Annotated in this window: 59 protein-coding genes, 6 tRNA genes, 3 rRNA genes and 1 pseudogene (2 of these 69 cut by a window edge); 60 read left to right on the top strand and 9 right to left on the bottom strand. The window is 55.5% G+C overall.

The features are described from left to right. From JFT91_RS02560 to bfr, 55 genes and pseudogenes are all read left to right on the top strand, one after another. A 16S ribosomal RNA gene (locus tag JFT91_RS02560) occupies positions 1-628 on the top strand (it extends 909 nt beyond the left edge of the window). Between the two features lie 123 nt (positions 629-751). Beyond that, positions 752-828: transfer RNA gene (locus JFT91_RS02555), tRNA-Ile, on the top strand. 10 nt (positions 829-838) lie between these two features. Further along, positions 839-914, top strand: a tRNA-Ala gene (locus JFT91_RS02550). Positions 915-1148: 234 nt separating this feature from the next. After that, positions 1149-4041, top strand: a 23S ribosomal RNA gene (locus JFT91_RS02545). Between the two features lie 157 nt (positions 4042-4198). Next, positions 4199-4314, top strand: a 5S ribosomal RNA gene (gene rrf / locus JFT91_RS02540). The 16S, 23S and 5S rRNA genes sit together here with 2 tRNA genes alongside, the layout of an rRNA operon. A gap of 132 nt (positions 4315-4446) precedes the next feature. Then, the gene (gene birA, locus JFT91_RS02535) at positions 4447-5400 is read left to right on the top strand and encodes a bifunctional biotin--[acetyl-CoA-carboxylase] ligase/biotin operon repressor BirA (RefSeq protein WP_201230600.1); all 954 of its coding nucleotides are present in this window, start codon (positions 4447-4449) and stop codon (positions 5398-5400) included. A gap of 282 nt (positions 5401-5682) precedes the next feature. After that, positions 5683-5775: pseudogene (locus JFT91_RS02530) on the top strand (pantothenate kinase); the annotation flags it as partial. Between the two features lie 10 nt (positions 5776-5785). After that, on the top strand, positions 5786-6223 hold the full coding sequence (locus JFT91_RS02525; protein ID WP_201231477.1) for a hypothetical protein: 438 nt from the start codon (positions 5786-5788) through the stop codon (positions 6221-6223). A 143-nt stretch (positions 6224-6366) separates the two neighbouring features. Then, positions 6367-6451: transfer RNA gene (locus JFT91_RS02520), tRNA-Tyr, on the top strand. Positions 6452-6476: 25 nt separating this feature from the next. Next, a tRNA-Gly gene (locus JFT91_RS02515) sits at positions 6477-6550 on the top strand. Between the two features lie 26 nt (positions 6551-6576). Beyond that, positions 6577-6652: transfer RNA gene (locus JFT91_RS02510), tRNA-Thr, on the top strand. Between the two features lie 84 nt (positions 6653-6736). Next, positions 6737-7930 carry an elongation factor Tu gene (gene tuf / locus JFT91_RS02505; RefSeq protein ID WP_053124324.1) on the top strand — a complete coding sequence of 398 codons (1194 nt, stop codon included), beginning with the start codon at positions 6737-6739 and terminating at the stop codon, positions 7928-7930. A 53-nt stretch (positions 7931-7983) separates the two neighbouring features. Then, a tRNA-Trp gene (locus JFT91_RS02500) sits at positions 7984-8059 on the top strand. 45 nt (positions 8060-8104) lie between these two features. After that, the gene (secE, locus tag JFT91_RS02495; protein ID WP_007916493.1) at positions 8105-8473 is read left to right on the top strand and encodes a preprotein translocase subunit SecE; all 369 of its coding nucleotides are present in this window, start codon (positions 8105-8107) and stop codon (positions 8471-8473) included. Between the two features lie 9 nt (positions 8474-8482). Next, entirely contained in the window at positions 8483-9016 is a 534-nt protein-coding gene (gene nusG / locus JFT91_RS02490; RefSeq protein WP_007916492.1) for a transcription termination/antitermination protein NusG, read from the top strand. Positions 9017-9133: 117 nt separating this feature from the next. Next, on the top strand, positions 9134-9565 hold the full coding sequence (gene rplK / locus JFT91_RS02485) for a 50S ribosomal protein L11 (protein ID WP_003228756.1): 432 nt from the start codon (positions 9134-9136) through the stop codon (positions 9563-9565). Further along, positions 9565-10260 (top strand): 50S ribosomal protein L1, encoded by a 696-nt coding sequence (gene rplA, locus JFT91_RS02480; RefSeq protein ID WP_201147658.1) that lies wholly within the window; start codon positions 9565-9567, stop codon positions 10258-10260. The genes rplK and rplA overlap by 1 nt, the downstream gene beginning before the upstream one ends. A gap of 198 nt (positions 10261-10458) precedes the next feature. After that, a complete protein-coding gene (gene rplJ, locus JFT91_RS02475) occupies positions 10459-10959 on the top strand; it encodes a 50S ribosomal protein L10 (RefSeq protein WP_201147657.1) in 501 nt (166 codons plus the stop codon). Between the two features lie 78 nt (positions 10960-11037). Beyond that, positions 11038-11403, top strand: coding sequence for a 50S ribosomal protein L7/L12 (gene rplL / locus JFT91_RS02470; RefSeq protein ID WP_201147656.1), 366 nt, complete (start codon positions 11038-11040; stop codon positions 11401-11403). 221 nt (positions 11404-11624) lie between these two features. Next, the gene (gene rpoB / locus JFT91_RS02465; RefSeq protein WP_008081909.1) at positions 11625-15698 is read left to right on the top strand and encodes a DNA-directed RNA polymerase subunit beta; all 4074 of its coding nucleotides are present in this window, start codon (positions 11625-11627) and stop codon (positions 15696-15698) included. A 64-nt stretch (positions 15699-15762) separates the two neighbouring features. Continuing rightward, on the top strand, positions 15763-19962 hold the full coding sequence (gene rpoC, locus JFT91_RS02460; protein ID WP_007916472.1) for a DNA-directed RNA polymerase subunit beta': 4200 nt from the start codon (positions 15763-15765) through the stop codon (positions 19960-19962). A 216-nt stretch (positions 19963-20178) separates the two neighbouring features. Further along, positions 20179-20550, top strand: coding sequence for a 30S ribosomal protein S12 (gene rpsL, locus JFT91_RS02455; RefSeq protein ID WP_003186084.1), 372 nt, complete (start codon positions 20179-20181; stop codon positions 20548-20550). Positions 20551-20657: 107 nt separating this feature from the next. Next, a complete protein-coding gene (rpsG, locus tag JFT91_RS02450) occupies positions 20658-21131 on the top strand; it encodes a 30S ribosomal protein S7 (protein WP_201228700.1) in 474 nt (157 codons plus the stop codon). 30 nt (positions 21132-21161) lie between these two features. Continuing rightward, positions 21162-23267 carry an elongation factor G gene (gene fusA, locus JFT91_RS02445; RefSeq protein ID WP_201231476.1) on the top strand — a complete coding sequence of 702 codons (2106 nt, stop codon included), beginning with the start codon at positions 21162-21164 and terminating at the stop codon, positions 23265-23267. Positions 23268-23298: 31 nt separating this feature from the next. Further along, positions 23299-24492, top strand: coding sequence for an elongation factor Tu (tuf, locus tag JFT91_RS02440; RefSeq protein ID WP_007918472.1), 1194 nt, complete (start codon positions 23299-23301; stop codon positions 24490-24492). 158 nt (positions 24493-24650) lie between these two features. Further along, positions 24651-24962 carry a 30S ribosomal protein S10 gene (rpsJ, locus tag JFT91_RS02435; RefSeq protein ID WP_003186070.1) on the top strand — a complete coding sequence of 104 codons (312 nt, stop codon included), beginning with the start codon at positions 24651-24653 and terminating at the stop codon, positions 24960-24962. A gap of 80 nt (positions 24963-25042) precedes the next feature. Then, on the top strand, positions 25043-25678 hold the full coding sequence (gene rplC / locus JFT91_RS02430; protein WP_003228738.1) for a 50S ribosomal protein L3: 636 nt from the start codon (positions 25043-25045) through the stop codon (positions 25676-25678). Between the two features lie 12 nt (positions 25679-25690). Continuing rightward, positions 25691-26293 (top strand): 50S ribosomal protein L4, encoded by a 603-nt coding sequence (gene rplD, locus JFT91_RS02425; RefSeq protein WP_007918468.1) that lies wholly within the window; start codon positions 25691-25693, stop codon positions 26291-26293. Beyond that, positions 26290-26589 carry a 50S ribosomal protein L23 gene (rplW, locus tag JFT91_RS02420; protein ID WP_002555488.1) on the top strand — a complete coding sequence of 100 codons (300 nt, stop codon included), beginning with the start codon at positions 26290-26292 and terminating at the stop codon, positions 26587-26589. The genes rplD and rplW overlap by 4 nt, the downstream gene beginning before the upstream one ends. A 14-nt stretch (positions 26590-26603) precedes the next feature. Further along, positions 26604-27428, top strand: a complete 825-nt coding sequence (gene rplB / locus JFT91_RS02415) for a 50S ribosomal protein L2 (protein ID WP_003228734.1) — start codon at positions 26604-26606, stop codon at positions 27426-27428. A 16-nt stretch (positions 27429-27444) separates the two neighbouring features. Next, on the top strand, positions 27445-27720 hold the full coding sequence (gene rpsS / locus JFT91_RS02410; RefSeq protein ID WP_003228731.1) for a 30S ribosomal protein S19: 276 nt from the start codon (positions 27445-27447) through the stop codon (positions 27718-27720). An 11-nt stretch (positions 27721-27731) separates the two neighbouring features. Beyond that, the gene (gene rplV / locus JFT91_RS02405; protein ID WP_003103908.1) at positions 27732-28064 is read left to right on the top strand and encodes a 50S ribosomal protein L22; all 333 of its coding nucleotides are present in this window, start codon (positions 27732-27734) and stop codon (positions 28062-28064) included. Positions 28065-28077: 13 nt separating this feature from the next. Further along, positions 28078-28764 carry a 30S ribosomal protein S3 gene (rpsC, locus tag JFT91_RS02400; protein WP_003176422.1) on the top strand — a complete coding sequence of 229 codons (687 nt, stop codon included), beginning with the start codon at positions 28078-28080 and terminating at the stop codon, positions 28762-28764. Positions 28765-28776: 12 nt separating this feature from the next. Then, positions 28777-29190, top strand: coding sequence for a 50S ribosomal protein L16 (rplP, locus tag JFT91_RS02395; protein ID WP_007896757.1), 414 nt, complete (start codon positions 28777-28779; stop codon positions 29188-29190). Continuing rightward, entirely contained in the window at positions 29190-29381 is a 192-nt protein-coding gene (gene rpmC / locus JFT91_RS02390) for a 50S ribosomal protein L29 (RefSeq protein ID WP_002555481.1), read from the top strand. The genes rplP and rpmC overlap by 1 nt, the downstream gene beginning before the upstream one ends. A 2-nt stretch (positions 29382-29383) precedes the next feature. Continuing rightward, complete coding sequence (rpsQ, locus tag JFT91_RS02385) at positions 29384-29650, top strand: 30S ribosomal protein S17 (RefSeq protein WP_003176419.1); 267 nt, start codon at positions 29384-29386, stop codon at positions 29648-29650. Between the two features lie 23 nt (positions 29651-29673). Beyond that, positions 29674-30042 carry a 50S ribosomal protein L14 gene (rplN, locus tag JFT91_RS02380; protein ID WP_002555479.1) on the top strand — a complete coding sequence of 123 codons (369 nt, stop codon included), beginning with the start codon at positions 29674-29676 and terminating at the stop codon, positions 30040-30042. Between the two features lie 11 nt (positions 30043-30053). Beyond that, positions 30054-30368 carry a 50S ribosomal protein L24 gene (rplX, locus tag JFT91_RS02375; protein ID WP_008081905.1) on the top strand — a complete coding sequence of 105 codons (315 nt, stop codon included), beginning with the start codon at positions 30054-30056 and terminating at the stop codon, positions 30366-30368. A gap of 20 nt (positions 30369-30388) precedes the next feature. Then, entirely contained in the window at positions 30389-30928 is a 540-nt protein-coding gene (rplE, locus tag JFT91_RS02370) for a 50S ribosomal protein L5 (RefSeq protein ID WP_003176415.1), read from the top strand. Between the two features lie 13 nt (positions 30929-30941). Beyond that, entirely contained in the window at positions 30942-31247 is a 306-nt protein-coding gene (gene rpsN / locus JFT91_RS02365) for a 30S ribosomal protein S14 (RefSeq protein ID WP_003228726.1), read from the top strand. Positions 31248-31456: 209 nt separating this feature from the next. Beyond that, positions 31457-31849 carry a 30S ribosomal protein S8 gene (rpsH, locus tag JFT91_RS02360; protein WP_007918458.1) on the top strand — a complete coding sequence of 131 codons (393 nt, stop codon included), beginning with the start codon at positions 31457-31459 and terminating at the stop codon, positions 31847-31849. 12 nt (positions 31850-31861) lie between these two features. Then, the gene (gene rplF, locus JFT91_RS02355) at positions 31862-32395 is read left to right on the top strand and encodes a 50S ribosomal protein L6 (RefSeq protein ID WP_003176412.1); all 534 of its coding nucleotides are present in this window, start codon (positions 31862-31864) and stop codon (positions 32393-32395) included. Positions 32396-32405: 10 nt separating this feature from the next. Next, on the top strand, positions 32406-32756 hold the full coding sequence (gene rplR / locus JFT91_RS02350; protein ID WP_003186037.1) for a 50S ribosomal protein L18: 351 nt from the start codon (positions 32406-32408) through the stop codon (positions 32754-32756). A gap of 3 nt (positions 32757-32759) precedes the next feature. Then, positions 32760-33260: a 30S ribosomal protein S5 gene (gene rpsE, locus JFT91_RS02345; protein WP_003186035.1), complete on the top strand. Its 501-nt coding sequence runs from the start codon at positions 32760-32762 to the stop codon at positions 33258-33260. 2 nt (positions 33261-33262) lie between these two features. Next, the gene (gene rpmD / locus JFT91_RS02340; protein ID WP_003176408.1) at positions 33263-33439 is read left to right on the top strand and encodes a 50S ribosomal protein L30; all 177 of its coding nucleotides are present in this window, start codon (positions 33263-33265) and stop codon (positions 33437-33439) included. A 3-nt stretch (positions 33440-33442) separates the two neighbouring features. Further along, complete coding sequence (gene rplO, locus JFT91_RS02335) at positions 33443-33880, top strand: 50S ribosomal protein L15 (RefSeq protein WP_003228720.1); 438 nt, start codon at positions 33443-33445, stop codon at positions 33878-33880. Continuing rightward, complete coding sequence (secY, locus tag JFT91_RS02330) at positions 33881-35209, top strand: preprotein translocase subunit SecY (protein ID WP_003228718.1); 1329 nt, start codon at positions 33881-33883, stop codon at positions 35207-35209. A gap of 27 nt (positions 35210-35236) precedes the next feature. Next, the gene (gene rpmJ, locus JFT91_RS02325; RefSeq protein WP_002555468.1) at positions 35237-35353 is read left to right on the top strand and encodes a 50S ribosomal protein L36; all 117 of its coding nucleotides are present in this window, start codon (positions 35237-35239) and stop codon (positions 35351-35353) included. Between the two features lie 129 nt (positions 35354-35482). Then, positions 35483-35839 (top strand): 30S ribosomal protein S13, encoded by a 357-nt coding sequence (rpsM, locus tag JFT91_RS02320; protein WP_003186020.1) that lies wholly within the window; start codon positions 35483-35485, stop codon positions 35837-35839. A gap of 30 nt (positions 35840-35869) precedes the next feature. Continuing rightward, complete coding sequence (rpsK, locus tag JFT91_RS02315) at positions 35870-36259, top strand: 30S ribosomal protein S11 (RefSeq protein ID WP_002555466.1); 390 nt, start codon at positions 35870-35872, stop codon at positions 36257-36259. A gap of 18 nt (positions 36260-36277) precedes the next feature. Further along, the gene (gene rpsD / locus JFT91_RS02310; protein WP_003176404.1) at positions 36278-36898 is read left to right on the top strand and encodes a 30S ribosomal protein S4; all 621 of its coding nucleotides are present in this window, start codon (positions 36278-36280) and stop codon (positions 36896-36898) included. A 22-nt stretch (positions 36899-36920) separates the two neighbouring features. Then, on the top strand, positions 36921-37922 hold the full coding sequence (locus tag JFT91_RS02305; protein WP_003186012.1) for a DNA-directed RNA polymerase subunit alpha: 1002 nt from the start codon (positions 36921-36923) through the stop codon (positions 37920-37922). A 42-nt stretch (positions 37923-37964) separates the two neighbouring features. After that, positions 37965-38351, top strand: a complete 387-nt coding sequence (gene rplQ / locus JFT91_RS02300) for a 50S ribosomal protein L17 (RefSeq protein ID WP_003176402.1) — start codon at positions 37965-37967, stop codon at positions 38349-38351. Between the two features lie 246 nt (positions 38352-38597). Next, positions 38598-40037 carry a catalase gene (locus JFT91_RS02295; RefSeq protein ID WP_242489205.1) on the top strand — a complete coding sequence of 480 codons (1440 nt, stop codon included), beginning with the start codon at positions 38598-38600 and terminating at the stop codon, positions 40035-40037. Positions 40038-40192: 155 nt separating this feature from the next. Beyond that, positions 40193-40660: a bacterioferritin gene (gene bfr, locus JFT91_RS02290; RefSeq protein ID WP_007918444.1), complete on the top strand. Its 468-nt coding sequence runs from the start codon at positions 40193-40195 to the stop codon at positions 40658-40660. 65 nt (positions 40661-40725) lie between these two features. On the opposite strand, the gene uvrA is transcribed toward bfr, so the two are convergent. Next, the gene (uvrA, locus tag JFT91_RS02285; RefSeq protein ID WP_201228697.1) at positions 40726-43560 is read right to left on the bottom strand and encodes an excinuclease ABC subunit UvrA; all 2835 of its coding nucleotides are present in this window, start codon (positions 43558-43560) and stop codon (positions 40726-40728) included. A gap of 191 nt (positions 43561-43751) precedes the next feature. Between uvrA and JFT91_RS02280 the strand changes: the two genes are divergently transcribed. From JFT91_RS02280 to JFT91_RS02270, 3 genes are all read left to right on the top strand, one after another. After that, positions 43752-45149 (top strand): MFS transporter, encoded by a 1398-nt coding sequence (locus JFT91_RS02280; RefSeq protein WP_201228696.1) that lies wholly within the window; start codon positions 43752-43754, stop codon positions 45147-45149. A gap of 9 nt (positions 45150-45158) precedes the next feature. Further along, positions 45159-45683 (top strand): single-stranded DNA-binding protein, encoded by a 525-nt coding sequence (locus JFT91_RS02275; protein ID WP_008081898.1) that lies wholly within the window; start codon positions 45159-45161, stop codon positions 45681-45683. A gap of 277 nt (positions 45684-45960) precedes the next feature. Continuing rightward, the gene (locus JFT91_RS02270; RefSeq protein ID WP_201231474.1) at positions 45961-47166 is read left to right on the top strand and encodes an acyltransferase family protein; all 1206 of its coding nucleotides are present in this window, start codon (positions 45961-45963) and stop codon (positions 47164-47166) included. 76 nt (positions 47167-47242) lie between these two features. Here JFT91_RS02270 and JFT91_RS02265 read toward each other — a convergent pair whose 3' ends face one another. From JFT91_RS02265 to JFT91_RS02240, 6 genes are all read right to left on the bottom strand, one after another. Further along, positions 47243-48400: a glutathionylspermidine synthase family protein gene (locus JFT91_RS02265; protein WP_201231473.1), complete on the bottom strand. Its 1158-nt coding sequence runs from the start codon at positions 48398-48400 to the stop codon at positions 47243-47245. Positions 48401-48402: 2 nt separating this feature from the next. After that, positions 48403-49092 carry a DUF1190 domain-containing protein gene (locus JFT91_RS02260; protein WP_201198224.1) on the bottom strand — a complete coding sequence of 230 codons (690 nt, stop codon included), beginning with the start codon at positions 49090-49092 and terminating at the stop codon, positions 48403-48405. 17 nt (positions 49093-49109) lie between these two features. Continuing rightward, the gene (locus JFT91_RS02255; protein ID WP_201228693.1) at positions 49110-49535 is read right to left on the bottom strand and encodes a DUF350 domain-containing protein; all 426 of its coding nucleotides are present in this window, start codon (positions 49533-49535) and stop codon (positions 49110-49112) included. Between the two features lie 13 nt (positions 49536-49548). Further along, entirely contained in the window at positions 49549-50187 is a 639-nt protein-coding gene (locus JFT91_RS02250) for a DUF2491 family protein (protein WP_201228692.1), read from the bottom strand. Positions 50188-50386: 199 nt separating this feature from the next. After that, a complete protein-coding gene (locus JFT91_RS02245; RefSeq protein WP_201228691.1) occupies positions 50387-51085 on the bottom strand; it encodes a PspA/IM30 family protein in 699 nt (232 codons plus the stop codon). A gap of 17 nt (positions 51086-51102) precedes the next feature. Next, the gene (locus JFT91_RS02240) at positions 51103-51771 is read right to left on the bottom strand and encodes a YjfI family protein (protein ID WP_518524854.1); all 669 of its coding nucleotides are present in this window, start codon (positions 51769-51771) and stop codon (positions 51103-51105) included. Between the two features lie 390 nt (positions 51772-52161). On the opposite strand from JFT91_RS02240, the gene JFT91_RS02235 reads away from it, so the two are divergent. Next, a complete protein-coding gene (locus JFT91_RS02235) occupies positions 52162-53271 on the top strand; it encodes a DUF3182 family protein (protein ID WP_201231472.1) in 1110 nt (369 codons plus the stop codon). Further along, a complete protein-coding gene (locus tag JFT91_RS02230; protein ID WP_201231471.1) occupies positions 53261-54019 on the top strand; it encodes an alpha/beta hydrolase family protein in 759 nt (252 codons plus the stop codon). Before JFT91_RS02235 ends, JFT91_RS02230 begins: the two co-directional genes overlap by 11 nt. Before the next feature lie 114 nt (positions 54020-54133). Here the strand turns inward: JFT91_RS02230 and JFT91_RS02225 are convergent, their stop codons facing one another. Next, the gene (locus JFT91_RS02225) at positions 54134-55120 is read right to left on the bottom strand and encodes a lysylphosphatidylglycerol synthase domain-containing protein (RefSeq protein ID WP_201231470.1); all 987 of its coding nucleotides are present in this window, start codon (positions 55118-55120) and stop codon (positions 54134-54136) included. Next, positions 55117-55800, bottom strand: the 3' portion of a protein-coding gene (gene clsB, locus JFT91_RS02220; RefSeq protein ID WP_201231469.1) for a cardiolipin synthase ClsB. It continues 591 nt past the right edge of the window; only the last 684 of its 1275 coding nucleotides appear in the window; its start codon lies off the right edge, out of view; its stop codon occupies positions 55117-55119. The genes JFT91_RS02225 and clsB overlap by 4 nt, the downstream gene beginning before the upstream one ends.

Here is a 55800-nt window from a genome sequence, read left to right as displayed (position 1 = left end):
TGAATTGACGGGGGCCCGCACAAGCGGTGGAGCATGTGGTTTAATTCGAAGCAACGCGAAGAACCTTACCAGGCCTTGACATCCAATGAACTTTCCAGAGATGGATTGGTGCCTTCGGGAACATTGAGACAGGTGCTGCATGGCTGTCGTCAGCTCGTGTCGTGAGATGTTGGGTTAAGTCCCGTAACGAGCGCAACCCTTGTCCTTAGTTACCAGCACGTAATGGTGGGCACTCTAAGGAGACTGCCGGTGACAAACCGGAGGAAGGTGGGGATGACGTCAAGTCATCATGGCCCTTACGGCCTGGGCTACACACGTGCTACAATGGTCGGTACAAAGGGTTGCCAAGCCGCGAGGTGGAGCTAATCCCATAAAACCGATCGTAGTCCGGATCGCAGTCTGCAACTCGACTGCGTGAAGTCGGAATCGCTAGTAATCGTGAATCAGAATGTCACGGTGAATACGTTCCCGGGCCTTGTACACACCGCCCGTCACACCATGGGAGTGGGTTGCACCAGAAGTAGCTAGTCTAACCTTCGGGAGGACGGTTACCACGGTGTGATTCATGACTGGGGTGAAGTCGTAACAAGGTAGCCGTAGGGGAACCTGCGGCTGGATCACCTCCTTAATCGACGACATCAGCTGCTCCATAAGTTCCCACACGAATTGCTTGATTCATTGAAGAAGACGATAGAAGCAGCTTTAAGCTCCAAGCTGATAGCTCCAAGCTAACAGTTACGCGCTCGAAATTGGGTCTGTAGCTCAGTTGGTTAGAGCGCACCCCTGATAAGGGTGAGGTCGGCAGTTCGAATCTGCCCAGACCCACCAATTTTGTTATGGGGCCATAGCTCAGCTGGGAGAGCGCCTGCCTTGCACGCAGGAGGTCAACGGTTCGATCCCGTTTGGCTCCACCATATAACTGCTTCTGAAAGCTTAGAAATGAGTATTCCATTGAGAATATTGATTTCTAGTCTTTTGATTAGATCGTTCTTTAAAAATTTGGGTATGTGATAGAAAGATAGACTGAACGTTACTTTCACTGGTAACGGATCAGGCTAAGGTAAAATTTGTGAGTTCTCTTAATTGAGAAATTCGAATTTTCGGCGAATGTCGTCTTCACAGTATAACCAGATTGCTTGGGGTTATATGGTCAAGTGAAGAAGCGCATACGGTGGATGCCTTGGCAGTCAGAGGCGATGAAAGACGTGGTAGCCTGCGAAAAGCTTCGGGGAGTCGGCAAACAGACTTTGATCCGGAGATGTCTGAATGGGGGAACCCAGCCATCATAAGATGGTTATCTTGTACTGAATACATAGGTGCAAGAGGCGAACCAGGGGAACTGAAACATCTAAGTACCCTGAGGAAAAGAAATCAACCGAGATTCCCTTAGTAGTGGCGAGCGAACGGGGACTAGCCCTTAAGTGGCTTTGAGATTAGCGGAACGCTCTGGAAAGTGCGGCCATAGTGGGTGATAGCCCTGTACGCGAAAATCTCTTATCAATGAAATCGAGTAGGACGGAGCACGAGAAACTTTGTCTGAATATGGGGGGACCATCCTCCAAGGCTAAATACTACTGACTGACCGATAGTGAACTAGTACCGTGAGGGAAAGGCGAAAAGAACCCCGGAGAGGGGAGTGAAATAGATCCTGAAACCGTATGCGTACAAGCAGTGGGAGCAGACTTGTTCTGTGACTGCGTACCTTTTGTATAATGGGTCAGCGACTTATTTTCAGTGGCGAGCTTAACCGAATAGGGGAGGCGTAGCGAAAGCGAGTCTTAATAGGGCGTCTAGTCGCTGGGAATAGACCCGAAACCGGGCGATCTATCCATGGGCAGGTTGAAGGTTGGGTAACACTAACTGGAGGACCGAACCGACTACCGTTGAAAAGTTAGCGGATGACCTGTGGATCGGAGTGAAAGGCTAATCAAGCTCGGAGATAGCTGGTTCTCCTCGAAAGCTATTTAGGTAGCGCCTCATGTATCACTGTAGGGGGTAGAGCACTGTTTCGGCTAGGGGGTCATCCCGACTTACCAAACCGATGCAAACTCCGAATACCTACAAGTGCCGAGCATGGGAGACACACGGCGGGTGCTAACGTCCGTCGTGAAAAGGGAAACAACCCAGACCGTCAGCTAAGGTCCCAAAGTTATGGTTAAGTGGGAAACGATGTGGGAAGGCTTAGACAGCTAGGAGGTTGGCTTAGAAGCAGCCACCCTTTAAAGAAAGCGTAATAGCTCACTAGTCGAGTCGGCCTGCGCGGAAGATGTAACGGGGCTCAAACCATACACCGAAGCTACGGGTATCACCTTCGGGTGATGCGGTAGAGGAGCGTTCTGTAAGCCTGTGAAGGTGAGTTGAGAAGCTTGCTGGAGGTATCAGAAGTGCGAATGCTGACATGAGTAACGACAATGGGTGTGAAAAACACCCACGCCGAAAGACCAAGGTTTCCTGCGCAACGTTAATCGACGCAGGGTTAGTCGGTCCCTAAGGCGAGGCTGAAAAGCGTAGTCGATGGAAAACAGGTTAATATTCCTGTACTTCTGGTTATTGCGATGGAGGGACGGAGAAGGCTAGGCCAGCTTGGCGTTGGTTGTCCAAGTTTAAGGTGGTAGGCTGAGATCTTAGGTAAATCCGGGATCTTAAGGCCGAGAGCTGATGACGAGTTATCTTTTAGATGACGAAGTGGTTGATGCCATGCTTCCAAGAAAAGCTTCTAAGCTTCAGGTAACCAGGAACCGTACCCCAAACCGACACAGGTGGTTGGGTAGAGAATACCAAGGCGCTTGAGAGAACTCGGGTGAAGGAACTAGGCAAAATGGCACCGTAACTTCGGGAGAAGGTGCGCCGGTGAGGGTGAAGGACTTGCTCCGTAAGCTCATGCCGGTCGAAGATACCAGGCCGCTGCGACTGTTTATTAAAAACACAGCACTCTGCAAACACGAAAGTGGACGTATAGGGTGTGACGCCTGCCCGGTGCCGGAAGGTTAATTGATGGGGTTAGCTAACGCGAAGCTCTTGATCGAAGCCCCGGTAAACGGCGGCCGTAACTATAACGGTCCTAAGGTAGCGAAATTCCTTGTCGGGTAAGTTCCGACCTGCACGAATGGCGTAACGATGGCGGCGCTGTCTCCACCCGAGACTCAGTGAAATTGAAATCGCTGTGAAGATGCAGTGTATCCGCGGCTAGACGGAAAGACCCCGTGAACCTTTACTATAGCTTTGCACTGGACTTTGAATTTGCTTGTGTAGGATAGGTGGGAGGCTTTGAAGCGTGGACGCCAGTTCGCGTGGAGCCATCCTTGAAATACCACCCTGGCAACTTTGAGGTTCTAACTCAGGTCCGTTATCCGGATCGAGGACAGTGTATGGTGGGTAGTTTGACTGGGGCGGTCTCCTCCTAAAGAGTAACGGAGGAGTACGAAGGTGCGCTCAGACCGGTCGGAAATCGGTCGTAGAGTATAAAGGCAAAAGCGCGCTTGACTGCGAGACAGACACGTCGAGCAGGTACGAAAGTAGGTCTTAGTGATCCGGTGGTTCTGTATGGAAGGGCCATCGCTCAACGGATAAAAGGTACTCCGGGGATAACAGGCTGATACCGCCCAAGAGTTCATATCGACGGCGGTGTTTGGCACCTCGATGTCGGCTCATCACATCCTGGGGCTGAAGCCGGTCCCAAGGGTATGGCTGTTCGCCATTTAAAGTGGTACGCGAGCTGGGTTTAGAACGTCGTGAGACAGTTCGGTCCCTATCTGCCGTGGACGTTTGAGATTTGAGAGGGGCTGCTCCTAGTACGAGAGGACCGGAGTGGACGAACCTCTGGTGTTCCGGTTGTCACGCCAGTGGCATTGCCGGGTAGCTATGTTCGGAAAAGATAACCGCTGAAAGCATCTAAGCGGGAAACTTGCCTCAAGATGAGATCTCACTGGAACCTTGAGTTCCCTGAAGGGCCGTCGAAGACTACGACGTTGATAGGTTGGGTGTGTAAGCGCTGTGAGGCGTTGAGCTAACCAATACTAATTGCCCGTGAGGCTTGACCATATAACACCCAAGCAATTTGAGTACTCGAAAGAGCATCAGATTGCGGTGTGTGAAGACGAAACGAACCGAAAGTTTGATGTTCACAAAACACCGAAAACTATCCCATACCCAATTTGCTGAAGCGAGGCCATCTGGCCACGATTCGGTACCCGAATTTCTTGACGACCATAGAGCGTTGGAACCACCTGATCCCATCCCGAACTCAGCAGTGAAACGATGCATCGCCGATGGTAGTGTGGGGTTTCCCCATGTGAGAGTAGGTCATCGTCAAGATTAAATTCCGAAACCCCAATTGCGAAAGCAGTTGGGGTTTTGTTTTGCCCGCAGGAAATGTGCTCGCTTGATTCCTATGCAGCGAGCCGGGGCATGGATATTATTCGGGCCTCATTACGAGGCTAGATCTGCATGCTGACGTTGTTGAATCTTCTGAAGGATGGGCGCTTCCATTCTGGTCAGGCCCTGGGCGTAGCGCTCGGAATTAGTCGAAGTGCGGTATGGAAGCAGCTTCAGCACCTTGAGTCTGAGCTTGGGCTATCCATTCATAAGGTTCGAGGGCGTGGCTACCAGTTAGCGGCGCCATTGGTGTTGCTCGATCCTAGTAAAATGGCGGAAATGCTGTCGGAGTGGCCTGTTGCCGTTTTCGACACTATTGATTCAACAAATGCTGAGGCTCTGCGTGCAATCGGTCGCGGACAGTCGGCGCCATTTTTAGTCGTTGCTGAGCGGCAGACGTCCGGTCGCGGACGCAGGGGGCGAAAGTGGGTCAGTCCATTTGCCGAAAATCTTTATTACAGTCTTGTCCTGCGTATTGATGGTGGGATGCGCCAGCTCGAAGGGTTGAGTCTGGTCGTTGGGTTGGCCGTGATGCGGGCCCTGCGAAAATCTGGCGTTGATGGTGCGGGATTGAAGTGGCCTAACGATGTTCTTGTCGGTGACAAGAAAATTGCCGGCATTTTACTGGAGCTCGTCGGGGATCCTGCAGACGTTTGCCATGTGGTGTTAGGCATTGGCATCAACGTAAACATGCAGGTCGCAGAAGAAGTAGATCAAAAGTGGACGTCAATACGCCTGGAGTCAGGGAGGGCATGCGATCGTAATGTGCTTGTGGCTGACTTGAGTGAGCAATTACAGACTTATATAGAGCGTCACCAGGCTGGTGGTTTTTCGGTTCTGAAAGCGGAGTGGGAAGAGAATCATTTGTGGCATGGCCGATCGGTCTCATTGATCGCTGGCGTCAATCAAATAGATGGCGTGGTGCTGGGTATTGATAATCAAGGTGCCCTGCGGTTGGCAGTCGGTGGTGCTGAAAAGACTTTTAGTGGCGGTGAGCTCAGCCTGAGGCTGCGAGACGACTCCTGAGCTCGACTGCGGCTATCACTTTATAAAGTAGCGAGTCTTGAGTATTGACCCTCAGGGTAAGGGCTCTGACGAGCTAGCGCGTGCGGGGCTGTAGGGCTCAATAGAGTGTTATCAGGCAAGTGTCGCTTGGTTGGTGTTTATGCTGCCGAGGGGCTGATGGGCTGGTTTAAATGCTTGGGCGAGAAGTTCGCGTGCCGATCAGTTGTGTGATGTCTGTGCGTGAGTTATCCGATCTCAGAAGTGATTATGAAGATTACGTGCATTTGGGCCTTGTCGTAGGCTGGCGATACTGAATTGGTTGTTGATGTCGTGCCAGAGGCCTGGGTCGTGCCAGACTTGGTGTTGGTAGGTTTGGCCATGGCGTGTCCTTTATCTCGAGGTATGTATGCGTTGGTTGTTCCTATTGCTCGTTGTTCTCAATGTTTTTTACTACGTCTGGCATCAGCAGGAAGCGCCTTTGCGAGCAAAGGATGTAACTCCTCTCAGTTTGTATAAAGGCTCGCAGCAGGATATCCGTCTGCTCAGCGAGACCGTAGATGCTTCTCGGGGAAGATCAGAGCAGCAGAGGTCTGAGGAGCGGTGCCTTTATATAGGGGGATTTGCTCGTCAGGAGTTGGTTGTAGCGCTGAGTCGGCGTTTGGAGGAGATGGATATCAAGGCCCAAGCATCGCCTAATAGCGTTCCAGGATCAGGATTTTGGCTACGCGTTGCTCCTGAAAGCCAGCGTTTGCTGGGGGATGTGCAATTGCAGAACCTTTCCAAGGAATTCAATGAGTTAAAACATAAAATAATGCTGTGCGAGGGGGTTGCACCTGTCGAATAGTTTGCATAGAATGGCGCCCGCTCCACAGCGAAGACCTGAAGAGGTTCTAGCAGTAGGGTGTTGTCAATGCAGCTAACCTCAGGTTTTTAAATGAGAAAATGCTTGACAGGGGTTTGGCATAGTATAGAATGCCGGCCTGATTAGGAGGGGTTCCCGAGCGGCCAAAGGGATCAGACTGTAAATCTGACGTCTACGACTTCGAAGGTTCGAATCCTTCTCCCTCCACCAGATTTAAGCGTGAGCTGCAGGCTCCGCGGGTATAGTTTAGTGGTAGAACCTCAGCCTTCCAAGCTGATGATGCGGGTTCGATTCCCGCTACCCGCTCCAAGTTTGCAGGTTGTGCAAAGTGTTTTGCTCTTGTAGCTCAGTTGGTAGAGCACACCCTTGGTAAGGGTGAGGTCAGCGGTTCAAATCCGCTCAAGAGCTCCATATAACAAGGCAGATATGAAAATATCTGCCTTTGTTTTAATGGCTTGTATCGTTTGCTTAATTCTTCTGTTAAGGGTGATATCGATGGCTAAGGAAAAATTTGATCGTTCCCTGCCGCACGTCAACGTTGGGACCATTGGTCACGTTGACCACGGTAAAACCACTTTGACTGCTGCTCTGACTCGCGTTTGCTCCGAAGTTTTCGGTTCGGCAATCGTTGACTTCGACAAGATCGACAGCGCCCCGGAAGAAAAAGCACGCGGTATCACCATCAACACCGCTCACGTTGAGTACAACTCGAAGATCCGTCACTACGCTCACGTTGACTGCCCAGGTCACGCTGACTATGTGAAGAACATGATCACCGGTGCTGCTCAAATGGACGGCGCTATTCTGGTTTGCTCGGCCGCTGATGGTCCGATGCCACAAACCCGTGAGCACATCCTGCTGTCCCGCCAGGTAGGCGTTCCGTACATCGTGGTTTTCCTGAACAAGGCTGACCTGGTAGACGACGCTGAGCTGCTGGAACTGGTTGAGATGGAGGTTCGCGACCTGCTGTCCACCTACGACTTCCCGGGCGATGACACTCCAATCATCATCGGTTCGGCTCGTATGGCGCTGGAAGGCAAAGACGACAACGAGATGGGCACCACTGCCGTCAAGAAACTGGTTGAGACTCTGGACAGCTACATCCCAGAACCAGTACGTGTTACCGACAAGCCATTCCTGATGCCAATCGAAGACGTATTCTCGATCTCGGGTCGCGGTACTGTTGTGACTGGTCGTATCGAGCGCGGTATCGTTCGCGTTCAAGATCCGCTGGAAATCGTTGGTCTGCGTGACACCACCGTTACTACTTGCACCGGTGTTGAAATGTTCCGCAAGCTGCTCGACGAAGGTCGTGCGGGCGAGAACTGCGGCGTTCTGCTGCGTGGCACCAAGCGTGACGACGTTGAGCGTGGTCAGGTACTGGTTAAGCCGGGTTCGGTCAAGCCGCACACCAAGTTCACAGCAGAGGTTTACGTTCTGAGCAAGGAAGAAGGCGGTCGTCACACTCCGTTCTTCAAAGGTTATCGTCCACAGTTCTACTTCCGTACAACTGATGTGACTGGTAACTGCGAGCTGCCAGAAGGCGTTGAAATGGTAATGCCAGGTGACAACATTCAGATGACTGTTACCCTGATCAAAACCATCGCGATGGAAGATGGTCTGCGTTTCGCTATCCGTGAAGGCGGTCGTACCGTCGGCGCTGGTGTCGTAGCCAAAATCATCGAGTAAGTGGTTGTAATGTATTTTTCGGGCCGGCATAATGGTCGGCCTGATTTTGTTTTAGGTCAGTAGCTCAATTGGCAGAGCGACGGTCTCCAAAACCGTAGGTTGGGGGTTCGATTCCCTCCTGACCTGCCAGATTCACTTGGTGTGTCTGGCTTTCTTTTCACAGGATCTTCATAGATGACTCCTAAGGCTGAAGCTCAAGGCTCTCGCTTCGATCTGCTCAAGTGGCTTGTAGTTGTCGCTTTGGTGGTTGTTGGCGTTGTTGGCAATCAGTATTATTCTGCTTCGCCGATCCTGTACCGTGTACTCGCTTTGCTTGTCATCGCTGCTGTAGCTGCCTTTGTAGGCCTGCAGACTGCGAAGGGCAAGTCTTTCTTTGTACTGGTTAAGGAAGCTCGCACCGAGATTCGTAAAGTCGTGTGGCCAACTCGTCAAGAAACCACGCAGACCACCCTTATTGTGGTGGCTGTTGTCCTGGTTATGGCGTTGCTGTTGTGGGGGCTTGATTCCCTGCTCGGTTGGCTTGTTTCCTTGATTGTCGGCTAAGGGTGTCCCGTGGCTAAGCGTTGGTATGTTGTGCATGCTTACTCGGGTTACGAGAAGCATGTGATGCGCTCGCTGGTCGAGCGCGTAAAGCTGGCTGGCATGGAAGATGGCTTTGGCGAAATTCTGGTTCCCACTGAAGAAGTGGTTGAAATGCGTAATGGCCAGAAGCGCAAAAGCGAACGTAAGTTCTTTCCAGGCTATGTGCTGGTTCAGATGGATATGAATGAGGGTACTTGGCACTTGGTCAAGGATACTCCTCGGGTGATGGGTTTTATCGGCGGTACTGCTGATAAGCCTGCGCCAATCACCGATAAAGAGGCAGAAGCGATTCTGCGTCGTGTTGCTGATGGTAGTGACAAGCCGAAGCCGAAGACTCTCTTCGAGCCAGGTGAAACGGTGCGAGTCAATGACGGTCCATTCGCTGATTTCAATGGCGTTGTTGAAGAAGTTAACTACGAAAAGAGCCGGATCCAAGTGGCAGTGCTCATTTTCGGTCGCTCTACTCCGGTAGAGTTGGAGTTCAGTCAGGTCGAAAAGGTCTAGCTGAAAAAGCATCCCAACCCCGCAGCCATAGGCTGTGGGGTTTTGTCGTCACTGGGATAAACGCGCAAGTAACCGGGGAGCCTTTCGAGGCGTTTGAACCCGTAATTGGAGTGCCTCATGGCCAAGAAGATTACCGCTTACATCAAGCTGCAAGTGAAGGCCGCTCAGGCTAACCCAAGCCCACCTGTTGGTCCTGCACTGGGTCAGCACGGCGTGAACATCATGGAATTCTGCAAGGCTTTCAACGCCCGTACTCAGGGTCTGGAAGCTGGTCTGCCGACTCCAGTGATCATCACTGTCTACAGCGACCGTAGCTTTACTTTCGAAACAAAATCCACCCCTGCTTCGGTTCTGCTGAAGAAAGCGGCTGGTCTGACCAGCGGTTCCGCTCGTCCGAACACCGTTAAGGTTGGCACTGTTACCCGTGCTCAGCTGGAAGAAATCGCGAAAACCAAAAACGCGGATCTGACTGCAGCTGATATGGATGCAGCCGTGCGTACTATCGCCGGTTCTGCTCGTAGCATGGGCCTTAACGTGGAGGGTGTGTAATGGCTAAGCTGACCAAGCGTCAAAAGGCTATCGCCGGCAAAATCGAAGCAGGCAAGGCCTACAACTTTGTAGATGCCGCCGCTCTGCTGGCTGAGCTGTCGACTGTCAAGTTCAGCGAGTCGTTCGACATTGCTGTAAACCTGGGTGTTGACCCGCGTAAATCTGACCAGGTTGTTCGTAGCGCTACTGTGCTGCCACACGGCACTGGCAAGACCGTTCGCGTTGCTGTGTTCACCCAAGGTCCTGCTGCTGAGGCCGCTCTGGCTGCCGGCGCTGACCGTGTAGGTATGGATGACCTGGCTGCCGAAATGAAAGGCGGCGACCTGAACTATGACGTAGTGATCGCATCCCCGGATGCAATGCGCGTTGTAGGTCAATTGGGTCAGATCCTCGGTCCACGTGGTCTGATGCCTAACCCTAAGGTTGGTACTGTAACTCCAGACGTAGCTACTGCGGTTAAGAACGCTAAAGCTGGTCAGGTTCGTTATCGCACCGACAAAAACGGCATTATTCACACCTCCGTTGGCAAGATGGGCTTCGACGCCGTCAAGCTGAAGGAAAACGTTGAAGCCCTGATCGCTGATCTGAAGCGTATCAAGCCAGCTTCCTCGAAAGGTATCTACGTCAAGCGCGTTACCCTGAGCACCACTATGGGCCCAGGTCTGGTCATCGACCAGAGCTCGCTGGACGCGTAAGACAAAAATTGGCGCGAATATTCGCGCTAATTGAAAGATTGGGGTCCCTGCCTGGCGGGGGCTATCCAAGACCGTAGGCGGCGCAAGTCTTAAACCATCAGCCTACGCAGATGGTGCTCCCGGTTCCTTACCGAATCAGACACCAAAACGACATTCGGTTTCGATCGAATGAAACGGTAACAAGCAGGAGTTAAACCCGTGGCAATTAATCTCGAAGACAAGAAGGCCATCGTCGCTGAAGTCAACGAGGCTGCCAAAGTCGCTCTGTCCGCTGTCGTGGTTGATGCACGTGGCGTAACAGTAGGCGCAATGACCGGACTCCGTAAAGAGGCTCGTGAAGCTGGCGTTTACGTACGTGTTGTACGTAACACCCTGCTCAAGCGCGCTGTTGCTGACACTGAATACAGTGTTCTCAACGACGTGTTCACCGGCCCGACCTTGATCGCATTCTCCAACGAACATCCGGGCGCTGCTGCTCGCCTGTTCAAAGAGTTCGCTAAAGGTCAGGAAAAGTTCGAGATCAAGGCAGCTGCGTTCGAGGGCAAGTTCCTCGCAGCTAATCAGATCGACGTTCTGGCAAGCCTGCCGACCCGTGACGAAGCAATTTCCCAGCTGATGAGCGTGATTCAAGGCGCTACCAGCAAATTGGCTCGTACTCTGGCGGCTCTTCGCGACCAGAAAGAAGCTGCTGCAGCCTGAGGCTGAGCGTTTCCTCTCTCGCGTATTTTTGTTTATTTCGATGGCCTGCAGGCTATCCCCCAATTCAGGAAATAAGTCATGTCTCTGACTAACGAACAAATCATCGACGCAATCGGCGAAAAATCGGTTCTGGAAATCGTTGAGCTGATCAAGGCAATGGAAGAGAAGTTCGGCGTATCCGCTGCCGCTGCTTCTGCTGGTCCAGCTGCTGCTGCCGCTGTTGTTGAAGAGCAAACCGAGTTCAACGTTGTTCTGCTGGAAGCTGGCGAGAAGAAGGTTAACGTGATCAAGGCAGTTCGTGAACTGACTGGTCTGGGCCTGAAAGAAGCCAAAGAGAAAGTAGACACCGCTCCTCAGGTTGTAGCTGAAGGCGTTTCGAAAGAAGCTGCTGAAGACGCCAAGAAGAAGCTGGAAGAAGCAGGCGCTAAAGTCGAGCTGAAGTAAGCATCGACTTTGCTCCTCCAGCCCGAGCGTCAAGCGACAGGCTGATGGCTGGTGGCTCTTGCCACCGGCCTTTTTCCGTTATTGGCAGCCGACTGGGTCGGTGCTGATAAAGGCGCTGTAACCACCCGATGCGGTGGCGCAAACCATGGGGTTTGCACGATTTTCTGGCTGCTCCCGTCGGGAGGGGCCAAACAAGCAGGTGACCAAGCTGGGGAACGCTGATGGCTTACTCATATACTGAGAAAAAACGTATCCGCAAGGACTTTAGCAAGTTGCCGGACGTCATGGATGTGCCTTACCTCCTGGCCATCCAGCTGGATTCGTATCGTGAATTCTTGCAAGCGGGAGCGACTAAAGATCAGTTCCGCGACGTGGGCCTGCATGCGGCCTTCAAATCCGTTTTCCCGATCATCAGCTACTCCGGCAATGCTGCGCTGGAGTACGTCGGTTATCGCCTGGGCGAACCGGCATTTGATGTCAAAGAATGCGTATTGCGCGGTGTGACTTTCGCCGTACCTTTGCGGGTAAAAGTGCGCCTGATCATTTTCGACAAAGAATCGTCGAACAAAGCGATCAAGGACATCAAAGAGCAAGAAGTCTACATGGGTGAAATTCCCCTGATGACTGAGAACGGTACCTTCGTAATCAACGGTACCGAGCGTGTAATCGTTTCCCAGCTGCACCGTTCCCCGGGCGTGTTCTTTGACCACGACCGCGGCAAGACGCATAGCTCCGGCAAACTGCTGTACTCCGCGCGCATCATTCCTTACCGCGGTTCGTGGTTGGACTTCGAGTTCGACCCGAAAGACTGCGTGTTCGTGCGTATCGACCGTCGTCGCAAGCTGCCGGCATCGGTACTGCTGCGTGCGCTCGGCTATACCACTGAAGAAGTGCTCGACGCTTTCTACACCACCAACGTTTTCCATCTGAGCGGCGAAACCCTCAGCCTGGAACTGATTGCTTCGCGTCTGCGTGGTGAAATTGCGGTTCTGGATATTCAGGACGAGAAGGGCAAGGTTATCGTTGAAGCGGGCCGCCGTATTACTGCGCGCCACATCAACCAGATCGAAAAAGCCGGCATCAAGACCCTGGAAGTGCCTCTGGACTACGTCCTCGGTCGCACTACCGCCAAGGTCATCGTGCACCCGGCTACTGGCGAAATCCTGGCAGAGTGCAACACCGAGCTGAACACCGAAGTCCTGGCGAAAATTGCCAAGTCCGGCGTTGTTCGCATCGAAACTCTGTACACCAACGACATCGACTGCGGTCCGTTCGTCTCCGACACATTGAAGATCGACTCCACCAGCAACCAATTGGAAGCGCTGGTCGAGATCTATCGCATGATGCGTCCAGGCGAGCCGCCAACCAAAGACGCTGCCGAAACTCTTTTCAACAACCTGTTCTTCAGCCCTGAGCGCTATGACCTGTCTGCGGTCGGCCGGATGAAGTTCAACCGTCGTATCGGTCGCACCGAGATCGAAGGTTCGGGCGTGTTGTGCAAGGAAGACATCGTCGCGGTACTGAAGACTCTGGTCGACATCCGTAACGGTAAAGGCATCGTCGATGACATCGACCACCTGGGTAACCGTCGTGTTCGCTGCGTAGGCGAAATGGCCGAGAACCAGTTCCGCGTTGGCCTGGTACGTGTTGAGCGTGCGGTCAAAGAGCGTCTGTCGATGGCTGAAAGCGAAGGCCTGATGCCGCAAGACCTGATCAACGCCAAGCCAGTGGCTGCGGCGGTGAAAGAGTTCTTCGGTTCCAGCCAGCTCTCGCAGTTCATGGACCAGAACAACCCGCTGTCCGAGATTACCCACAAGCGTCGTGTCTCTGCACTCGGCCCTGGCGGTCTGACTCGTGAGCGCGCAGGCTTTGAAGTCCGTGACGTACACCCGACTCACTACGGCCGTGTATGCCCGATTGAAACGCCGGAAGGTCCGAACATCGGTCTGATCAACTCCCTGGCTGCGTACGCTCGCACCAACCAGTACGGCTTCCTCGAAAGCCCGTACCGTGTGGTGAAAGAGGGTGTGGTCACCGACGAGATCGTGTTCCTGTCTGCCATTGAAGAAGCCGACCACGTGATCGCGCAGGCTTCGGCGACCATGAACGACCAGAAAGTCCTGATCGACGAACTGGTAGCCGTACGTCACCTGAACGAATTCACCGTCAAGGCGCCTGAAGAAGTCACCTTGATGGACGTTTCGCCGAAGCAGGTAGTTTCGGTTGCAGCGTCGCTGATCCCGTTCCTCGAGCACGACGACGCCAACCGTGCGTTGATGGGTTCGAACATGCAGCGTCAAGCTGTACCAACCCTGCGCGCTGACAAGCCGCTGGTAGGTACCGGCATGGAGCGTAACGTAGCCCGTGACTCCGGCGTTTGCGTCGTGGCTCGTCGTGGCGGCGTGATCGATTCCGTCGACGCCAGCCGTATCGTGGTTCGTGTTGCTGATGACGAAGTTGAAACCGGCGAAGCTGGTGTCGACATCTACAACCTGACCAAATACACCCGCTCGAACCAGAACACCTGCATCAACCAGCGTCCGCTGGTGCGTAAGGGTGATCGCGTTCAGCGTAGCGACATCATGGCCGACGGCCCGTCCACCGACATGGGTGAGCTGGCGCTGGGTCAGAACATGCGCATCGCGTTCATGGCATGGAACGGCTTCAACTTCGAAGACTCCATCTGCCTGTCCGAGCGTGTTGTTCAGGAAGACCGTTTCACCACGATCCACATTCAGGAACTGACCTGTGTGGCTCGTGACACCAAGCTTGGCCCAGAGGAAATCACTGCGGACATCCCTAACGTGGGTGAAGCTGCACTGAACAAGCTGGACGAAGCCGGTATCGTTTACGTAGGTGCTGAAGTAGGCGCAGGCGACATCCTGGTGGGTAAGGTCACTCCGAAAGGCGAGACCCAGCTGACTCCGGAAGAAAAACTGCTGCGTGCAATCTTCGGTGAAAAAGCCAGCGACGTTAAAGACACTTCCCTGCGTGTACCTACCGGTACCAAAGGTACTGTCATCGACGTACAGGTCTTCACCCGCGACGGCGTTGAGCGTGATGCTCGTGCACTGTCGATCGAGAAGACTCAGCTCGACGAGATCCGCAAGGATCTGAACGAAGAGTTCCGTATCGTTGAAGGCGCGACTTTCGAACGTCTGCGTTCCGCTCTGGTAGGCCACAAGGCTGAAGGCGGCGCAGGTCTGAAGAAAGGTCAGGACATCACCGACGAAGTACTCGACGGTCTTGAGCATGGTCAGTGGTTCAAACTGCGCATGGCTGAAGATGCTCTGAACGAGCAGCTCGAGAAGGCTCAGGCCTACATCGTTGATCGCCGCCGTCTGCTGGACGACAAGTTCGAAGACAAGAAGCGCAAACTGCAGCAAGGCGATGACCTGGCTCCAGGTGTGCTGAAAATCGTCAAGGTTTACCTGGCTATCCGTCGTCGCATCCAGCCGGGCGACAAGATGGCCGGTCGTCACGGTAACAAAGGTGTGGTCTCCGTGATCATGCCGGTTGAAGACATGCCGCACGATGCCAATGGCACCCCGGTCGACGTCGTCCTCAACCCGCTGGGCGTACCTTCGCGTATGAACGTTGGTCAGATCCTTGAAACCCACCTGGGCCTCGCGGCCAAAGGTCTGGGCGAGAAGATCAACCGGATGATCGAAGAGCAGCGTAAAGTCGCTGAACTGCGTACCTTCCTGGACGAGATCTACAACCAGATCGGCGGTCGTAACGAAGATCTGGACAGCTTCTCCGATCAGGAAATCCTGGATCTGGCGAAGAACCTGCGTGGCGGTGTTCCAATGGCCACTCCAGTGTTCGACGGCGCCAAGGAAAGCGAAATCAAGGCCATGCTGAAACTGGCTGACCTGCCAGAAAGCGGCCAGATGCAGCTGACCGACGGCCGTACCGGCAACAAGTTCGAGCGTCCAGTTACCGTTGGCTACATGTACATGCTGAAGCTGAACCACTTGGTAGACGACAAAATGCACGCGCGTTCTACCGGTTCGTACAGCCTGGTTACCCAGCAGCCGCTGGGTGGTAAGGCACAGTTCGGTGGTCAGCGTTTCGGGGAGATGGAGGTCTGGGCACTGGAAGCATACGGTGCTGCTTACACTCTGCAAGAAATGCTCACAGTGAAGTCGGACGATGTGAACGGCCGTACCAAGATGTACAAAAACATCGTGGATGGCGATCACCGTATGGAGCCGGGCATGCCCGAGTCCTTCAACGTGTTGATCAAGGAAATTCGTTCCCTCGGCATCGATATCGATCTGGAAACCGAATAACACGTGACGCGAATCGAGAGCGGGGCAGGATTGCCCGCTCTCTGCTCCGCCAGGAGGAAAGGCCTTGAAAGACCTACTGAATTTGCTGAAAAACCAGGGTCAAGTCGAAGAGTTCGACGCCATCCGTATCGGATTGGCCTCGCCTGAGATGATCCGCTCATGGTCGTTCGGTGAAGTTAAAAAGCCGGAAACCATCAACTACCGTACGTTCAAACCTGAGCGTGACGGTCTGTTCTGCGCCAAGATCTTTGGCCCGGTAAAGGATTACGAGTGCCTGTGCGGTAAGTACAAGCGCTTGAAGCATCGTGGTGTGATCTGCGAGAAGTGCGGCGTTGAAGTTGCGCTGGCAAAGGTTCGTCGTGAGCGCATGGCGCACATCGAACTGGCTTCGCCGGTTGCCCACATCTGGTTCCTGAAATCGCTGCCGTCCCGTATCGGCCTGCTGATGGACATGACCCTGCGTGATATCGAACGCGTTCTCTACTTCGAGAGCTATGTCGTTATCGATCCAGGCATGACCACCCTTGAAAAAGGTCAGCTGCTGAACGACGAGCAGTACTTCGAAGCGCTGGAAGAGTTCGGTGACGACTTCGACGCCCGCATGGGTGCTGAAGCTGTCCGTGAGCTGCTGCACGCTATCGACCTGGAACACGAGATTGGCCGTCTGCGTGAAGAAATTCCGCAAACCAACTCCGAAACCAAGATCAAGAAGCTGTCCAAGCGTCTGAAGTTGATGGAAGCCTTCCAGGGTTCCGGCAACCTGCCAGAGTGGATGGTGCTGACCGTTCTGCCGGTTCTGCCGCCAGATCTGCGTCCACTGGTCCCGCTGGATGGCGGTCGTTTCGCGACTTCCGACCTCAACGATCTGTATCGTCGAGTGATCAACCGTAACAACCGTTTGAAGCGCCTGCTTGATCTGTCCGCTCCGGACATCATCGTGCGCAACGAAAAGCGTATGTTGCAGGAAGCTGTCGATGCTCTGCTCGACAACGGTCGTCGTGGCCGCGCTATCACCGGTTCGAACAAGCGTCCTCTGAAATCCCTGGCTGACATGATCAAGGGTAAGCAAGGTCGTTTCCGGCAGAACTTGCTCGGTAAGCGTGTTGACTACTCCGGTCGTTCGGTAATTACCGTAGGCCCGACCCTGCGTCTGCATCAGTGCGGTCTGCCGAAGAAGATGGCTCTCGAGCTGTTCAAACCGTTCATTTTCGGCAAGCTCGAAATGCGTGGTCTCGCGACCACCATCAAAGCGGCCAAGAAAATGGTCGAGCGCGAGCTGCCAGAGGTTTGGGACGTTCTTGCTGAAGTGATTCGCGAACACCCGGTTCTTCTCAACCGTGCACCGACCCTTCACCGTCTGGGTATCCAGGCGTTTGAACCGGTACTGATCGAAGGTAAGGCTATCCAGCTGCACCCTCTGGTCTGCGCCGCGTACAACGCCGACTTCGACGGCGACCAAATGGCCGTGCACGTACCGCTGACGCTGGAAGCCCAGCTCGAAGCGCGTGCGTTGATGATGTCGACCAACAACATTCTGTCGCCAGCCAACGGTGAGCCAATCATCGTTCCGTCGCAGGACGTTGTATTGGGTCTGTACTACATGACTCGTGAAGCGATCAACGCCAAAGGCGAAGGTCGTGTGTTCGCGGATCTGCAGGAAGTTGACCGTGTGTTCCGTGCCGGCGAAGCCGCACTGCACGCCAAGGTTAAAGTACGTATCAACGAAACCGTCAATGACCGTGACGGCAACAGCGTGAGCGGTACCCGTATTGTCGACACTACTGTCGGCCGTGCGCTGCTGTTCCAGGTTGTGCCAAAAGGTCTGTCGTACGACGTCGTCAACCTGCCGATGAAGAAAAAGGCGATCTCCAAGCTGATCAACCAGTGCTACCGCGTGGTTGGTTTGAAAGAGACCGTGATCTTCGCTGACCAGTTGATGTACACCGGTTTCGCTTACTCGACCATCTCCGGCGTTTCCATCGGTGTTAACGACTTCGTTATCCCGGATGAAAAAGCCCGCATCATCGGTGCTGCCACCGACGAAGTGAAAGAGATCGAGAGCCAGTACGCCTCCGGCCTGGTAACCCAGGGCGAGAAGTACAACAAAGTGATCGACCTTTGGTCGAAAGCGAACGACGAAGTTTCCAAGGCAATGATGGCCAACCTCTCGAAAGAGAAGGTTATTGACCGTCACGGCGTTGAAGTCGATCAAGAGTCTTTCAACTCGATGTACATGATGGCTGACTCGGGTGCACGGGGTTCCGCAGCACAGATTCGTCAGCTGGCCGGTATGCGTGGTCTGATGGCCAAGCCAGACGGTTCCATCATTGAAACGCCGATTACTGCGAACTTCCGTGAAGGTTTGAGCGTACTTCAGTACTTCATCTCGACTCACGGTGCTCGTAAAGGTCTGGCGGATACCGCGTTGAAAACTGCGAACTCCGGTTACCTGACTCGTCGTCTGGTAGACGTTGCGCAGGATCTGGTTGTAACCGAGATCGATTGCGGCACCGAACACGGTCTGCTGATGACTCCGCACATTGAAGGCGGTGACGTTGTAGAGCCGTTGGGTGAGCGCGTATTGGGTCGTGTTATCGCTCGTGACGTGTTCAAGCCAGGTACCGAGGACGTTATCGTTCCTGCCGGCACTCTGGTAGACGAGAAATGGGTCGAATTCATCGAGCTGAACAGCATCGACGAAGTGATCGTGCGTTCGCCGATCAGTTGCGAAACCCGCTACGGCATTTGCGCCAAGTGCTACGGCCGTGATCTGGCTCGTGGTCACCAGGTGAACATCGGTGAAGCTGTCGGCGTTATCGCTGCCCAGTCCATCGGTGAGCCGGGTACACAGCTGACGATGCGTACGTTCCACATCGGTGGTGCGGCTAGCCGTACTTCCGCAGCCGACAGCGTTCAGGTGAAGAATGGCGGTACCGTCCGTCTGCACAACCTGAAACACGTTGAGCGAGTGGATGGCCATCTGGTTGCTGTATCCCGTTCCGGTGAGCTGGCAATCGCTGATGACTTCGGTCGTGAGCGTGAGCGTTACAAGCTGCCGTACGGTGCTGTGATTTCGGTTAAAGAAGGTGACAAGGTCGACGCTGGCGCAATCGTGGCCAAGTGGGATCCGCACACTCACCCAATCGTTACCGAAATGAAAGGTACCGTGACCTACGTGGGCATGGAAGAAGGCATCACGATCAAGCGTCAGACTGACGAATTGACCGGTATGACCAACATTGAAGTACTCGATGCGAAAGATCGTCCAGCTGCGGGCAAAGAAATTCGTCCAGCAGTGAAGATGGTCGACGACAACGGCAAGGATCTGTTGCTGCCAGGCACTGACGTTATCGCTCAGTACTTCCTGCCAGCCAACGCCCTGGTCGGTGTTGCGGATGGTGCGAAGATCGCGATCGGTGATGTTATCGCGCGTATCCCGCAAGAAACTTCGAAAACTCGAGACATCACCGGTGGTCTGCCGCGTGTTGCCGACTTGTTCGAAGCTCGTCGTCCGAAAGAAGCGTCGATTCTGGCTGAAGTCAGCGGCACCATCGCGTTCGGTAAAGAAACCAAAGGCAAGCGCCGTCTGGTCATTACCCCGAACGACGGTACCGATCCGTACGAAGAGCTGATTCCGAAGTGGCGTCACCTGAACGTGTTCGAAGGCGAACAGGTAAACCGCGGCGAAGTTATCTCCGACGGTCCAAGCGATCCACACGACATCCTGCGTCTGTTGGGTGTGAGTGCGCTGGCCAAGTACATCGTGAACGAGATCCAGGACGTTTACCGTCTGCAAGGCGTGAAGATCAACGACAAGCACATCGAGACCATCCTGCGTCAGATGCTGCGTAAAGTTGAAATCGCTGAATCCGGCGATTCGAGTTTCATCAAGGGCGACCAGATGGAACTGACTCACGTACTGGTAGAGAACGAGCGTCTGGGCGGCGAAGACAAGTTTGTCTCCAAGTACACTCGCGTTCTGCTGGGTATCACCAAGGCGTCGTTGTCCACCGAATCGTTCATCTCGGCGGCTTCCTTCCAGGAAACCACCCGCGTACTGACCGAAGCGGCAGTCACCGGCAAGCGCGATTACCTGCGCGGCCTGAAAGAAAACGTGGTCGTGGGTCGTTTGATCCCGGCGGGTACCGGTTTGGCTTATCACAGCGAGCGCAAGCGTCGTCGTGAAGCAGACAAGCCGTTGCGCGTGAGCGCCAGTGAAGTGGAAGCTGCACTGACCGAAGCGTTGAACTCGAGCGGTAACTGAGTTCTGCGAAAAATGAGCGTAAGGCCCTGATCACTCCGTTCGTCGAATCGAGACATTTTGTCGAGGTTCGAGGGGCGGGGAGGTCGGGGCCTTGCCTTGACTGGGGACAAGATCCTCTTTAGACTCTTGATCCCCTAAATTTGGCGGGAATTCGTTCCTGCCATTTTGCTTTTCTTGCAAGACAATAGCGTCGCAAGACAACAGTGGAGCTAGTAGATGGCAACTATCAACCAGCTGGTACGTCAGCCGCGTAAGCGTATCGTCGAGAAATCCGACGTACCTGCGCTGCAGAACTGCCCGCAACGTCGTGGCGTGTGCACCCGTGTGTACACCACCACGCCGAAAAAACCTAACTCGGCACTGCGTAAAGTATGCCGTGTGCGTCTGACCAACGGTTTCGAGGTTTCCTCGTACATCGGCGGTGAAGGCCACAACCTGCAAGAGCACAGCGTGGTACTGATCCGCGGCGGTCGTGTAAAAGACTTGCCAGGTGTTCGTTACCACACCGTTCGCGGCTCCCTGGATACTTCCGGCGTTAAAGGTCGTAACCAAGGTCGTTCGAAGTACGGTACCAAGCGTCCGAAGTAATCGGCCGTTTTGCAGATTTTTATTTTATTGAGTCGATAAGAGTAAGGTCGGGCACGCATCCATTGGATCTGTCCCGAGCTAACCTGAAGACCGCTTGAGGGCTTATCATGCCAAGACGTCGCGTAGCAGCAAAGCGTGAGATTCTGGACGATCCGAAATACGGAAGCCAGATCCTCGCCAAATTCATGAACCACGTTATGGAAAGCGGCAAGAAAGCCGTTGCCGAGCGTATCGTTTATGGTGCCCTGGATACCGTTGCGACCCGTAAGGCTGGCACCGATCCCCTGGAACTCTTCGAAAAAGCACTCGACGCCATCGCTCCGCTGGTCGAAGTGAAGTCGCGCCGTGTAGGCGGTGCTACTTACCAGGTTCCGGTCGAAGTTCGCCCGTCCCGTCGTAACGCTCTGGCAATGCGCTGGTTGGTAGACTTCGCGCGTAAGCGTGGCGAGAAGTCTATGGCTCTGCGCTTGGCTGGCGAGCTGCTGGATGCTGCTGAAGGTAAAGGTGCTGCTGTTAAGAAGCGTGAAGACGTGCACCGTATGGCTGAAGCCAACAAAGCTTTCTCGCACTACCGCTTCTAATTTTAGCTTCACTAATTTTGCGAGGGCTTTATGGCTCGTACTACTCCGATTAGTCGCTACCGTAACATCGGTATCGTCGCTCACGTGGATGCTGGTAAAACCACCACCACCGAGCGCGTCCTTTTTTACACCGGCAAAAGTCACAAAATGGGCGAGGTGCATGATGGCGCCGCGACCACAGACTGGATGGTTCAGGAGCAGGAGCGTGGTATTACCATTACTTCTGCTGCTATTACCGCCTTCTGGAAGGGTTCCGAGAAGCAGTACAAAGATGAGCACCGCTTCAACGTAATCGATACCCCGGGCCACGTGGACTTCACTATTGAAGTTGAGCGTTCCCTGCGCGTACTCGACGGCGCTGTCGTTGTGTTCTGTGGTACCTCGGGTGTTGAGCCTCAGTCGGAAACCGTATGGCGTCAAGCCAACAAATACGGCGTTCCACGTCTTGTTTACGTAAACAAGATGGACCGTGCTGGTGCCAACTTCCTGCGCGTGATCGGTCAGATCAAGCAGCGCCTGGGTCACACTCCAGTGCCAATCCAGTTGGCTATCGGTTCCGAAGACAATTTCCAGGGTCAGATCGATCTGCTGACCATGGAAGCTGTTTACTGGAACGATGCTGACAAAGGTATGGTTCCTGTTCGCAAGCCTATCCCTGCTGAACTGCAGGAACTGGCTGACGAATGGCGCAACAACATGGTTGAGGCTGCTGCCGAAGCCAACGAAGAGCTGATGAACAAGTACCTCGAAGGTGAAGAACTCACCAACGTGGAAATCAAGGCTGCTCTGCGTCAGCGTACTATCGCTGGTGAGATCGTCTTGGCTGTTTGCGGTTCCTCGTTCAAGAACAAGGGCGTTCCCCTGGTTCTCGATGCTGTGATCGACTACCTGCCGGCACCAGTTGATATTCCTGCCATCAAGGGTACTGACCCGGATGACGAGACTATCGAGCTGGAGCGTCATGCAGACGACGCAGAACCGTTCTCCGCTCTGGCATTTAAAATTGCCACTGACCCATTCGTGGGTACTTTGACCTTCGTCCGCGTTTACTCGGGCGTGTTGAACTCCGGCGACGGCGTGATCAACTCGGTTAAAGGCAAGAAAGAGCGCGTGGGTCGTATGGTGCAAATGCACGCAAACGCCCGTGAAGAGATCAAGGAAGTACGCGCTGGTGACATCGCGGCCCTGATCGGCATGAAGGACGTCACCACTGGTGAAACCCTCTGCAACGCTGACAAGCCAATCATCCTGGTTCGTATGGACTTCCCGGAGCCGGTTATTTCGGTTGCCGTAGAGCCTAAGACCAAGGATGACCAGGAAAAAATGGGTATCGCTCTGGGCAAGCTTGCTCAGGAAGACCCGTCTTTCCGCGTCAAGACTGATGAAGAGACTGGTCAAACGATCATCTCCGGCATGGGCGAGCTGCACCTGGACATCCTGGTTGACCGGATGCGCCGTGAGTTCAACGTCGAAGCCAACATCGGTAAGCCTCAGGTTTCCTATCGTGAGCGCATCACGAAGAACTGCGAAATCGAAGGCAAGTTCGTTCGTCAGTCCGGCGGTCGTGGTCAGTTCGGCCACTGCTGGATCCGTTTTGCTCCTGCTGACGAAGGTCAGGAAGGTCTGCAATTCGTGAACGAAGTTGTAGGTGGTGTGGTTCCTAAGGAATACATCCCGGCTATCCAGAAGGGTATCGAAGAGCAGATGAAGAACGGCGTTGTTGCCGGCTATCCGCTGATCGGCCTGAAGGCTACCGTGTTCGATGGTTCTTACCACGACGTCGACTCCAACGAGATGGCGTTTAAAGTGGCTGCCTCCATGGCGACCAAGCAACTGGCCCAGAAGGGCGGTGGTGAGTTGCTTGAGCCGATCATGGCTGTAGAGGTTGTTACGCCTGAAGACTATATGGGTGATGTGATGGGCGACCTTAACCGTCGTCGCGGCATGATCCAGGGTATGGAAGACACAGTGTCCGGCAAAGTAATTCGTGCCGAAGTTCCACTGGGTGAGATGTTCGGTTATGCGACCGACGTTCGTTCCATGTCCCAGGGTCGCGCAAGCTACTCTATGGAATTCAAAAAATACGATACGGCTCCGACGCACATCGTCGAATCCGTAACCAAAAAACAAGGCTGATTCAGCCCCTTTAGGCTAGGAGTTAATTGTCGTGGCTAAAGAAAAATTTGATCGTTCCCTACCGCACGTCAACGTTGGCACCATCGGTCACGTTGACCACGGTAAAACCACTCTGACTGCTGCTCTGACTCGCGTTTGCTCCGAAGTTTTCGGTTCCGCAATCGTTGACTTCGACAAGATCGACAGCGCACCAGAAGAAAAAGCACGCGGTATCACCATCAACACCGCTCACGTTGAGTACAACTCGAAGATCCGTCACTACGCTCACGTTGACTGCCCAGGTCACGCTGACTATGTGAAGAACATGATCACCGGTGCTGCTCAAATGGACGGCGCTATTCTGGTTTGCTCGGCCGCTGATGGTCCGATGCCACAAACCCGTGAGCACATCCTGCTGTCCCGTCAGGTAGGCGTTCCGTACATCGTGGTTTTCCTGAACAAGGCTGACCTGGTAGACGACGCTGAGCTGCTGGAACTGGTTGAGATGGAAGTTCGCGACCTGCTGTCCACCTACGACTTCCCGGGCGATGACACTCCAATCATCATCGGTTCGGCTCGTATGGCTCTGGAAGGCAAAGACGACAACGAGATGGGCACCACTGCCGTCAAGAAACTGGTTGAGACTCTGGACAGCTACATCCCAGAACCAGTACGTGTTACCGACAAGCCGTTCCTGATGCCAATCGAAGACGTATTCTCGATTTCGGGTCGCGGTACTGTTGTGACTGGTCGTATCGAGCGCGGTATCGTTCGCGTTCAGGATCCGCTGGAAATCGTTGGTCTGCGTGACACCACCGTTACTACTTGCACCGGTGTTGAAATGTTCCGCAAGCTGCTCGACGAAGGTCGTGCTGGCGAGAACTGCGGCGTTCTGCTGCGTGGCACCAAGCGTGACGACGTTGAGCGTGGTCAGGTACTGGTTAAGCCGGGTTCGGTTAAGCCGCACACCACCTTCACTGCAGAAGTTTACGTTCTGAGCAAGGAAGAAGGCGGTCGTCACACTCCGTTCTTCAAAGGCTACCGTCCACAGTTCTACTTCCGTACTACTGACGTGACTGGTAACTGCGAGCTGCCAGAAGGCGTTGAAATGGTAATGCCAGGTGACAACATTCAGATGACTGTTACCCTGATCAAAACCATCGCAATGGAAGACGGTCTGCGTTTCGCTATCCGTGAAGGCGGTCGTACCGTCGGCGCTGGCGTCGTAGCCAAAATCATCGCGTAATTCTCTTTTATAGAGATTGCCTGATGCTTTGAAAAAGCCTCCGCTCAGCGGGGGCTTTTTTATTGGGTTGACACCTATATGGGGCGTCTATAGAATTGCGCCTCCTTTTAACGGGCGTATTGCGCTCGGTGGGAATAGCAGCCGGAGTCTGAAATCCAATGCAAAATCAGCAAATCCGTATCAGGTTGAAGGCTTTCGACCATCGCCTGATCGACCAATCAACCCAGGAAATCGTGGAAACCGCGAAACGTACTGGTGCTCAAGTGCGTGGTCCAATTCCACTGCCTACCCGTAAAGAGCGGTTCACCGTTCTGGTTTCTCCGCACGTCAACAAAGACGCGCGCGACCAGTACGAAATCCGCACTCATAAGCGCGTTCTGGACATCGTCCAGCCAACGGATAAAACCGTTGATGCTCTTATGAAGCTTGATCTTGCGGCCGGTGTGGAAGTGCAGATCAGCCTCGGCTAAGACTCGGTCTTAGTCGTGTAACGCTCTGAAATGGGCGGCCATAGCGGGTGAAAGCCCCGTACACTCATGAGGTTTACAACATGACTATTGGTGTAGTCGGTCGTAAATGCGGTATGACCCGTATTTTCACCGAAGAAGGTGTCTCCATTCCGGTCACGGTCATTGAGATCGAACCGAATCGCGTCACCCAGTTCAAAACTGAAGAGACCGATGGCTATCGTGCAGTGCAAGTCACTGTCGGCGAGCGTCGTGCTTCGCGTGTAACAGCAGCTCAGGCTGGCCACTTCGCTAAAGCGAACGTTGCCGCTGGTCGCACCACCATGGAATTCCGTCTTGAAGAAGGCGAGTACCAGGCTGGCGATCTGATCAACGCTGAAATCTTCGCCGCTGGTCAACTGGTTGATGTAACCGGTCAGTCCAAGGGTAAAGGCTTCCAGGGTACGATCAAGCGTTGGAATTTCCGCGGGCAAGATAACACCCACGGTAACTCCGTATCCCACCGCGTCCCAGGCTCTATCGGCCAGTGCCAGACTCCTGGTCGTGTATTCAAGGGCAAAAAAATGTCCGGTCATATGGGCGCTGAGCGCGTGACCGTGCAGTCCCTGGAAGTAGTGCGCGTGGACGCTGAACGCAATCTGTTGTTGGTCAAGGGTGCTGTTCCTGGCGCTACTGGCGGCAACCTGGTTGTACGTCCAGCAGCCAAGGCTCGCGGTTAAGGGGAAGCTGACATGCAATTAAATGTAAATGACGCTCAAGCGATCGAAGTTTCCGAACTGACATTTGGCGGCGAATTCAACGAGACGCTGGTTCACCAAGCAGTCGTGGCCTACATGGCCGGCGGCCGTCAAGGTACCAAGCAGCAAAAGACCCGTTCCGACGTTCGTGGTGGCGGTAAGCGCCCATGGCGTCAGAAAGGTACTGGCCGTGCTCGTGCCGGTACTATCCGTAGCCCAATCTGGCGTGGCGGCGGTACCACTTTTGCAGCACGTCCACAGGATCACTCCCAGAAGCTGAACAAGAAGATGTATCGCGCAGCAATGCGTTCCATCCTTGCTGAGCTGGTGCGTACTGATCGTCTGGTCGTGGTTCAGGATTTCGCTGTTGAAACTCCGAAAACCAAAGATCTGCTGGGCAAGCTGAACAACATGAGCCTGACCGACGTTTTGATCGTGTCGGACGCTGTTGATCAGAACCTGTACCTGGCTGCTCGTAACCTGCCGCACGTAGATGTACGTGACGTTCAAGGTTCCGATCCAGTTAGTCTGATCGCATACGACAAGGTGTTGATCACCGTGTCGGCCGTGAAGAAATTCGAGGAGCTGCTGGGATGAACCAGGAACGCGTATTTAAAGTTCTGCTTGGCCCGCACGTTTCCGAGAAGGCTACGGTTCTGGCAGACAAGAAAGGCCAGTTCGTTTTCAAGGTTGCTACTGACGCAACCAAGCTGGAAATCAAGAAGGCCGTCGAAAGCCTGTTCAGCGTGAAAGTAGAGCGCGTCACTACCCTGAATGTTCTGGGTAAGAGCAAGCGCACTGCTCGCGGCCTGGGCAAGCGTAATGACTGGAAGAAGGCAGTTATCTCCCTTCAGCCAGGCCAAGATCTCGATTTCAGCAGCAGTGCTGAGTAAGGAAGGGGTGCATCATGGCAATCGTTAAATGCAAACCGACTTCCCCTGGCCGCCGTTTTGTGGTCAAGGTGGTCAACCAGGAGCTGCATAAAGGCGCTCCTCACGCACCGCTGCTCGAGAAAAAATCGAAGACTGGTGGTCGTAACAACAATGGCCGTATTACCACGCGTCACATTGGTGGTGGTCATAAGCAGCATTATCGTATGGTCGATTTCCGTCGCAACGACAAAGATGGCATCGTCGCCACTGTCGAGCGTATCGAATACGATCCAAACCGTACTGCTCACATCGCACTGCTCTGCTACGCAGACGGCGAGCGCCGCTACATCATTGCCCCTAAAGGCGTGAGTGCTGGCGACCAGCTGATCGCAGGCGCTCTGGCTCCAATCAAGCCAGGCAACGCTCTGCAACTGCGCAACATTCCAGTCGGTTCTACCGTACACGGCATCGAACTGAAGCCAGGTAAAGGCGCTCAGATCGCTCGTTCCGCTGGTGCTTCGGCTCAGCTGATCGCTCGTGAAGGCGTTTACGTTACCCTGCGTCTGCGTTCCGGTGAAATGCGTAAAGTCCTGGCTGAATGCCGTGCGACCCTGGGCGAAGTCTCGAACTCCGAGCACAGCCTGCGTTCGCTGGGTAAAGCTGGTGCCAAACGCTGGCGTGGCGTTCGCCCAACCGTTCGTGGTGTTGCCATGAACCCGGTTGACCACCCACATGGTGGTGGTGAAGGTCGTACCTCTGGTGGTCGTCATCCGGTATCGCCATGGGGCTTCCCGACTAAGGGCGCGAAGACTCGTGGTAATAAGCGTACCGACAAAATGATCGTCCGTCGTCGCAAGTAAATAGAGGGATACGACAGTGCCACGTTCTCTGAAAAAAGGTCCTTTTATTGATCTTCACCTACTGAAGAAGATCGAAGTGGCGGCGGAAAAGAACGATCGCAAACCAATTAAGACTTGGTCGCGTCGTTCGATGATCCTGCCACAGATGGTCGGTCTGACCATCGCCGTACATAACGGTCGTCAGCACGTCCCAGTTCTCGTGAACGAAGACATGGTCGGCCATAAACTGGGCGAGTTCGCCGGTACCCGCACTTATCGTGGGCACGTGGCAGACAAGAAAGCCAAGCGTTAAGGGGTTAGGAAATGGAAGTAGCCGCTAAGTTGTCGGGCGCTCGAATCTCCGCCCAGAAAGCCCGCTTGGTCGCCGACCAGATCCGCGGGAAGAAGGTGGGCGAAGCGCTCAACTTGTTGGCTTTCAGCAGTAAGAAAGCCGCCGAGATCATGAAGAAAGTGCTGGAGTCGGCCGTAGCCAACGCCGAGCATAACGAAGGCGCAGACGTTGATGACCTGAAGGTCAGCACCGTTTTCGTCAACGAAGGGCGTTCGCTGAAGCGCATCATGCCACGTGCCAAAGGCCGTGCTGATCGCATCGTCAAGCGGTCTTGCCATATCACTGTCAAGGTTGCTGACAAGTAACGGAGTCGAAGAGATGGGTCAGAAAGTACATCCCATTGGCATTCGCCTGGGAATCGTCAAGGAGCACACCTCCGTCTGGTACGCAGACGGTCGGACTTATGCGGACTACTTGTTCGCAGATCTGAAAGTGCGTGAGTATCTCCAAGACAAACTAAAAAGCGCGTCCGTAAGCCGTATCGATATCCATCGTCCGGCCCAAACTGCACGTATCACCATCCACACCGCTCGTCCAGGTATCGTTATCGGGAAGAAAGGTGAAGATGTTGAGAAACTGCGTCAGGACCTGACCAAGCAAATGGGTGTGCCTGTGCACATCAATATCGAAGAGATCCGCAAGCCGGAGCTCGACGGTATGCTGGTTGCGCAGAGCGTAGCTCAGCAGCTGGAGCGTCGTGTAATGTTCCGTCGCGCTATGAAGCGCGCAGTACAGAACGCCATGCGCATTGGTGCCAAAGGCATCAAAATCCAAGTGAGCGGTCGTCTCGGCGGTGCTGAAATCGCACGTACTGAATGGTATCGCGAAGGTCGTGTGCCATTGCACACCCTGCGTGCCGACATCGACTATGCCAACTACGAAGCTCACACCACTTACGGTGTGATCGGTGTAAAGGTTTGGATCTTCAAAGGCGAAGTAATTGGTGGTCGCCAAGAAGAGCTGAAACCACAAGCACCAGCGCCTCGTAAAAAAGCTGCTAAGTAAGGGGTACGCCAAATGTTGCAACCTAAGCGTACGAAGTTCCGCAAGCAGATGACAGGCCACAACCGTGGTCTGGCTCAGCGCGGTAGCAAAGTCAGCTTCGGCGAGTTCGCGCTGAAGTCTGTAGCTCGTGGTCGTCTCACCGCTCGTCAGATCGAGTCAGCGCGTCGTGCACTGACCCGTCACGTTAAACGTGGCGGCAAGATCTGGATCCGTGTATTCCCGGACAAGCCGATTTCCAAAAAGCCCCTCGAAGTTCGGATGGGTAAAGGTAAGGGTAGTGTCGAATACTGGGTAGCCCAGATTCAGCCAGGCAAAGTCCTGTATGAAATCGAGGGTGTTTCTGAAGAGCTGGCGCGTGAGGCTTTTGCCCTGGCTGCTGCAAAGCTGCCGCTCGCCACCGCCTTTGTTAAACGGACGGTGATGTGATGAAAGCGAATGAACTTCGTGAAAAATCCGCACAGCAGCTGAACGAGCAACTGCTCGGCTTGCTGCGCGACCAGTTCAATCTGCGTATGCAGAAAGCAACTGGCCAGTTGGGGCAGTCTCATCTGCTCTCGCAAGTTAAGCGTGACATCGCTCGCGTGAAGACTGTGCTCAACCAGCAGGCAGGTAAGTAATCATGGCTGAAGCCGAAAAAACTGTCCGTACGCTGACTGGCCGTGTTGTCAGCGACAAGATGGACAAAACCATCACCGTACTGATCGAGCGTCGCGTTAAGCACCCGATCTACGGTAAATACGTTAAGCGTTCGACTAAGCTGCACGCGCACGACGAAACCAATCAGTGCCACATCGGCGACAAAGTCACTATTCGTGAAACTCGTCCTTTGGCCAAGACCAAGTCTTGGGCGCTGGTTGATGTTCTCGAACGCGCTGTGGAAGTCTAAGGACTAGGGGTCGGAGAAATTATATGATTCAGACTCAATCCATGCTCGATGTGGCCGATAACAGCGGCGCTCGCCGTGTTATGTGCATCAAGGTGCTGGGTGGCTCCCATCGTCGTTACGCTGGTATCGGTGACATCATCAAAGTTACCGTGAAGGAAGCAATTCCTCGCGGTAAAGTGAAAAAAGGCCAAGTGATGACTGCTGTTGTAGTCCGCACTCGTCACGGCGTACGTCGTGCTGATGGCTCTATTATCCGCTTTGATGGCAACGCTGCTGTTCTTCTGAACAACAAGCAAGAGCCGATCGGCACCCGTATCTTTGGGCCAGTGACCCGTGAACTTCGTACTGAGAAGTTCATGAAGATCGTCTCGCTCGCCCCAGAAGTGCTGTAAGGAGATCCGACATGCAAAAGATTCGTCGTGACGACGAGATCATCGTGATCGCCGGCAAAGACAAAGGTAAGCGCGGTAAGGTGCTTAAGGTTCTTGCTAATAACCGTCTGGTTATTAGCGGTCTGAACCTGGTTAAGCGTCATACCAAGCCTAACCCGATGTCGGGCGTGCAAGGCGGTATCGTCGAAAAAGAAGCTCCACTGGACGCTTCTAACGTCGCCATTTTCAACGGCGAAACCAACAAGGCTGACCGCGTTGGTTTCAAAGTAGAAGACGGCAAGAAAATTCGTGTCTTCAAGTCGACCCAAAAAGCGGTTGATGCTTGAACACTGCTAGGTAGAAGACCATGGCACGACTAAAAGAGATTTACTGGAAGGAAATCGCACCGAAGCTTAAGGAAGAACTTAAGCTTTCGAACGTGATGGAAGTTCCACGCGTTACAAAAATCACCCTGAACATGGGTTTGGGCGAAGCGGTCGGTGACAAAAAAGTCATCGAGCACGCTGTTGCTGACCTGGAAAAGATCACCGGCCAGAAAGTCGTTGTGACCTACGCTCGTAAATCCATCGCTGGCTTTAAAGTCCGCGAAGGATGGCCGATCGGCGTCAAAGTGACCCTGCGCCGTGAGCGTATGTACGAGTTCCTGGATCGTCTGCTGTCGATCTCCCTGCCTCGGGTTCGCGACTTCCGCGGCCTGAATGCCAAGTCCTTCGATGGTCGTGGTAACTACAGCATGGGCGTGAAAGAGCAGATCATTTTCCCGGAAATCGACTACGACAAGATCGATGCTCTCCGCGGTCTGGACATTACCCTGACCACCACTGCCAAGAACGATGATGAAGGCCGCGCTCTGCTGCGTGCTTTCAAATTCCCGTTCCGCAACTGATTGGAGTAGGAAAATGGCCAAGAAGAGCATGAAAAACCGTGAGCTGAAGCGTCAGCTCACTGTTGCCAAGTACGCCACCAAGCGTGCAGCGCTGAAAGCTATCATCGTTGATCTGAACGCAAGTCCAGAAGCACGTTGGGAAGCTACAGTAGCTCTGCAGAAGCAACCACGTGACGCAAGCGCTTCGCGCATGCGTAACCGTTGCCGCCTGACTGGTCGTCCGCACGGCGTTTACCGCAAGTTCGGCCTTGGCCGTAACAAGCTGCGTGAAGCTGCAATGCGTGGTGACGTACCAGGTCTGGTTAAAGCCAGCTGGTAATTGCTGTCAAAGTCTCGATGGTCGGGTTTGCAAGAACCTGACCATCGGTGGCCTTGAATCTGAATCAAGCCCCTTTTGGGGCTTGATTCATTTCTGGGGTGTGTCTAGAATGACCGGCTCGCCTGAGCCCGTGTTTTTCATGCCCGGAAGTTCTCGGCGACAAGTAGTAGCCGCAAGGCTAATTTTTCTGTATTAGGAGCGTCTAGCCCATGAGTATGCAGGACCCGTTAGCGGACATGCTAACTCGAATCCGTAATGCCCAGATGGCTGAAAAGTCTGTCGTAAGCATGCCGTCTTCCACGCTGAAGGTGGCTGTAGCAAAAGTCCTGAAGGACGAAGGTTACATCGCGGATTTTCAGATCACCACCGACGCTAAGCCGTCGTTGTCCATCGAGCTGAAGTACTTCGAAGGCCGTCCGGTTATCGAAGAAGTGAAGCGCGTTAGTCGTCCAGGCCTGCGTCAGTACAAGTCCGTTGAAGATCTGCCGAAAGTTCGTGGCGGTCTTGGCGTGTCTATCGTCTCCACCAACAAAGGTGTGATGACGGATCGTGCTGCGCGCGCTGCCGGTGTCGGCGGCGAAGTTCTTTGCACTGTGTTCTAAGGGGGGATAAGCATGTCTCGCGTCGCTAAGAACCCCGTTAAGCTGCCAGCCGGTGTCGAAGTAAAATTCGCAGGCCAACAGCTTTCGGTGAAGGGTGCCAAGGGCACTCTTGAACTGAACATCCATTCGTCCGTTGAGATCGTTGAAGAAGCTGGTGAGCTGCGTTTCGCTGCTCGCAATGGCGATCAACAAACTCGCGCAATGGCCGGTACCACGCGTGCGTTGGTAAACAACATGGTCCAAGGCGTAAGCCAAGGCTTCGAGCGTAAGCTCCAGCTGGTCGGTGTTGGTTACAAAGCGCAAGCAAAAGGCACGGTTCTGAACCTTGCCCTTGGCTTCTCGCACCCAGTGGATTACGAACTGCCGGAAGGCATCACCGCTGAGACTCCTAGCCAGACCGATATCCTGATCAAGGGCATCGATAAGCAGCTGGTAGGTCAAGTGGCCGCTGAGATCCGCGACTTCCGTCCACCAGAGCCGTACAAAGGCAAAGGTGTGCGCTACGCGGACGAAGTCGTCCGTCGTAAAGAAGCCAAGAAGAAGTAGGGCATAGCAAATGACCGACAAAAAAGTTACTCGACTGCGTCGCGCTCGCAAAGCACGCCTGAAAATGCACGAACTCGAAGTCGTGCGTCTCTGCGTGTTCCGCTCGTCGCAGCACATCTACGCCCAGGTCATCTCGGCCGACGGCAACAAAGTCCTGGCAAGCGCCTCGACTTTGGATAAAGAACTGCGTGATGGCGCCACTGGCAACATCGACGCGGCCACAAAGGTTGGCCAGCTGGTCGCTACGCGTGCTAAGGCCGCTGGCGTCTCGCAAGTGGCTTTCGACCGCTCTGGCTTCAAGTACCATGGCCGCGTTAAAGCGCTGGCTGATGCTGCTCGTGAAGCTGGGCTGGAGTTCTAAGTTATGTCAAATAACGACCAAAAGCGCGACGAAGGCTACATTGAGAAGCTGGTTCAAGTTAACCGCGTAGCCAAAACCGTTAAAGGCGGCCGTATCTTCACTTTCACCGCGTTGACCGTGGTTGGTGATGGTAAAGGGCGTGTTGGCTTCGGCCGTGGCAAGTCGCGTGAAGTGCCTGCTGCGATCCAGAAGGCAATGGAAGCTGCTCGCCGCAACATGATCCAAGTTGATCTGAACGGCACCACTCTGCAGTACGCAATGAAGTCCGCTCACGGCGCTTCGAAGGTGTACATGCAGCCTGCTTCTGAAGGTACCGGTATCATCGCTGGCGGCGCTATGCGTGCTGTCCTCGAAGTTGCTGGCGTTCAGAACGTTCTGGCCAAGTGCTACGGCTCGACTAACCCGGTAAACGTGGTTCACGCCACTTTCAAAGGTTTGAAAGCTATGCAGTCTCCTGAATCCATTGCCGCCAAGCGTGGCAAAAGCGTCAAGGAGATCTTCTGATCATGGCTACCGTTAAAGTAACGCTGATCAAAAGCATGACCGGCCGCATCCCTAACCACAAACTGTGCGTTAAGGGTCTGGGTCTGCGTCGCATCGGTCACACTGTAGAAGTCCAGGATACTCCCGAGAATCGCGGGATGATCAACAAGGCTTACTACATGCTGCGTGTCGAGGGTTAATCGATGAAACTCAATGATCTGAGTCCAGCGCCGGGTTCCCGTCGCGAAAAGCATCGTCCGGGCCGTGGTATCGGTAGCGGTTTGGGTAAGACTGGTGGCCGTGGCCACAAAGGTCAGACCTCCCGCTCCGGTGGCACCATTGCTCCAGGCTTTGAAGGCGGTCAACAGCCGCTGCATCGTCGTCTGCCGAAGTTCGGTTTCGTTTCCCTGAAAGCCATGGATCGCGCAGAAGTGCGTTTGTCCGAGCTGGCTAAAGTGGAAGGCGACATCGTCACTGTGCAGTCCCTGAAAGATGCCAACGTGATCAACGTCAACGTACAGCGTGTGAAAATCATGCTGTCCGGTGAAGTGACTCGCGCTGTCACTATCGGCAAGGGAATCGGCGCCACCAAAGGTGCGCGTGCGGCTATCGAAGCAGCTGGCGGCAAGTTCGAGGAATAAATGGCTAAGCAAGGTGCTCTCTCTGCGCTCGGCAAAGGCGGTATGTCTGAACTCTGGGCTCGTCTGCGTTTTCTGTTCCTGGCGATTATCGTCTACCGAATAGGCGCACACATCCCGGTTCCAGGTATTAACCCGGACCGACTCGCAGACCTGTTTCGACAGAATGAGGGGACCATTCTTAGCTTGTTCAACATGTTCTCCGGCGGCGCGCTGGAACGGATGAGCATCTTTGCATTGGGGATCATGCCGTACATTTCGGCATCGATCATCATGCAACTGATGACCGCCGTCAGCCCGCAGCTGGAGCAGTTGAAGAAGGAAGGTGAAGCTGGCCGTCGCAAGATCAGCCAGTACACCCGCTACGGCACCGTCGTTCTCGCTCTCGTTCAGGCTATTGGCATGTCCATTGGTCTGGCAGGGCAGGGCGTTGCGTTCACTGGTGACTTTGGCTTCCATTTCGTCGCGGTATCCACGTTTGTGGCTGGTGCGATGTTCATGATGTGGCTGGGTGAGCAGATTACTGAGCGTGGTGTAGGCAACGGTATCTCGATGTTGATTTTTTCGGGTATCGTCGCCGGTCTTCCGAGAGCAATCGGGCAGTCTTTCGAGTCTGCGCGTCAGGGTGATATCAACATCTTCGCCCTGGTTGCCATCGGTTTGCTGGCAGTAGCGATTATCGGTTTTGTGGTGTTCATTGAGCGTGGTCAGCGTCGTATTGCTGTTCACTACGCCAAGCGTCAGCAGGGCCGCAAGGTTTTTGCTGCGCAGACAAGCCACTTGCCGCTGAAGGTGAACATGGCCGGTGTTATTCCGGCTATTTTCGCGAGCAGCATTTTGCTGTTCCCGGCTTCGCTGGGTGCCTGGTTCGGTCAGTCTGAAGGTATGGGCTGGTTGCAGGACATCTCGCAGTCGATCGCTCCTGGTCAGCCGTTGAATATTCTGCTGTTTAGTGCAGGGATTATTTTCTTCTGCTTCTTCTATACGGCGTTGATGTTCAATCCGAAAGACGTAGCGGAAAACCTGAAGAAGTCCGGTGCCTTTATTCCGGGCATCCGTCCAGGTGAGCAGTCTGCGCGCTACATTGATGGCGTTCTGACTCGCTTGACCATGTTCGGTGCTCTTTACATGACGGCCGTGTGCTTGCTTCCCCAGTTCCTGGTGGTTGCAGCAAACGTACCGTTCTACCTTGGCGGGACCTCGTTGCTGATCGTGGTCGTGGTTGTGATGGACTTCATGTCCCAAGTACAATCGCACCTCGTTTCGCACCAGTACGAATCCCTGATGAAGAAAGCCAACCTGAAGGGTTACGGCAGCGGCATGTTGCGCTGAGTACCCATAAGGTTCGAGGAGTTGGTGATGAAAGTTCGTGCATCGGTGAAAAAGCTGTGCCGTAACTGCAAGATTATTCGCCGCGAAGGTGTTGTTCGAGTAATTTGCAGCGCGGAACCGCGTCACAAACAGCGCCAAGGCTGAGTGTGATCCGCTTGAAGCCCGGCAGCTAGTGCGCTGCCGGGTTGATTATTTGTTATTACAGCGATATTATCTCGCGCCCTATTTCTTGGCTTCCGGGGCGTAGGTAGCTGTCAATTGGAGTCCCACTGAATGGCCCGTATTGCAGGCGTTAACATTCCAGATAACAAGCACACTGTTATCTCGCTGACCTACATCTATGGTGTTGGTCGCACTACTGCGCAGAAAATTTGCGCAGTGACTGGGGTAAACCCAGCCGCAAAGATCAAAGATCTGAGCGACGAGCAGATTGAGCAGTTGCGTGGCGAAGTGGCGAAGTTCACCACTGAAGGTGACCTGCGTCGCGAAATCAACATGAAAATCAAGCGTTTGATGGACCTCGGTTGCTACCGTGGTCTGCGTCATCGTCGTGGTCTTCCAGTACGCGGTCAGCGTACCAAGACTAACGCGCGTACCCGTAAAGGTCCGCGTAAGCCGATCCGCAAGTAATCGCCCACGCGAATCGACAGGAAATTAATCATGGCAAAACCTGCTGCTCGTCCTCGTAAAAAAGTTAAAAAGACAGTGGTTGATGGCATCGCCCACATCCATGCTTCTTTTAACAACACCATCGTGACCATCACCGACCGTCAAGGTAACGCGCTTTCTTGGGCTACCTCCGGTGGTTCGGGTTTCCGCGGTTCCCGCAAGTCCACGCCGTTTGCTGCTCAAGTAGCTGCTGAACGTGCTGGTCAAGCTGCGCTGGAATATGGCCTGAAAAACCTCGACGTTAACGTTAAAGGTCCAGGTCCAGGTCGTGAGTCCGCTGTCCGTGCATTGAACGGCTGTGGCTATAAGATCGCCAGCATCACCGACGTGACGCCAATCCCGCACAACGGGTGCCGTCCGCCGAAGAAGCGCCGCGTGTAATCCAGGAGATTGTAAAGAATGGCTCGTTACATTGGTCCAAAATGCAAACTCGCTCGTCGCGAAGGCACCGATCTCTTCCTGAAGAGCGGCGTGCGCGCGATCGAATCGAAGTGCAACATTGAAGCAGCACCTGGTATCCACGGCCAACGCCGCGGTCGCCAGTCCGACTACGGCACCCAACTGCGTGAAAAGCAGAAGGTCCGTCGTATCTACGGCGTTCTCGAGCGTCAATTCAGCGGCTACTACAAAGAAGCTGCTGGCAAGAAAGGTGCAACCGGTGAAAACCTGCTGCAACTGCTCGAATGCCGTCTGGACAACGTTGTATACCGTATGGGCTTTGGTTCGACTCGTGCCGAATCCCGTCAGCTGGTATCGCACAAGTCGATCAGCGTTAACGGTCAGACCGTAAACGTTCCGTCGTATCAGGTTCGTGCTGGTGACGTGGTTGCAGTTCGCGAGAAAGCAAAAAACCAACTTCGCATTGTCCAAGCTCTCGATCTGTGTGCCCAACGTGGCCGCGTAGAATGGGTAGAAGTAGACACTGAGAAGAAGTCGGGCGTTTTCAAGAACGTTCCTGCTCGCAGTGATCTGTCCGCCGACATCAACGAAAGCCTGATTGTCGAGCTCTACTCCAAGTAAGGGCTAGAAAATAGGTGCATCCATGCAGATTTCGGTAAATGAGTTCCTGACACCCCGCCATATTGATGTGCAGGTTGTCAGTCCAACCCGCGCCAAGATCACTCTCGAGCCTCTCGAGCGTGGTTTTGGCCACACCCTGGGCAACGCGCTGCGACGCATCCTGTTGTCCTCAATGCCCGGCTGCGCAGTAGTCGAGGCCGAGATTGACGGTGTGCTCCACGAGTACAGCGCCATCGAAGGTGTACAGGAAGACGTAATTGAAATCCTGTTGAACCTTAAAGGTCTGGCCATCAAGCTGCACGGTCGTGACGAAGTTACGCTGACCTTGTCGAAGAAGGGTTCGGGGGTGGTTACCGCTGCCGATATTCAGCTGGATCATGATGTCGAGATCGTTAATCCCGATCACGTAATCGCTAACCTGGCGTCTAACGGCGCCCTGAACATGAAGCTCACTGTAGCTCGTGGTCGTGGTTATGAACCAGCCGACTCGCGTCAGAGCGATGAAGACGAAAGCCGCAGCATCGGTCGCTTGCAGCTTGACTCTTCGTTCAGCCCGGTTCGCCGTATCGCATACGTGGTGGAAAACGCCCGTGTCGAGCAGCGTACCAACCTGGACAAGCTGGTTATTGATCTGGAAACCAACGGTACTCTGGATCCTGAAGAGGCTATCCGCCGCGCTGCAACCATTCTGCAACAGCAGTTGGCTGCGTTCGTCGACCTCAAAGGTGACAGTGAGCCAGTGGTTGTCGAGCAGGAAGACGAGATCGATCCGATCCTGCTTCGCCCGGTTGACGATCTGGAACTGACTGTACGTTCGGCTAACTGCCTTAAGGCGGAAAACATCTACTACATCGGCGACCTGATTCAGCGTACCGAAGTAGAGCTGTTGAAGACTCCGAACCTGGGCAAGAAATCCTTGACTGAAATCAAGGACGTTCTGGCCTCCCGCGGTCTGTCCCTCGGCATGCGCCTCGACAACTGGCCGCCTGCAAGTCTTAAGAAGGACGACAAGGCGACTGCCTGATCGTCGTAATCACCGAACGTAGTGTTTGGTAAGGAATGAACCATGCGTCATCGTAAAAGTGGTCGTCACCTGAGCCGCACCAGCTCGCACCGCAAGGCCATGTTCCAAAACATGGCGGTGTCGCTGTTCGAGCACGAGCTGATCAAAACTACTCTGCCAAAAGCCAAAGAACTGCGTCGCGTTGCTGAGCCGCTGATCACTCTGGCCAAGACAGATAGCCTGGCTAACCGCCGTCTGGCTTTCGACCGTACTCGTTCGAAAGCTATCGTTGGTAAGCTCTTCAACGACCTGGGCAAGCGTTACGCTACCCGTGAGGGTGGCTACCTGCGCATCCTCAAGTGCGGTTTCCGCGCTGGCGACAACGCGCCTATGGCGTACGTCGAGTTGGTTGATCGTGCTACTGCCGGCGAAGCTGTAAGCGCCGAGTAAGACGACAGTCTGCAACGAAGAACCGGGCCTAGTGCCCGGTTTTTTGTGGGCGCTGGAAAACCGACTATATTTCTTACTTCGCTGCCGGTTCTCTAATAAACCAGCCATTATCTGTCGAGGTTCTGTATTAGTTATTTTCTATCAAAGTCCATGACTTAATGCATTTGATGGTGTCATCTTGATGGTCAATACTCCCTCCAAGCCGATTTGCCGGCAGTTCCTAGCCTGACCTGAGGAAGATTGAGCATGAGTACCATCCTTACCACCGCCAGCGGCGCGCCCGTTGCCGATAACCAGAACTCTCGCACTGCCGGCCCTCGGGGCCCGTTGCTCCTCGATGACTTTCACCTCATCGAAAAGCTTGCGCATTTCAACCGTGAAAACATTCCTGAACGTCGTGTACACGCCAAGGGTTCGGGCGCTCACGGTAAATTCACCGTCACCCGGGATATCACCCAGTACACCAGGGCGAAGCTGTTCGAGTCGGTTGGTAAAGAAACACCCACCTTCCTTCGATTCTCCACCGTTGGCGGTGAGCGTGGCTCGGCGGATACCGCGCGTGACCCGCGTGGCTTTGCTTTGAAGTTCTATACCGAAGAAGGCAACTGGGACATCGTTGGCAATAACACACCAGTGTTCTTCATCCGTGACCCGCTGAAGTTCCCGGACTTTATCCACACCCAGAAACGCCTGCCGCAAACGAATCTGAAAAGTGCACAGATGGTATGGGATTTCTGGTCGCTCTCTCCTGAGGCGTTGCACCAGATCACCATCCTGTTCTCGGACCGTGGCACTCCAGACGGTTACCGCCATATGCACGGCTTCGGGAGTCATACCTATAGCCTGATCAATGCTAAAGGCGAGCGCCATTGGGTCAAGTGGCACTACAAAACGAAGCAAGGTATCAAGAACCTGACGCCTGAAGAGGCGACACGCATTGCCGGTACTGATCCTGATTACGCTCAGCGTGACCTGTTTAGCGCTATCGAGCGTGGTGAATTTCCCAAGTGGAGCGTCAACATCCAGGTCATGACCGAAGCTCAGGCTGACGCTCACTACGAGAACCCGTTTGATGTGACCAAAACCTGGGCTCAGGATAAGTTCCCGTTGATCGAGATTGGCGAGCTGGAGTTGAACCGTAATCCGGTGAATTACTTTGCTGAAGTCGAGCAGGCATGCTTTGGCCCAAGCAACATGGTTCCCGGTGTTGGTCTCTCGCCGGACCGCATGCTTCAAGGCCGCGTTTTCGCTTATGCGGATGCTCACCGCTATCGCGTCGGCACCAACCACCAGCAGTTGCCGGTCAATGCGCCCTTGAGCCCCGTTAATAACAACCAGCGTGACGGTTCGATGTCCTTTGGTTTCGGTGGCGCGTCCCCTAACTATGAACCAAACAGCGTCGCCGGTACCCCGCAACAGGCGCCTCAGTACGCTGAGCCACCGCTGTCACTCAATGGTGCGGCGAATCGCTACGATCAGCGTGTAGACACTGACTACTACAGTCACGCAGGTGCACTGTTCCGCTTGATGGATACCGGGCAAAAGGCCCTGCTGATCAGCAACATTGCTGGCGCTATGGCCGGGGTCAGCAGCGATGTAGTGCAGCGCCAACTGCAGCACTTCTTCAGAGCCGATCCTGCTTACGGGCAAGGCGTTGCAACGGCGCTGGGCGTAACGCTTAGCTGACTCTAAACGAGAAGCAGAACCGCCCTCATTTGGGCGGTTTTTGCGTTATTTAGGCTGCTTTTCTCAGAATATCTTCACTTTTATTGCGCGAAGTGGGTGACCTTCCAGTCAGCTTGGTTCAAACTACAGCCTTTCAAGCAGGGAGATGTAGGGCGATGCAAGGCCACCCAGACGTAATCGATTACCTCAACACGTTGCTGACCGGCGAACTGGCCGCGCGTGATCAATATTTCGTTCATTCGCGGATGTATGAGGACTGGGGGTTCACCAAGCTCTACGAGCGAATCAACCACGAGATGGAAGAAGAAGCAGGTCACGCAGACGCGTTGATGCGCCGTATTCTGATGCTAGAAGGCACACCGCGCATGCGTCCGGATGATCTGGATGTCGGCACCACGGTGCCGGAGATGCTCGAAGCGGATCTGCGCCTCGAGTACAAAGTCCGCGCCGCGCTGTGCAAAGGCATCGAACTTTGCGAGCAGCACAAAGACTATGTCAGCCGCGAGATCCTGCGCGTTCAGCTGAACGACACTGAAGAAGATCACACCTACTGGCTGGAAAAACAGTTGGGTCTGATCAAGCTGATTGGTCTCGAGAACTACCTGCAGTCTCACACTTCCTGATTGCAACCGATACAAAAAAGCCCCTGTCACTGCTGAAGTGACAGGGGCTTTTTCATGCCTGGCGTTTAGGCCCGATCACGGATCAGCAGCGGCTTGAGATAGTGGCCAGTGTGAGACTGTTTCATCTCGGCCACTTCCTCTGGCGTGCCCGTAGCAATGATCTGCCCGCCTTTGGAGCCGCCCTCTGGGCCAAGATCCACCAACCAGTCGGCTGTCTTGATCACATCGAGGTTGTGTTCGATCACCACCACAGTGTTGCCGTGGTCGCGCAGGCGATGCAGCACATCGAGCAATTGCTGGATATCGGCGAAGTGCAGGCCGGTAGTCGGCTCATCGAGGATATACAGGGTCTTGCCGGTATCGCGCTTGGACAGTTCGCGAGACAACTTCACCCGCTGCGCCTCGCCGCCGGACAACGTCGTCGCCGACTGCCCCAGCTTGATGTAAGACAGGCCTACATCCATCAGCGTTTGCAGTTTGCGCGCCAGCGCGGGCACCGCGTCAAAGAACACCCGTGCCTCTTCGATAGTCATCTCAAGGGTTTCGTGGATGTTCTTGCCCTTGTATTTGATTTCAAGGGTTTCACGGTTGTAGCGCTTGCTCTTGCACACGTCGCACGGCACATAGATGTCCGGCAGGAAGTGCATTTCCACCTTGATCAGGCCATCGCCCTGGCAGGCTTCGCAGCGTCCGCCCTTGACGTTGAACGAGAAACGTCCCGGGCCATAACCACGCGAGCGCGACTCGGGCACACCGGCGAACAGTTCGCGAATCGGCGTGAACAGTCCGGTATACGTCGCCGGGTTGGAGCGTGGCGTGCGGCCAATCGGGCTTTGGTCGATATCGACGACTTTGTCGAGATGTTCCAGGCCCTTGATGCTGTCGTGCGCTGCCGCTTCCAGCGTGGTCGCACCGTTGAGTGCCGTGGCGCTCAGTGGGAACAGCGTGTTGTTGATCAGCGTCGATTTGCCTGAGCCGGAAACACCGGTCACGCAGGTCAGCAGGCCAATCGGGATTTCCAGATCGACGTTGCGCAGGTTGTTGCCGCGTGCGCCTTTGAGCGCCAGAACCTGCTTCTTGTTGCGCGGCGTGCGCTTGGCCGGCACCTCGATCTTCACCCGGCCCGACAGATATTTACCTGTCAGGGAATCCGGGTGCGCCATGACTTCGGCAGGTGTGCCTTCAGCGACGATCTGCCCGCCATGCACCCCGGCACCAGGGCCAATATCCACGACGTAGTCAGCCAGACGAATTGCGTCTTCGTCGTGCTCAACCACAATCACCGTGTTGCCGATATCGCGCAGGTGCTTAAGGGTGCCGAGCAACCGATCGTTATCACGTTGGTGCAAACCGATAGAGGGTTCATCGAGAATATACAGAACGCCTACCAGGCCCGCGCCGATCTGGCTGGCCAGACGAATCCGCTGCGCCTCGCCACCGGACAAGGTGTCAGCGCTGCGATCCAGCGACAGATAGTCCAGACCCACGTTGACCAGAAATTGCAGGCGCTCGCGGATCTCCTTGAGAATCTTGTCAGCGATCTCGCCACGACGCCCCGTCATCTTCAGGGCACCGAAGTATTCGCAGGCATCGCCAATCGGCAGGTTGGTCACCGCCGGCAGCGTCTTCTCGCCGACCCATACGTGGCGCGCTTCGCGACGCAGACGGGTGCCGCGGCAATCCGGGCAGGACTGCGTGCTGAGGAACTTGGCCAGCTCTTCACGTACGCTCGCCGATTCGGTTTCGCGGTAGCGACGCTCCAGATTCGGCACGATGCCTTCGAACGGGTGCGAACGTTTGACGATATCGCCACGGTCGTTCAAGTACTTGAAGTCGACGTTCTGCGAACCGCTGCCATGCAGGATGAATTTCTGCTGATCGGCCGGCAGTTCGTTGAAGGGCACTTCCAGACTGAAACCATAGTGCGAGGCCAGTGAGCCAAGCATCTGGAAGTAGTAGACGTTACGCCTGTCCCAGCCGCGAATCGCGCCTTCAGCCAAGGTCAGGTCACCATTGACCAGTCGCTTGATGTCGAAGAACTGCTTCACCCCCAAGCCATCGCACGTCGGGCAGGCGCCGGCCGGGTTGTTAAAGGAGAAGAGTTTGGGTTCCAGCTCGCTGATCGCGTGACCGCAGATCGGGCAGGCGAAGCGTGCGGAGAAGATCATCTCTTCGCCCGGCTCGTCGTCCATCGGTGCGACCAGCGCGATGCCGTCGGCCAGTTTCAGAGCGGTCTCGAACGATTCGGCCAGGCGCTGTTGCAGATCGGCGCGCACCTTGAAACGGTCGACGATGACGTCGATCGAATGCTTCTTCTGTTTATCCAGCTTCGGCAGCTCGTCGAGCTCGCAGATCCGGCCATTGACCCGGGCGCGAACGAAACCTTGCGCGCGCAATTCTTCGAAGACCGAAAGGTGTTCACCTTTACGCTCGCGGATCACTGGCGCCAGCAGCATCAGTTTGCTGCCTTCCGGCTGCGCCAACACCAGGTCGACCATCTGGCTGACGGTCTGGGCTTCCAGCGGAATGTCGTGATCGGGGCAGCGCGGGGTACCGACGCGTGCATAGAGCAGGCGCAGGTAGTCATAAATTTCGGTGATGGTGCCGACCGTGGAACGCGGGTTGTGCGAGGTCGACTTCTGTTCGATGGAGATCGCCGGCGACAGGCCTTCGATGGTGTCGACGTCGGGTTTTTCCATCATCGACAGGAACTGCCGGGCGTAGGCCGACAGCGATTCGACATAACGGCGCTGACCTTCGGCGTAGAGCGTGTCGAAGGCCAGGGAAGACTTGCCGGATCCGGACAGGCCGGTGATAACGATCAGTTTGTCCCGTGGCAGGGTCAGGTCGATGTTCTTCAGGTTGTGGGTACGGGCCCCACGTATCAGGATCTTGTCCAAAGTGGCCTCGCTCGGCGGGCGTCGAAAACGTAGGAGTATACGGGCAAATACTGGATGGATGCACACTATCAAGTGAAGGGTTTTGCGCCCTGCATGAAGAGAGTTTCATCTATACGCGTCATAGCGTCGCGATCTACCCCGTCTTTCGATGGGACTGGTAGAATCGCCGCCGGTTCACACGAGGTTTTTCCATGCACGATCCCCACAGCGAACGCATGAGTGGCAGCGAGACCCGCGCGGCGAGCGGTCTGGCCCTGGTGTTCGCCTTCCGTATGCTTGGCATGTTCATGGTGTTGCCGGTACTGGCGACCTACGGCATGGATCTGGCAGGAGCGACCCCGGCCCTGATAGGCCTGGCAATCGGCGCTTACGGCCTGACGCAGGCAATTTTCCAGATTCCATTCGGGATCATTTCTGACCGTATTGGCCGTCGCCCGGTGATTTACCTCGGGCTGATCGTCTTCGCCCTCGGCAGTGTCCTGGCGTCGCAAGCCGATTCGATCTGGGGCGTGATCGCCGGCCGAATCCTGCAAGGTGCCGGTGCGATCTCTGCTGCGGTCATGGCGCTGCTCTCCGATCTGACCCGCGAACAGCACCGCACTAAAGCGATGGCCATGATTGGCATGACCATCGGTTTGTCGTTTGCCGTGGCCATGGTCGTCGGGCCTCTGTTGACCCGTGCTTTCGGTCTGTCTGGATTGTTCCTCGCCACTGGCGGCATGGCGCTGGTGGGGATCGTGATCATCATGTTCATGGTGCCGCGGTCCACCGGGCCGTTGCAGCATCGTGAATCCGGTGTCGCGCGTCAGGCCTTGATGCCGACACTCAAACATCCGGACCTGCTGCGCCTCGATCTGGGCATCTTTGTGTTACATGCCATGTTGATGTCGAGCTTCGTTGCTCTGCCTCTGGCGCTGGTGGAAAAAGCCGGTCTGCCCAAGGAGCAGCACTGGTGGGTCTACCTCACGGCGCTGCTGATTTCGTTCTTCGCCATGATCCCATTCATCATCTATGGCGAGAAGAAACGCAAAATGAAACGAGTTTTGCTCGGCGCCGTGATGACGCTGATGCTGACTGAGCTATTCTTCTGGCAGTTCGGTGACAGCTTGCGGGCTCTGGTGATCGGCACGGTGGTGTTTTTCACCGCGTTCAATCTGCTGGAGGCTTCATTGCCGTCGCTGATCAGCAAGGTTTCACCGGCAGGCGGGAAGGGCACGGCCATGGGCGTGTACTCCACCAGCCAGTTCCTTGGTTCGGCACTCGGCGGGATACTCGGCGGCTGGCTGTTTCAGCATGGCGGTCTGTCGGTTGTGTTCCTCGGATGCGCCGGTCTGGCTGCCATCTGGCTAGCCTTTGCTGTTACCATGCGCGAACCTCCCTACGTGACGAGCCTGCGCTTGCCGTTGTCGCCCGAGGCGATCCGCGAAGCGGGTCTGGTCGAGCGCCTCAAGGCCCTCGTGGGGGTAACAGATGCAGTGATAGTCGCTGATGAGGCGGCTGTTTACATCAAACTGGACAAAGAATTAGTGGATCGCGACACCCTCGAACGCCTGGTGAACAACCCGGCCGAGGCTGCTTGCGGCGCTTAGGAGAACGTTATGGCCCGTGGGGTTAACAAAGTCATATTGGTCGGCACTTGCGGCCAGGATCCCGAAGTTCGCTACCTGCCTAACGGTAACGCCGTGACCAACCTGAGTCTGGCAACCAGCGAACAATGGACTGACAAGCAAACCGGTCAGAAGGTCGAGAAGACCGAATGGCACCGTGTGTCGATGTTCGGCAAGGTGGCCGAGATCGCCGGTGAATACCTGCGTAAAGGTTCGCAGGTCTACATCGAAGGCAAACTGCAGACCCGCGAGTGGGAAAAAGACGGTATCAAGCGTTACACCACCGAAATCGTGGTCGACATGCAAGGCACCATGCAACTGCTCGGCGGCCGTCCACAACAGGGCGACCAACAAGGCGGTGGCAACAACTACCAGCAGTCCGCTCCGGCACCACGCCAGCAGGCTCCGCGTCCGCAGCAGTCGGCTCCGCAACAGCGTTCGGCCCCGGCTCCACAGCAGGCCGCACCGCAACCAGCGCCGGATTTCGACAGCTTCGATGACGATATTCCGTTCTGATACCCGCTTGAGCCGTTGTCTGGCTTGAGTACAAAACCCCCGCATTGCGGGGGTTTTGTCGTTTTGGCGGACTGAAAATGCCTCTGTCATCGACGCCACGTCACGGCGAATGCGTACGTCCCCTGCAAACCGTTGGCATCAAAGTTTCGATGAGGCCCTTGAAGGCGAGGGCAAGCCGTTCCATGATCCGTCCCGACAACGGGCAGGCGTGTTCATTTCACCCGCAACAGATCCTGTCGATCAGGCGCCTGGTCATTCACAACAACAAGAGAATCCGATGAGCAGTATCAAGAATAAGGAAATCGAGTATCTGCGTGGCGCGGCCATCGTCATGACGATTTTCACCCATCTGCCGCAACTGCTGCCGTTCTACGATATGTACATCCTGAAGGTGTTCAGCATCTATTCGCCATGGACCGGGGTGGATCTGTTCTTCTGCATTTCGGGTTATGTCGTCAGCAAGGCTTACCTTGATTACTTCGACAAAAACCGTGAGCAGAACCGGTTCGGCCTTGCCGCCACGTCCTTCTGGATCAGACGGGCCTATCGTCTTCTGCCGACAGCCTGGCTGTGGGTGCTGATACCGTTGGCGTTTTCCATATTTTTCAACCAGTCCAACGCCTTTCAGTCCTGGTTCGACAATCTGCGCAGTTTTACCGCGGTCGCCACCTTCACCGGCAACCTGGCGAATCTGCACGGCACGCTTCTGGGGCCTAACTCGGTGTACTGGAGCCTGGCGCTGGAAGAGCAGTTCTACTTCATCTTTCCGTTGTTTCTGCTGTTGGTCACGTCGACGCGCTGGCGTCTGATCATCTTGCTGGCGCTGATTGCCTTGCAGTTCGGCTTTGACCGTAACGGCTTTGGCGCGCCGCCTGCGCCCCTGCTGTTCTCGTTCCGTATGGACGCCATGATGTGGGGGATCGTGCTCTGCCTGTTCTCGCGCACCTCGCTGTACAGGGAGATTGAACCGGTCGCCCTCGGCGGCAGCCTCCTCAAGCGCTTGGGGGTTACGCTGTTTCTGCTGTACATGCTGGGCGCTATCTCGGGCCAAATGATCAATGTGCCAATCGCATTTGGTCTGGTGGCGGTGACTACGGCGATCACGGTGTGGCTGGCCAGTTACCAGAAGGGTTACATCTATTGCCCGGCGCTGTTGCGTGGGCTGTTCGAATGGCTGGGCTCACGTTCCTACGCGTTGTACGTCGTGCACATCTTCGCGTATCACCTGAGCACCGAAATCTGGACGCGCGTCGCGGCTTCCAGTGGTACGACGCTGGGCCCGGGCTACACCCTTGAACTCGTGTTCACGTCTTTGTTGATCATGCTGGTGTGCAGCGAATTGAACTATCGGTTTGTCGAAACACCGTTGCGTCGTCGGGGGGCGGAGATCTCCCGTCGCCGAATGGCCGGGGTCGCCTCAGCGGAACCCGCCAGGCAAGAAGTCCCGGCGCAGGTGCCAACGCGTACAACTGAACTGTCGTAGCCCAGGCAGACACAAAAAAGCCGTAGCGCCTCAACGCTACGGCTTTTTCATGCGCGCATTTGTTGCGCCTGGATGATCAGTCGAGGATCAGGTGCGGCAGGAAGCGACTGGAGTCTTTGGTGATCAGGCTGTTGTCTTCCCGCACACCAATTCCCGCCGCTTGATCGCCAATCACCCAAGAACCAATCAGCGTGTAGCTGTCGCCAAACTTTGGCAATGGCGCAAACTCTTGCAGGATAAAGGGCGCATCGGTGTAGGGCCCGTCCTCTTTGACGATCAGACCTTCAGCCGTTTGCAGTTCAATGTTGGCGCCTTCACGGGAGAAGTACGGCTTGCGTACCCAACCTTTCGGCACTGCACTGGCCGGATTCGGGTCGAGGTGAGCCGCCAGCAGGTTTGGATGACCCTTGTGCATTTCCCACAGCAACGGCAACGCGCCTTTGTTCGACAGGATCGCCTTCCACGCCGGCTCGAAAAGCTGTGTATCGCACTCGGCAATCGCCGCACCGAACGGTTCGTGGAAGATGAATTCCCAGGCATGCAACTTGAACAGGTGCGGGATCCAGCGATCCTCAAGGTCAACGAAGCGACCTTCAGCCGTCAGGCCAATGTCTTCAATGTCGATGTGCCGCGATTCAATACCGACCTTTTCCGCGATCAACCGCAGGTAATCCGTGGTGCCTTTGTCTTCGACCGAGTCTTTCATCGAGGCAAAGTAGAACGGCCGCTTCAGTTGTAATTCGGCGAAGGCCTGATGCAGTTTGGTGTCGATGCTGTTGAACTGGTCGGCATGGCTCGGCAGCATGCCGCGCTCGATGCACTGCTCCAGCCAGCCCCATTGAAACGCCGCCGCTTCATAGAGGCTGGTCGGCGTGTCGTAGTTGAGTTCGAGCAGCTTCGCCGGGCCGTTGCCGCTGTAGGAAAAGTCCATACGCCCGTACAGATGCGGATGACCTTCCAGCCAGGACGTTCGGATCATGTCGTAATACGACGCCGGGATGCTCAGGCGATCGAGCAATTCTTCGCTGTGCACGACGCGGTCGACCAGGTCCATGCACATCTCGTGCAGTTCCGTGGTCGGATCCTCCAGATCATTTTCGATCTGCGCGAGCGTGAACTGGTAGTACGCGCTTTCGTCCCAGTAGGGTTCGTCGTCGATGGTGTGGAACAGGAAGCCCAGGCTTTCGGCGGTCTGTTTCCAGTCAGGGCGCTCGGCGCAATGGACCTTTTTCATCGTCAGCTGCTCGAACGACCGGAACTGCTACCCCAGCCGCCCCAACCGCTGCGCGCAGTGGATTGACTGCCGAAGCCGCCACGTGATGTCGAAGATGCAACGTTCACCGGTTTGCTTTTGCTGCTCTCGTAGTCGGGCTGGCTGCGCGGTGCCGATTCGATTTTGCGGGACTGCGTAGAGGTGTTGTAGGTCTGACGAGTATCGCGGTCGCGGTAAACCGTGCGGTTCGCGTTGTTGCTCATCGCGTTGCCGATCAGCCATCCGCTCAGCCAGCCATTACCCGCGCCACTGGAGGCGTGGGCAGTGGGTTGCACATTCTGCGCCGCCGCGGCATCACCTGCGGGCATTTGCGCATCGGCAATGGCGTCGAGATCCTGCGCTGCTTCAGCGTTGTGCGGCACTTTAAAGCCGCCGAGTTTGGGTGCGAAACGACCGGCAGAATTTTTCTGACACCAATCGGCGGCGAAATCCGCATCGCATTTGTCCTTGTCGTCGTACGCGGGGGCGATGCGTCGGTGCTCGGTCAAGGCGGCGACGTAGGCGTTGGAGCAGACATCGGCCGCGACTTCGGCATCGACGCACTGTTCCACGCTTTGGAAACTGCGTGGTTGATCCACGGCCGCCGCTTCGCCGGAAATGGCCAGGGCCACCGACGCCGCGAGGGATAACTGAACGTATTTGCTTCGTTTCATCGAGGGCTTCCTGCCGGTCAGTTGGACGGTGTCATGCAGGCGGCGTTGAGCATGCCGACGCTGATCGCCACTGCTGCGACGTAGATACCCGAAGCGACTTCACCGTTGGCGATGCGCTGGGACGTACCTTTGAGCACCAGGCCCGTCGCGAGGAAGGCCAGCAACTGCACCACAGCCGCAATCACTGCCCAGAGCACGAAGTCGAGGACGTTGACCGAAAAAGCGATGACGTTACTGGCCGGGATCGCGAACCCGATGATCGCGCCAGAGAGCGCAATGGCAGCGGCGGTATTGCCGGAACGGATCAGCTCGAACTCTTTGTGCGGGGTGATGCGGGTGTAGACGAACTGGAACAGCATGAACAGCAGCACGGCGCCGATCAGGTAGACGATGAAACCGACCAGAGCGGTCTTGTTCAGGGAAACGGCCAGCACTTCCAGCATGAAAAACTTCCTTTTAAATGGTGCTCAGGTCAGTGGTGTACAGCGAGATACCCAGCGAGGTGCTCAGGCTGACGGTGCCTTCTTCGTCCTGTTCGACGGAAAACAGCAGCAGTTCGCGGCGGTCGGTCAGGCCGGTTTCGCGCGCGTAAAGCATTGAGCGGTGTTCGATGGTGTAGCTCTCGTCCGGATTGGCCACCTGTTCGGTCAGCGGCACCAATTCGGTCTGGCCTTGTTCGGTGCCCCATTCGCGGGTGTATTCGACCCCTTCGTGGGTATAGGTCGGCAGGCCGATCGGACTGTTCGCGCCCGCCAGGCGCTGCAATTCGGCATCGCTGTTGACGGTGACGTAGCTGAGGTAGTTGAACAGGATGACCGACTCGATCTGGTCATCGCCAGTGACGTGGATCTGCACCCAGAAATCCTCGTCGTTGGTGTAATAGCGGTGCAGTTTGTTGGACTGTCCGAGGTCGATCCAGCCCGCGCTCCAGATCGCCTGGTCAAGGGGCACTCGCACCGTGGTTGAACCGTCGAGCAGCAGTGCCAGGGTCGAATCGAACCTGAGGCCTTTGCCCTGGGCCATCCCGAGCGGGCCGATGGCAACGGCTGGCGTTGGCGCCGCGTGGCTGCCCAGCAAATCTTTAAACCATCCCATGGGTACATTCCTTGAAGCGGGTGGAGGTGTTCGTCGGTAAAAAAAACGCGGCTAGTGTACCGGGCTGATGGACGAACGAGCAGGCAAAATACAAATGTTGCGAGCCCAAAAACCTGCAGGAGCTGCCGCAGGCTGCGATCTTTTGATCTTTAAGCAACAGATCAAAAGATCGCAGCCTACGGCAGCTCCTGCATGGGTGTTATTGGGTGGACTTTTGCTTCAAACGCTCAAGAATCGCGTTGGCGCTGCCTTCGTTCGGCGTGATGCCGGCTTCGCGCAGTTTGCGATCCAGATCATTGCCGGTCGAAGCGTCAGCCAACTCATCCGCCGCGCTCAACTCGGCAGCGCGTTGCTGCTGTTTGGCTTGCAGACGGTTGAGGGTGCTCACTGCCGTTTCCAGCTTGCCGTTGGCGCCGCCGCTGGCGATGGACGCGCTGACCTGGGCTTTTTGCACGCTTTCACGGGCCTTGGCCATGTCCACTTGCTGGCGCAGGCTCTTGATTCGTGCTTCGGCTTTGTTGATGTCTTTGCGCATGTTTTCGGCATAGGTGCCGAACTCGTCGCTCTGCTTTTTCTCGGTGTCGAGGTCGTTGGTCAGGGTCGAAATCGCTTCAGCCACTTCCAGCGCGAGGTCTTCACGCCCGGCGTTCAGCGCCGAGACAGCCTTGGCTTCCAGATCCTTGATCTTGGCGTCGTACTCGCTGACGCGGTCGGCGGCCAGTTTGTGCTTGGCCATGATTGTGACCAACTCGCGACGGGCGTTCGACAGGGCAGTGTCGGCATCGCGAATTTCCTGGTCGAGAATCCGCAGGGCCTGTTGGTCGACGATGGCTTCGCCGACTTCATTGGCACCACCGCGCAGTGCGGTGAACAGCTTGCTCCAGATGGACTGAGTCATTGGATATTCCCTGTGGATTACTTGAAGAAATGTTCGAAGGCTTCGCTCGCGCGCTGCACGTTGTCGACCAGGGTTTTCACCTCGGTCACGACATTGGTCAGGCTCGAGTCGGCGCTGAGGGCGCCAAACATGTTGTAAACGGTCTGCCCGTTCGGCATCGATTCGATACCGATCGACGACAGCGGAAACATTTCCCGGCTGCGCAGCACGGCGTCGTTGAAGGCGTGCACGTCTGAGATCGAATCGATATCCACCAACACGGTATCAACGATGATCTGCTGACCTGCCAGCGCGATATGAATCGGCAAACCGCCGAATTCGTTCATTTCCAGTTTGATACTGGGTTCGGAGCTCTGGATCAGCGACAGCGTGATCTCGTGCGAAGCCACCTCGTCCAGTGCCTTGAAGGCGTTGAAGAGGCTATCGATGTTCCAGTTGTTGCCTGCGCTCATGTAATTCTCCGACATGAATGAGCCAGCCAGAATCGGTTGGCGTAGCTGTTGCTCCATCTGCTTGAGCAAGCTTCGGTTTTCGGGAAGCACCCAAGCTTCGTGTTTCACATAACCGGCTGCAGCCAGGCCCGCGCGCATCTGCTTCATATAAAAACTCGACGGTTTTTTCGCGGACGCTTTCGCACGTTCTCCCGTCGGGCTTTCTGATTTTGCGGTGGGGGAACGGCTTTTCATGGCAACGACTCGGTTATGGACATCTCACGCGTGAGCCACACTACAACCAATTCAAAATGCCATCAATGACTCACGCGTGAGTTTTTTATGGCAGACGAAAAAAGGCCAGAAAGGTCGCAGGCGTAGGGTTTTGCAAAAGTGGGTATCCGGGCGGTTTGGTGTGACCCCGCCAGGGAAAACACCGATGACTTGAGTGGGAGGGGGCTGCATGATGCTGTGGATCGTGCAATTTGCCGGGGTTTTGTCGGCGGTCGTGCAGATTGAAACAGGCGTGATGCCAGCACGATGCCGGCAAGTTTCTGATTAGCCTGGCGTTTTCATGGAACGGCCGTTGGCCTGATCTCTGCACCCTTCACCGCTACAGTCATCGAACCGATGGAAGGGGGACGCATGACCCCGCTCACCCGCAAGAAAACTGTCGTCGCCCACTCGGTGCGCGCCGACGCACCGCAGCATGAAGTCCAGACCAACAAAGCGCTGGCCCGTTGGCTGGCGCAGATCCTCGGGTTCAAGTTCGGCGGCAGTTACGATCCTGAGAAACATCGCGGTCGCGACCTCTATCTATTGCCGACACAGACCCTCGTCGGTGCTGCCCAGGCCCATCAGCTCGGCATCAAAGGCCCGGATGATTTGTGGGGCGGTTTTGTCGAGCACGACTTCATCTGCACCAAAGCCATCAGCCACGGTTTACGCAGTCATCTGGCCCACGCGCCGCAGGGGTGGTCGCCAGTGTTTTCTGAACGGGTGCGCAACGTGGTGCTCGACGGGCTCAGCGTATTTTCGCTGGACGATGCGCGGCCCGCTGCCGAGCATTTGCTATACAGCGGCCCGATCCGTTTGAAGCCGGTGCATGCCTGCGCCGGTCGCGGCCAGGAAGTGATCAAGAGCCTTGATGCCTTCGACGAAATTCTCGCCCGGCCCGACATCGCCAGACAATTCAGCGAAGGCGTGGTGCTGGAGCAGGACTTGAGCGACGTCGTCACTCACAGCGTCGGCCAGTCATTTATCGGCGATAAAGTGCTGACTTACTGCGGTGAGCAATACTTGACGAAGGATGCCCACGGCGAAGAGGTTTACGGCGGCTCGAATCTGCTGGTGGTGCAGGGCGGTTACGAGGATTTGCTGGCGCTGGAACTGCCTGACGATGTGCGCCTGGCCATCGAACAGGCACAGGTTTTCGACAGTGCGGCGGACGAAGCCTATCCACGTTTCTACGCCTCACGGCGCAACTACGACATCGCCCAAGGCCTGGACAGCAATGGCAACCCCCGCAGCGGTGTGCTCGAACAATCCTGGCGCATGGGCGGCGCCAGCAGCGCCGAAGTGGCAGCGCTGCAAAGTTTCGTCAACGACCCGACGATGCGCGCGATACGCGTGTCTTCGGTGGAAACCTATATCGATCAGCCATTGCCGGCGGACGCCATCGAGGTGTACCGCGGCCCGGCCGAGAACAGCGAATTTCTTCTCAAATACGTAACGGTCAAATCCTATGACGGCTAGAAGCGAAAGCATTCAAATCGACATTGATGATGAGCAGATGAGCGGGACATTTCTCAGTCCCAAATCGAAAGTGCCGGGGGTGTTGTTCGTCCACGGTTGGGGCGGCAGTCAAGAGCGTGATCTTGAACGGGCCAAAGGCATTGCCGGTCTCGGGTGCGTGTGTCTGACCTTCGACTTGCGCGGGCACACTGGCGGCACAGGCATTCCCTTGACCCGGGTGACCCGCGAGGACAATCTGCGCGATCTGCTGGCGGCCTACGATCGCCTGCTCTCGCATCCGGCGCTGGACACCTCGGCGATTGCCGTAGTCGGTACCAGTTACGGCGGATATCTGGCTTCGATCCTCACCTCTTTACGTCCGGTACGCTGGCTGGCGCTGCGGGTGCCGGCGCTGTATCGCGACGAACAATGGCACACGCCCAAACGAGATCTGGACAAGGCGGACTTGCGTGATTACCGAAGCACGCTGGTGCGCGCCGACAGCAATCGCGCGCTGCATGCGTGTGCGCAATTCACCGGGGATGTTTTGCTGGTCGAATCCGAAACCGATGACTACGTGCCCCACGCGGCGATCATGAGTTACCGCGCTGCATGCCAGCAGACGCATTCGCTGACGCACCGGATTATCGACGGCGCCGATCACGCGTTGAGTGAACCGGTTTCGCAGCAGGCTTATACGTCGATTCTGGTGGACTGGATTACCGAGATGGTTGTGGGTGAGCGGTTGAGCATTATTCAGTCTTCATGAGTTGTGTTGTCATCCAAACCGCCTTCGCGAGCAGGCTCGCTCCCACATTTGGAATGCATTCTCCCTGTGGGAGCGAGCCTGCTCGCGAAGAGGCCGTCAGCCTCAACAAGAATGTCAGGAGGGTTTCTTCTCGATCCGCAACGACTTGGCCTTCGCCTCCACCAGCAGATACATCACCAACGTAATCAACAACGGCAGCAGGAAATAAATCGCTCGATACGCCAGCAACCCGGCCACCAGACTGCCTCGCGATGCCTCATGTTGCAGCAGCGCGACGAACACGGCTTCGAGCACACCAAGCCCTGCCGGAATGTGCGTGATGACCCCGGCAATCGCACTGATCAACAACACCCCTAGCACCAACGGATAGTCGAGTTTGCTCGGCAACAACGTGAATATCACCGCCGCCATCAGCGACCAGTTCAATGCGCCCAGCAACAGCTGTAACACCGCCATGCGCAGCGACGGCAAGTTGATTTCCACGCCACGGATCGACCATTCACGGCGCCTGGAGAACTGGCACGCCGCCAGATACCCGGCGCTGATCAGCAGCAACAGCACACCAATACCTTGTAACGCCGTGGTGCTGATCTTCCAGCCCGGCGGCATGCTCACCAGTCCGCTGCTGAACACCACTCCGGCAATGGTCATGTAGCCGAACCAGTTGGTTGCCAGGCTCAACCCAAGGATTTTGGCGATGTTGCCTTTGCTCACGCCGAGCCGTGAATACAGTCGATAACGCATGGCGATTCCGCCGACCCAGGCGCTCAGGTTCAGGTTGAATGCATAACTGATGATGCCCACCGGCAAGATCTGTTTCCACGTCAGATCCTGACGAATATAGGTACGGCCGATCAGGTCGAAACTGGCGTACACAAGAAAGCTCAGCAAGGTCAGGCTGGCGGCGATGATCAGCGTGCGCACCTTGAAATCGGCAAGGGTTTGCAGCACTTCCGCCCATTCGATACGCCGGGCAAACATCGTCAGCAAAACGATCAGCGCGAGGAAAAACAGCACGGTCAGCGGGCGTTTCCAGCGGCTCCATTTCGAGTGCGTGGCGGGCGCCGAGTGACGGCTCGTTTGCGCTTCGGAATGGCTCATGAGCGATGACCTCGAAAAGGCTTGAGCCGCGGTTTGTGCGCCGGCAGCCAACCGGCCATTGCCGGGAAATGCCGCAGAAAGTGGAACACCAGAAAGCCCACGGTCATGTGCCAGATGCGCCCGCGCGGTGATTGACTGGCGTCCATGGCTTTGCAGTGGTTTTGGCTGAGGTCTTCGAGGCGCTCGAACAATTGCTGATTGAAGGCGCGATCGCGGATCAGCACGTTGGCCTCCAGGTTCAGCGACAGGCTCAACGGGTCGAGATTGCTTGAACCGACGGTGCTCCATTCTTCGTCCACCAGCGCGACTTTGCCGTGCAACGGGCGCTGACAATATTCGTGGATTTGCACGCCGGCCTTGAGCAGGTAGTCGTAGGTCATGCGCGCCGCGAGTTTGGCCACCAGCATGTCCGGTTGACCCTGCAGAATCAGTCTTACGTCGACACCGCGGCGCGCCGCGTTGCGGATTTCACGCAACAAACGATAACCGGGGAAGAAGTAGGCGTTGGCGATCACCACCCGACGTTTCGCGCCACGCAGCACCTGTAAATAGACGTCTTCGATATCGGTAGGGTGCTGATCGTTGTCGCGGAAGACCAGGCGCACCTGGCCGTCGTGGTCTTCAAAAGCCATCTCCGCGCGCCGCTGGCGCCGACGTTGCCACCAGAACCGCGCACGGCC

The sequence above is a fragment of the Pseudomonas sp. TH08 genome, from assembly GCF_016651275.1.
In the GTDB taxonomy this organism is placed as follows: Bacteria; Pseudomonadota; Gammaproteobacteria; order Pseudomonadales; family Pseudomonadaceae; genus Aquipseudomonas.
Note: the sequence above shows the minus strand (reverse complement) of the source record. Positions and strands in the feature narration are given on the sequence as shown.

Coding starts and splice junctions, on each gene's coding strand:
- rplE (WP_003176415.1), top strand. CDS start 30,389: ATGGCACGACTAAAAGAGATTTACTGGAAGGAAATCGCACCGAAGCTT.
- fusA (WP_201231476.1), top strand. CDS start 21,162: ATGGCTCGTACTACTCCGATTAGTCGCTACCGTAACATCGGTATCGTC.
- JFT91_RS02235 (WP_201231472.1), top strand. CDS start 52,162: ATGACCCCGCTCACCCGCAAGAAAACTGTCGTCGCCCACTCGGTGCGC.
- JFT91_RS02280 (WP_201228696.1), top strand. CDS start 43,752: ATGCACGATCCCCACAGCGAACGCATGAGTGGCAGCGAGACCCGCGCG.
- rplF (WP_003176412.1), top strand. CDS start 31,862: ATGTCTCGCGTCGCTAAGAACCCCGTTAAGCTGCCAGCCGGTGTCGAA.
- JFT91_RS02295 (WP_242489205.1), top strand. CDS start 38,598: ATGAGTACCATCCTTACCACCGCCAGCGGCGCGCCCGTTGCCGATAAC.
- birA (WP_201230600.1), top strand. CDS start 4,447: ATGCTGACGTTGTTGAATCTTCTGAAGGATGGGCGCTTCCATTCTGGT.
- JFT91_RS02245 (WP_201228691.1), bottom strand. CDS start 51,085: ATGACTCAGTCCATCTGGAGCAAGCTGTTCACCGCACTGCGCGGTGGT.
- tuf (WP_053124324.1), top strand. CDS start 6,737: ATGGCTAAGGAAAAATTTGATCGTTCCCTGCCGCACGTCAACGTTGGG.
- rpsJ (WP_003186070.1), top strand. CDS start 24,651: ATGCAAAATCAGCAAATCCGTATCAGGTTGAAGGCTTTCGACCATCGC.
- rplQ (WP_003176402.1), top strand. CDS start 37,965: ATGCGTCATCGTAAAAGTGGTCGTCACCTGAGCCGCACCAGCTCGCAC.
- rpsG (WP_201228700.1), top strand. CDS start 20,658: ATGCCAAGACGTCGCGTAGCAGCAAAGCGTGAGATTCTGGACGATCCG.
- rplL (WP_201147656.1), top strand. CDS start 11,038: ATGTCTCTGACTAACGAACAAATCATCGACGCAATCGGCGAAAAATCG.
- rplD (WP_007918468.1), top strand. CDS start 25,691: ATGCAATTAAATGTAAATGACGCTCAAGCGATCGAAGTTTCCGAACTG.
- rplV (WP_003103908.1), top strand. CDS start 27,732: ATGGAAGTAGCCGCTAAGTTGTCGGGCGCTCGAATCTCCGCCCAGAAA.
- JFT91_RS02255 (WP_201228693.1), bottom strand. CDS start 49,535: ATGCTGGAAGTGCTGGCCGTTTCCCTGAACAAGACCGCTCTGGTCGGT.
- rpoB (WP_008081909.1), top strand. CDS start 11,625: ATGGCTTACTCATATACTGAGAAAAAACGTATCCGCAAGGACTTTAGC.
- bfr (WP_007918444.1), top strand. CDS start 40,193: ATGCAAGGCCACCCAGACGTAATCGATTACCTCAACACGTTGCTGACC.
- rpsE (WP_003186035.1), top strand. CDS start 32,760: ATGTCAAATAACGACCAAAAGCGCGACGAAGGCTACATTGAGAAGCTG.
- JFT91_RS02225 (WP_201231470.1), bottom strand. CDS start 55,120: ATGAGCCATTCCGAAGCGCAAACGAGCCGTCACTCGGCGCCCGCCACG.
- rplN (WP_002555479.1), top strand. CDS start 29,674: ATGATTCAGACTCAATCCATGCTCGATGTGGCCGATAACAGCGGCGCT.
- rpsN (WP_003228726.1), top strand. CDS start 30,942: ATGGCCAAGAAGAGCATGAAAAACCGTGAGCTGAAGCGTCAGCTCACT.
- rplP (WP_007896757.1), top strand. CDS start 28,777: ATGTTGCAACCTAAGCGTACGAAGTTCCGCAAGCAGATGACAGGCCAC.
- rplK (WP_003228756.1), top strand. CDS start 9,134: ATGGCCAAGAAGATTACCGCTTACATCAAGCTGCAAGTGAAGGCCGCT.
- JFT91_RS02525 (WP_201231477.1), top strand. CDS start 5,786: ATGCGTTGGTTGTTCCTATTGCTCGTTGTTCTCAATGTTTTTTACTAC.
- rpmJ (WP_002555468.1), top strand. CDS start 35,237: ATGAAAGTTCGTGCATCGGTGAAAAAGCTGTGCCGTAACTGCAAGATT.
- rpmD (WP_003176408.1), top strand. CDS start 33,263: ATGGCTACCGTTAAAGTAACGCTGATCAAAAGCATGACCGGCCGCATC.
- rpsD (WP_003176404.1), top strand. CDS start 36,278: ATGGCTCGTTACATTGGTCCAAAATGCAAACTCGCTCGTCGCGAAGGC.
- JFT91_RS02250 (WP_201228692.1), bottom strand. CDS start 50,187: ATGGGATGGTTTAAAGATTTGCTGGGCAGCCACGCGGCGCCAACGCCA.
- rplO (WP_003228720.1), top strand. CDS start 33,443: ATGAAACTCAATGATCTGAGTCCAGCGCCGGGTTCCCGTCGCGAAAAG.
- rpsM (WP_003186020.1), top strand. CDS start 35,483: ATGGCCCGTATTGCAGGCGTTAACATTCCAGATAACAAGCACACTGTT.
- secY (WP_003228718.1), top strand. CDS start 33,881: ATGGCTAAGCAAGGTGCTCTCTCTGCGCTCGGCAAAGGCGGTATGTCT.
- JFT91_RS02275 (WP_008081898.1), top strand. CDS start 45,159: ATGGCCCGTGGGGTTAACAAAGTCATATTGGTCGGCACTTGCGGCCAG.
- rplW (WP_002555488.1), top strand. CDS start 26,290: ATGAACCAGGAACGCGTATTTAAAGTTCTGCTTGGCCCGCACGTTTCC.
- rplX (WP_008081905.1), top strand. CDS start 30,054: ATGCAAAAGATTCGTCGTGACGACGAGATCATCGTGATCGCCGGCAAA.
- JFT91_RS02305 (WP_003186012.1), top strand. CDS start 36,921: ATGCAGATTTCGGTAAATGAGTTCCTGACACCCCGCCATATTGATGTG.
- rplR (WP_003186037.1), top strand. CDS start 32,406: ATGACCGACAAAAAAGTTACTCGACTGCGTCGCGCTCGCAAAGCACGC.
- rplA (WP_201147658.1), top strand. CDS start 9,565: ATGGCTAAGCTGACCAAGCGTCAAAAGGCTATCGCCGGCAAAATCGAA.
- rplC (WP_003228738.1), top strand. CDS start 25,043: ATGACTATTGGTGTAGTCGGTCGTAAATGCGGTATGACCCGTATTTTC.
- rplB (WP_003228734.1), top strand. CDS start 26,604: ATGGCAATCGTTAAATGCAAACCGACTTCCCCTGGCCGCCGTTTTGTG.
- rpsQ (WP_003176419.1), top strand. CDS start 29,384: ATGGCTGAAGCCGAAAAAACTGTCCGTACGCTGACTGGCCGTGTTGTC.
- rpsH (WP_007918458.1), top strand. CDS start 31,457: ATGAGTATGCAGGACCCGTTAGCGGACATGCTAACTCGAATCCGTAAT.
- rpsC (WP_003176422.1), top strand. CDS start 28,078: ATGGGTCAGAAAGTACATCCCATTGGCATTCGCCTGGGAATCGTCAAG.
- rpmC (WP_002555481.1), top strand. CDS start 29,190: ATGAAAGCGAATGAACTTCGTGAAAAATCCGCACAGCAGCTGAACGAG.
- rpsL (WP_003186084.1), top strand. CDS start 20,179: ATGGCAACTATCAACCAGCTGGTACGTCAGCCGCGTAAGCGTATCGTC.
- rpsK (WP_002555466.1), top strand. CDS start 35,870: ATGGCAAAACCTGCTGCTCGTCCTCGTAAAAAAGTTAAAAAGACAGTG.
- JFT91_RS02265 (WP_201231473.1), bottom strand. CDS start 48,400: ATGAAAAAGGTCCATTGCGCCGAGCGCCCTGACTGGAAACAGACCGCC.
- JFT91_RS02240 (WP_518524854.1), bottom strand. CDS start 51,771: ATGAAAAGCCGTTCCCCCACCGCAAAATCAGAAAGCCCGACGGGAGAA.
- JFT91_RS02270 (WP_201231474.1), top strand. CDS start 45,961: ATGAGCAGTATCAAGAATAAGGAAATCGAGTATCTGCGTGGCGCGGCC.
- secE (WP_007916493.1), top strand. CDS start 8,105: ATGACTCCTAAGGCTGAAGCTCAAGGCTCTCGCTTCGATCTGCTCAAG.
- JFT91_RS02260 (WP_201198224.1), bottom strand. CDS start 49,092: ATGAAACGAAGCAAATACGTTCAGTTATCCCTCGCGGCGTCGGTGGCC.
- JFT91_RS02230 (WP_201231471.1), top strand. CDS start 53,261: ATGACGGCTAGAAGCGAAAGCATTCAAATCGACATTGATGATGAGCAG.